This is a genomic window from Dehalococcoidales bacterium, from assembly GCA_041652735.1.
Taxonomy (GTDB): Bacteria; Chloroflexota; Dehalococcoidia; order Dehalococcoidales; family RBG-16-60-22; genus RBG-13-51-18.
Map to the genome: position 1 here is coordinate 1 of JBAZGT010000018.1, position 50975 is coordinate 50975.

Below are 50975 nucleotides of genomic sequence, written 5' to 3' on the forward strand. Positions count from 1 at the left end.
CAAGAAAGTAGCCCTCGTCGCCTGCATGAGGCGGCTGCTCACTATCATGAACTCAATTTTAAAACATCAAAGAGCTTGGCAATATGTATAAATTAACACAGTTGCTCTCCGTTGACAGAGAGGGGGAACTGATAGAGGGAAGGAAAAGTAGCAAGTAGCAAGTAACAAACCTCACCCCACGCCGAGATTCTTCGCTACGCTCAGAATGACAAAAGGGCAGCTAAAGACTGGCCCTTAATAGCCAGACGGAGTCCGTGAGCCGGGCGCCGTCAAAGCAGAAGCCTTCACCCTGGAAGAGTATCCCCAGTTCCTCGTAAAGCGCGGGGAACTCTTCGGCGAAGTCCGCCAGGATATCGGCTCTGCCAGCCTCCCGCAGGGCTTGCTTAATACGGTTCTCTGCGGCGGCGTTCTGAAACATAAGGTCGGCGATGACGACGCGCCCGCCGGGCTTGAGGTGTTTTTTCAGCAGGGGGACAGCCGCCGCCTTTTCCGGCGCGGTTAAATGATGCAGCGCGTAAGTGGAGACTATAAGGTCGAAGCGGGGCAGGGAGGGGGGTATTTTCAAGAAGTCGCCGGCCATGACCCTGACGGCGGGGTATTGGCGGCGGCAGATACGCCGCATTTCAGCCACCGGGTCGATACCGGTCACTTGCAGGCCGCGGGAGAGAAAGCGCGCCGCCAGGCTGCCGGTGCCGCAGCCGATATCCAGCAGGGAAGAATAGCTGTTTTCATCCAGCCCGCAGTAAGCGACGACCGTGTCCAGCACGCGGCCGTAGTCCTTGAATATCCAGTCGCCGGAGAGGTCGGCCCGGCTGACAGAGTCGTCGTAAGACGGCGCCCACTGAGCGAAGCCCCATTTATCCGCGGACATTCACACCTTCGCTAACGGGTCGGATTCCGGTTGCCGCCGCGTTGGACATATGATAACATAAAAATGTGGTTGACGCGCAATGCGCCATCAGCCGGAGGGGAGGTCCTTAATGCCCAAGATTTACCTAATAGACGTAACCAACCGTGACGGCGTGCAGACGGCCAAGCTGGGACTATCCAAGCTGGAAAAGACCATGATAAATATTTACCTGAACGACATGGGCATCTTCCAGTCCGAGTTCGGTTTTCCCACCACCAAGCATGAAATCAATTACCTGACCGCCAACCTGGAGCTGGCGGAGATAGGTTTTCTCCAGCCCCTGCGTTTGAGCGGCTGGATACGGGCCATCCCGGCCGACGTGGAAACGGCCATGAAAAACGTGCCCAAGCTGAAGCACCTGGCGCTTTCCATTTCCACCTCCGACCAGATGATTAACGGCAAGTTCCAGGGGCGGAAGACGAAGGCAGATGTCATCAACGACATGACCAGTGCCGCCGACGCCGCCCGCGCCTACGGAGTGGAGTCGTTCGGGGTGAACGCGGAAGACGCCTCGCGGACGGACATTAACTACCTTATCGAGTTCGGGCTGGCGGCCAAGGCGCACGGCGCCGCCCGGCTGCGCTACTGCGATACCCTGGGCTACGATAATCCCTTTTCCATCTACAACAACTGCCGCCAGCTGGCGGAAAAGGTGGGGCTGCCCATCGAGCTGCACTGCCATAACGACCTGGGCATGGCAGTGGCCAACTCCATCACCGGCGCCATCGGCGTGATAGACGGGGGGCAGGACGCCTACATCAACACCACGCTCAACGGCATCGGGGAGAGGGCGGGCAACGCCGACCTGGTGGCGGTTATGCTGGCGGCCACCAAGTCCAAAGACCTCTCCGCCAAGTACGAGCTGGGCGGCCCAATAAAACTGAACATGGCCTGGAAAATCTGCAAGTTCGCCAGCTATGCCTTCGACGTGCCCATCCCCATCAACCAGCCCGGCGTGGGCGCCAACGCTTTCTCCCACGAGTCCGGCATACACGCGGACGGCGTTTTAAAAGACCCGGAAAACTACGAGCTTTACAACTACGAAGACCTGGGCCGGGGCGACCCGGAGTTCGTGGAGACCGGGAGGGAAATAAGCACCGGGGAATACGGCGGCATCTCCGGCTTCAGCCACGTGATGAGCAAGCTGCCGGTATCCATCAAGTTCTCCGACCGGGGAAAAGCCAACGATATCCTGGAGCTGGTGCGCTACGCCAACGTGGAATCGCAGAAGCCGCTGGTGGAAGACCAGCTGATGTTCATCGCCAAGTACCCGGGCATCGCCAAGAAGCTGCTTACCCTGACACCGCTGGACTAAACCGACGAGATTTACAGGGAGGTCGGTGACAAGCCGGCCTCCTTTTATTTTAAGTAGAGTTAAGTAGAGGAGTCCGGGAATGGAAGACGAACTGCCGGAAATCACTTTCAAAGCCATCGGCACGGTGCGCAACGAGATAAAGACGCGGGAAAAGCGCGAGACGGCGGATATCGTCTCCGAAATAGTGCTCGACCCCGCCCTGACCGAGTCCCTGGACGACCTGGACGGTTTTTCCCACATCATCGTCTTTTTCTATTTTCACCAGTCCCGCCGTCCTTCCCCGATGAAAGTCCACCCCAGGTACCGCAAGCTGCCCGGGCCGGTGGGCGTGTTCGCCAGCCGCTCCCCGGATCGCCCCAATCCGCTGGGCAAGACCACCGTGGCCCTGCTGGAGCGCCGCGCCAACGTGCTGAAAGTGAAGGGGCTGGACGCCATGGACGGCACGCCGGTTATCGATATCAAGCCGTACATGCCGGGGCTGGACGCGGCGGATGACGCCAGGATGCCGGCATGGATGACAAATACCGAGGGGGCCGAGATGGACGGCAAAGCATCCGGGGAAAAGACTTTTACCCGCATGATGCACGTGGGGGTGGTGGTGCGGGATATGGCCAAGACGATAGAACGCCTGGCCGAACTGGGAATAGGCCCGTTCACGCCCAGGGTTTTCGACCCGGACGCCCGGGAGACTTACCGCGGCCAGCCTTTCATACCGAGCCAGAGGGTGGCCGCCCAGATTACGCAAATCGGCAATATCGAGCTGGAGCTGATACAGCCGATAGACGGCCAGTCCCCTCACCGGGAATTCCTCGATGCCAAAGGCGAGGGAATCCAGCATTTGGGGTTTATCGTGGAGGACCTGGAAAAAGAAACAGCGCGCCTGAAAGCACAGGGCGCGGAAATATTACTGGCCGCCCGGTTCAAGGGGGGCGGCGGGGTAACGTACCTGGACCTGGAGGCGGCGGGGCTGATAGTGGAGCTGGTGCAGCCCGGCCACGGCTAGAACGATGGCAGCACCGAGTGAAAGTCGGCCAAACATCCTCAGGGAAATATACCGCCGGCTATACGCCCGCTACGGGCCGCAGCACTGGTGGCCGGCGCAAACGCCCTTCGAGGTCATGGCGGGGGCGGTTTTAACCCAGAGCGCCGCCTGGAGCAACGTGGAAAAGGCCATCAAGAACCTGGAAGGCGCGGGAAAGCTGGCCGCGGCGGCCCTGCGGCAGATACCGGAAAAAGAGCTGGCCGGGCTGATTTACTCCTGCGGCTACTATAACACCAAGGCGCGCAAGCTCAAAGCCCTGGCGGGGTGGCTGGGGGAACAGTGCGGCGACGACTTGGACAGGCTTTTCACGGAAGACACCGCCAGCCTGCGTCACAAGCTGCTGGGGGTGTACGGCGTCGGCGAAGAGACGTCCGACGCCATTTTACTGTACGCCGGCAACAAGCCCGTTTTCGTCATCGATGCCTATACGCGCCGCATCGTCGAACGTCTGGGGCTGGCGCCGGAGCGCCGGAGCTACGCGGACTACCAGAGCCTTTTCATGTCCCGCCTGCCCGTTGACTCCAGACTTTTTAACGAGTACCACGCCCTGCTGGTGCGCCTGGGCAAGGAAGTGTGCCGCAAACAGCCCCGGTGCGCGGACTGCTGCCTTAATCCCGGCGGAAAAACCCAAAGCGGCCGGTTACCCTGCGCCGGATTAGCCAAACCATAAAAAATCCGTAAATAATTTTCTAAAAAATCCGGCGGATTTAGCCTCGAATATCTTCAAAACAGCCAATGATTTCCGCGCCAAACTGTAATAAATTATTTACATAACGGAGAGCGTTTTTTATGGCTTAGTTTACCGCTTTATCGTAGCCACGGTGTTTGCTTACGTAGTGCTTTCCGCCGGGCTGTTCTCCTCACAGAAAGCCAAGGAAGCCGTTAACGCCGGGCTGGACGCCAACCACCTGATTCCTTCCGTGAACTGGACATTGACCAAGCTGACGACGATTAACGGCGACGACCTGCTCGACCCCAACGAGCTGTTTGAAATTACGGTGGATATGGCGAGCACCGGCAACGTGACCATAAGTCCGTACCAGAGTTTCGCCCTGGAAATAAAGCCGCCCAACGGCCCGGTGAACCACGTGGAGAGGGCCGTGCCCGGCCGGGTGAGCCAGTACGTGAACCTGCGGTGAGGAATAATATGATGAGGGGTGGGGGTAACGCGTAAAAAGAAATACCGGGCTAAAAAATGAAATTTGAGGCAGGGAGTGATGCCAAAAGCGTCACTCTTTGTTTTTGGCGGCCCAAAGCTCCCGCATGATGCGGCGCTTGTTGTCCAGCGGCAGCGGCAGATTGTGCTCAAAGAGGTCGATGGCTTCCCGGGGTACGCCGGCCATATCCGCCAGCTGCTGACGGGTGAGGTGCTGGGCCATGCGCAGTTTCCGGGCCTGGTAGCCGGGCAAAGATGCCCGCGTTAAAGATGTTGTTGCTGTCATAGAGTATCTCCTACCTTAAAAATACAGCCTCAAAGGCGGGACTGCCAGCATGTCCACACCCTTGCAGGTTAAGGGATAACACCCAAATACCGTACGCGGCATTACTTGCAAACATGGCGGATAGTTTGTTAAGCTTGGTGACGGAATAAAGTTCAGGCAGGTATAAAGCGTGACCCCGGACTTAACGGTCCAGTTAGCCCCGAAAAACAAAAAAGGCTTGCTCCTGGCCAACCCCGTCATGACGGCTTCCGGTACCTTCGGGTACGGGACGGAATACAGCCGGATGCTGGATATCCAGAGGCTGGGCGCCATCGTCTGCAAAGGCACCACCTTAAAGCCGCGGGAGGGTAACCCGCAGCCGCGCCTGGTGGAGACCGCCTGCGGCGTAATCAACTCCATCGGGCTGCAAAACATCGGGGTGGGGGCGCTCATCAGAGAGAAAGCGCCGATATGGGCGGGCTGGCGGGTGCCGGTAATCGTTAACATCGCCGGGGACACGGTAGAGGAGTACGGGGAACTGGCTCAAGCGCTGGACGGCGTGGCGGGCGTCAGCGGCATCGAGGTAAATATAAGCTGTCCCAACGTTAAAGCGGGGGGGGCGGCATTCGGGGCGGATGCGCCCACCGCCGCCGCAGTGACCAGGGCGGTCAGAAAAGCGACCAGTTTGCCGGTGATGGTCAAGCTCACGCCCAATGCGGGGGACATCGCCGGGGTGGCGCGGGCGGTCGAGGAGGCCGGGGCGGACGCTTTATCCCTGATCAACAGCGTCAGGGGCATGGCCATAGATATCAAAACAAGGCGGCCCGTCATCGCGAATATTACCGGCGGGCTTTCCGGACCGGCTATCAAGCCGATAGCGCTGGCGTTAGTGTATGAGGTGGCCGGGGCGGTAAAGGTGCCGGTGGCGGGGTGCGGGGGCATCGCCACCGCCGCGGACGCGCTGGAGTTTATCATGGCGGGGGCGGGCGCGGTGCAGGTGGGGAGCGCCACTTACGCCAATCCCCGCGCCGCGCTGGAGATAATCGAGGGCATAATGGCTTTCATGGAAAAAGAGGGGATTAAAACCATTGGGGAGATAGTGGGGGCGGGGAGAAGAAATCCTAAGCTCTAAACACTAAACTCTAAACGTTCCGGATTTAGTATTTAGAGCTTAGAGCTTTCTCCATTGAGCATATTCCCAAGTTAAGATATAATTAGTGAAGGTTTGCCCGTTTCCCGCATACGGAGGGGTCGCATAGTGGTCTAGTGCGGGCGCCTGCTAAGTGCTTACACGGGGTAACTCGTGTCGAGGGTTCGAATCCCTCCCCCTCCGCCAGCCTACGCTAAAGCTACGGCTGGCAAGCCAGCCCTTTAAAAAGCTACGGCTGGTAAACCAGCACAGATAGTATTAGTGCTTGAAGTACTCCGAAGTGATATACTGTTCCTTTAGAAATGTGGTATGTGTATATCCTAAAGAGTATAGCTGATAAAGGATATTATATAGGTTCTACAAATGATATAGAACGGAGATTGCATCAGCATAATTCCGGAGACGTTGTATCTACAAAAAATCGTACACCGTTTAGTTTGGAAGCATTTATTGCGGTAAAGGAAAAATCTAGGGCTATTGAACTGGAACAATATTTGAAAACAGGTTCAGGAAGGGCTTTATTAAAGAAAAGAATCCTTTAGCCGCCGTAGCTCGCAAGAGCGCAGGAGGCCTCCCCCCTCCGCCAGCCTGCGCTAAAGCTACGGCTGGCAAGCCAGCCCTTTAAAAAGCTACGGCTGGTAAACCAGCACCGCCAAAACTTCAGTTAGTAAACCGGCCCCCTTAAGATGAAATGAACAGCCAGATTGATGCTTATATTGATAAGCAGCCGTCTCCCCAGCAAGAAATCTGCCGGGCTTTGCGGGGGCTTATTTTCAAGACCTTCCCCGGCGTTATGGAAGAAATGAAGTGGGGCGTGCCCGCCTTTGCCGGGGGCAAGTTTTACATCGTGGGGCTGAAGGACCACGTCAACCTGGGGTTTTCTCTTGAAGGTCTGACGAAAGAGGATGAAAAGCTCTTCGACGGGGGCGGCAAAACGATGAAGCACATCGAGGTCATGTCCACGGACGGCATCGATGAAAGCAGAATCGTGGAATTGTTGAAACTGGTGGACAAAAGGGCTAAAGTATAAAGAAATTCAGGCAGGATTGAAACCTAAAAAAGCATGAAAACACCATATTACGAAGTGCCGCGCTTCAAACTTTACCTGGACGATTGCCTCAAGGTACTTGCAGAAATTCCGGAAAACTCTATAGACATGGTTTTCGCCGATCCTCCTTATTTTCTTTCTAATGGAACATTTACTTGTCAAAATGGCAAGAGAGTAAGCGTTAAAAAGGGCGAATGGGATTTGGGTAACGGATTAAAAGACACTTTCAATTTCCATATTGATTGGATAAAAGCATGTAAAAGAGTTTTAAAGCCTAACGGGACTATCTGGATAAGCGGCACATATCATTCTATTTACCAGTGTGGATTTGCTTTAGAAATTAACCAATTTCATATTCTTAATGATATTTCGTGGTTCAAACCCAATGCCTCACCCAATCTAAGTTGCCGCTATTTTACCGCCAGTCATGAAACCCTTATATGGGCAATTAAAGATAATAAATATAAGCATACCTTTAATTATGACCTGATGAAAAACGGCATGTGGAAAGAAGATTTTATTAAAAAGAATGGCAATCAAATGAGGTCGGTTTGGGCAATCAATACACCTAAAAAAGAAGAAAAGAAATACGGAAAACATCCCACGCAGAAACCGGCCGATTTACTAAAACGCGTCATATTGGCGAGTACTAATAGCGGAAATTTGGTGTTGGATCCATTTGCGGGAAGCTCGACCACCGGTCTGGTAGCTTATTATTATGGTAGAGATTTCATTGGTATTGATAATTCAAAAGAGTATCTAGACCTCTCAATTAAAAGGTTTGAGGATATGAAAGAAAAAACGGGGAATAGACTAGCATTTTCAATATGAAAGATTTGCTGATTAGAAAGATAAATCAATCCAAATGGTGGCATGTTCCTCCGAGAGATCCTAATGCTTATAAAAAGCGTGGGAAATTCTTGGCCTCAACATATTTACAGGCTGAGTTTTACGGGAAACCAAATATAGAACCTGAGAATGTACACATTAATAATCCAGTATTTGGTTTATCAGAAAGTGAAATTATTCAAAAATTGTTTGGCAGTAATGGACAGAAATATCTTGACGAACTCTTAAAAACCGGTGCAGATTTTTATAGGAAAAGATGCGAGCTTGATAGAAAAATGTATGTTAAAGCAAAATCTTTGGGGTTTGATGCTATTGTATTATTGACCAAAACGGGTGAAAATGCATTACAAAAAGGACGCAAACCTAACTCAATAGAACTAAATCTGGTAATATAATTAGCATGAAAAACATTAATTTCTATAAAAATGCTTTAAACTGTAATAGTAGCGATGAGGTTTTTAGCTATTTAGTAAATAATTTAAAACCGAGTGTATTATTATGGCCTTACTTTGTTAACTGGGAAAAAGTATTAAGAAATACAAGAAATATTGAGATATCTCTCAATAAGCTGAATTACCTAATTGGCAAAGAAAATTTTGATGATGAATTCAGGTATTTATTCATACATGAACCAGAATTAGTTAAAATCATACCTTTTCTAGTTGTAAGGGATGGTAAAAATACCTCCAGATTCAAAGTCCTTGTTGATTATACGCAAAAAAGATTGGTTTACGAGGACTATGATTTCAGCAAATCAAAACCAGATAGTACTGATATTGAGAAGTATTTATTCTTTGTTAAAGAAACAGGATTAAAAGAATTAATCGTTTCACAGAAAATTAAAAACCTCGTTGATTACATGATTGGAGTTGAAGCTGGACTTGATAGTAATGGAAGAAAAAACCGTAATGGTCACAGCATGGAAAAGGTTGTGGAATATTTTATTCAGGATTTGTGTACGAGATATGGTTTTAAATACTTGAAGGAAGCTGATTCAAGTAAAATTAAAAAAGAACTCGGATATAGCGTGCCAATAGATAAGTCTTCGAGAAGGTATGATTTTGTTGTGTCCAGTGGAGAAGAGCTAGTATTATTTGAAACGAATTATTACAGCGGAAGCGGATCTAAATTAAAATCAACTGCTGGCGAATATCGTAATCTATTTGACGTATTACAAGGAAAATATCGCTTTGTTTGGATTACAGATGGTTTCGGATGGGCATCAACTACGAGACCACTAAGAGAGACATTTGATCATATTGAATATATTTTCAACCTTAATATGCTGGAAAAAGGTATTCTGGATTTTATCCTGCCATCCAATAACACCAAGGCATTGAAGTAAATGCCTACCTACCATATCTGGACCATAGGCTGCCAGATGAACAAGGCAGAGAGCGAACGGCTGGCGGCGCGCTTTACGGAGCTGGGATACGGGGTGGCCAAAAGCATTAACGAGGCCGACCTTATAATCCTGAACAGCTGCGTAGTGCGCCAGAGCGCCGAAAACAGGGTGATTAACAAGCTGCACGACCTGAAGCACCTGAAAAAAGAGCGGCCGGGCGTGACGCTGGCGCTGACCGGCTGCATCGTGGAGTCGGACACTGACAGGTTGCATAAAAAATTCCCGTTTATCGACCACTTTTTCAAAGCGGGGGAAAACCCGCCGTGGCTGGAAAAACCTCTTACTCAACCCTTACCCCTGATCCCTTCTCCCTCTGTTTACGTGACCATCAGCCAGGGGTGCGATAACTTCTGCGCCTACTGCATCGTGCCTTTCCGGCGCGGGCGGGAGCGGAGCCGGCCTTTAGAGGAGATAATTTGTGAGGTCAAAGAGCTGGCGCGGCGGGGGGCTAAAGAGGTAGTCCTGCTGGGGCAGAACGTGGACTCCTACGGGCGCGATTTGCCGGGCAAGCCGGACCTGGCCGATTTGCTGGCGCGGCTCAACGAAACCGAAGGGCTGGCGCGGCTGCGCTTTCTGACCAACCACCCCAAGGACATGAGCCAGAAGCTTATCGAGACGATAGCGGGGCTGGACAAGGTCTGCGAGCAGATGAACCTGCCGGTGCAGGCGGGGAGCGATGAAATCCTCAAGGCCATGAAGCGCGGCTATACCGCGGCGCAGTACCGGCGGCTCGTTGAAAGCATCCGGGAGCACATTCCCGGCGCGGCCATCAGCACGGATATAATCGTGGGATTTCCGGGGGAAACGGAAAGCCAGTTCCGGCAGACGCTGGACTTGCTCAATACGCTAAAGTTTGCTACAGTTCATGTAGCGGCTTATTCGCCGCGGGAGGGCACGGCCGCCGCCCGGGACTACGCGGACGACGTCCCGCCGGACGAGAAAAAAGACAGGTTAAGCAGGGTGGAGGCGCTACAGGAGAGGGTGCAGTCGGACATCAACGCCGGACTGCTGGGCGAGACCCTGGAAATACTCGTCGAGGGCAGGAACAAAGGCAAATGGTACGGCCGCACCCGCACGGACAAGCTGGTATTTTTCAGCGGCGGCGGGGAATACGCCGGGCGGCTGGTAAAGATAAAGATAGACAAGACCAGCGCCTGGTCGTTACAGGGCAAGATAGCGGCGGACGGGGAAAATTAGAAGTAGACAGTAAACAGCAGCCACCCCTTTACCCGCCAACGGAAAACCGTGAACTGTTAACTGTTAACTCAATCAGGAGGGACCATGAATAAGGTGTTAAAAATCGGACTCATAGCAGGGCTGCTCCTTTCAGTCCTGGTGCTTTTCAGCGGCTGTTACGCTTCTACCAGCACTACCTCAGCGGACGGCGAACCGGTGGAGACCAGCTGGTTCTCCCAGTACGGAATGCTCCTTTTCCTGGTGGTAATCTTCGCGCTTTTCTACTTCGTGATGATACGCCCGCAGCGAAAACGCCAGAAGGAACACCAGCAAATGATGGAAGGGCTGCAAAAGGGCGACAGAGTAGTCACGGCCGGCGGCATTTACGGCACCATCGATAGCCTCAGTGATGATTCCGTCGTGATTAAAGTGGAAGGCGGCACCACCATGAGGGTGGCGCGGGGCAGCGTGGCGGTGCGGCGGGACGAAACGAGTATGAGTATGAGGAAATAAGCCCGACTCCGGCCGACCGTAATCGATAAAGAAGATCTCGCTCCTGGAAAACAGGTTTGTTTCGCGATTAAAGCGGAGGAGATATGGAATAGTCCGGAAAACGCGCCATACCGGTGAAAACCGGGATGGTTGATTGTTACGCGGAAAATGAATCTCTAAAATACTTCTTCCTTCAGAACGGCAGAAAGCACTAAATCAAAATGGACACACAGCTCAATCAATATATATCCGACGCGCAGCTGGATGCCATCATCGGCGCCGCCCTGGACGAGGACATATCCCAGGGAGACGTCACCAGCGAGGCGCTGATCCCGCCGGAGCTGGCCGGCAGGGCGGAAGTGACGGTCAAGGAACAGGGCGTCCTGGCCGGCATCGGGGTGGCGGCGCGGGTATTCCGGCGCATCGACCCCTTGATAAAGATTGAAATAATGATAGAGGACGGCACGCCGGTCAAGCCGGGGGACATCGCCGCGAGCATCGCGGGCAGCGTGGCCTCCATACTTAAAGCGGAGCGCACCGCCCTCAATTTTTTACAGCGTTTGAGCGGCATCGCCTCCCAGACAGCGCGGTACGCGGCGGAAATCCAGGGCTTTAGCGCCGGCATCTACGATACGCGCAAGACCACCCCCGGCCTGCGCCTGCTGGAAAAATACGCGGTGCGGATGGGCGGTGGGCACAATCACCGCCACCACCTGGCCGACGCCGTCCTGATAAAAGACAACCACATAGCGGCGCTGCGGGCCATGGGGCTGGGGCTAAAGGAAATTATAGATAAAGCCCGGCAGAACGCACCCGCCGGCATTACCGTGGAGATAGAAGTGACGACACCCAGGGAGGCGGCGGAGGCGATGAAAGCCGGGGCGGACATCATCATGCTGGACAACATGAGCATCAACGATATGAAGCAGGTGGTGAACATGGCGGCGGGGAGGGTCAAGCTGGAAGCCTCCGGAGGCATCACGCTGGAAAACGTCCGCCAGGCAGCCATGGCGGGGGTGGACATTATCTCTATCGGGGCTTTGACGCACTCTTACAAAGCCCTGGACATCAGCCTGGAAATGGCGACGCAGACTCTATCGCTGCTTTAGCGCCGGCCGGGCGGCACAGCCCGTGCGTCTCCAGCAAAGCCCTGTCATGCAGTATCTTTTCCACCGTGTCATCGGCGGCTATTTTGCCCCCGTCCAGGATAACCACGCGGCGGCAGAGGGCGGCCACCAGCTCCAGGTCATGGGTGGCGATGATGCGCGTCACCGGCAGCGCCAGCAGCATATCTATCAGCTGCCACTTGCCGGCGGGGTCGAGATTGCTGGTAGGCTCATCCAGGACCATGACTTCCGGGCTCATGGACAGCACCGTGGCGATGGCGATGCGCTTGCGCTCGCCCAGGCTCAGGTGGTGGGAGGAGCGGTTTTCAAAGCCGGACATGCCCACTTTAGCCAGCGCCGCCGCCACCGCCCGGCGGACTTCCGCCTCGGTATAATCCAGGTTCAGCGGGCCGAAGGCCACATCATCGAAAACGGTGGCGGAAAAAAGCTGGTCATCCGGGTCCTGGAACACCAGCCCGATGCGCCGCCTGACCTCTTTCAGGTTTTTATCCGTAATATTTTCCCCGAATACCTTGACGCCTTCCCGGCCGCGCAGGATGCCGTTGAGGTGAAGGAGCAGGGTGGACTTGCCGGCGCCGTTGGGGCCGATGATGGCCAGCGCCTCGCCGCGGCTCACGGACAGGTTGATGCCGCTCAGCGCCCGCCGCCCGTCCGGGTAAGCATAAGCCAGGTCTTTCAGCCCGATTATTTCTTCCATTTTAAATCCAGTGCCAATAGTTATAGATTAAAATAAAAGCCAGTACGAGCGCCAGCCCCGCGCCGAAAAGCAGGTCAGCCGATTGAAAGCTCAAGCGGCGCAGCGTACGCGTCCGGCCGTCATAGCCGCGCGCCGCCATGGCGGTATAGACCCGCTCCCCGCGCTCGTAGCTGCGGATGAAAAGCGTACCGGCCATGCTGCCCACCGTTTTAATGCGAAAAAGTCGGCTCCCTCCCACGGCCCGGCTGTCCCGCGCCTGCTTCATGCGCAGCACCTCGTCCGTCAGGATAAAGATGTAGCGGTACATGAAAGAAAGCGTCATCACCATCACCCGTGGCAGGCGCAGCTGCTCCAGCCCGCGGAGGAGGCGGGACATCGGCGTCGTCGCCATCAGCAAAATCAGGCTAAGGATAGACAGCCACGCCTTGGCCGCCACCGCCCCCAAGAGCTGAAGCCCCTGGTGCGATACGGTGAGGCGCCACGACCCGATATAGAAGCCGGCGAAAGTGTCCCCTCCTTTGAAGAAGGGGATAAAAACGGCGATAACCAGAACGAAGGGGATAATCGTCAGCGAGCGCTTCAGGATATAGAGCACCGGCACGCGGGAAAGCAATACCAGGACGGCGATGAGCACGAAATAGGCCGCGTACACCAGCCACCGCCCCGGCTCCGTGAGCGCCAGCGCCAAAATCAGCAGGAAGGCGGCGATGAACTTGGTGCGGGGGTCCAGCCGGTGCATCAAGCTAGCGCCGTCACTGTACCGGTCCAGGAAGCTGTGTTTCATGTTTTATTGCCCGGCGCTGCCGGTCCGCCGGCGTTTAATCAGCCAGGAAACGCCGTAAGCCACCCCGAACACCACCAGGGTGCCGAGCAGACCCGCCAGGATGGTGGCCAGCTTCTCGTTATGGACGCCGGGAAAAACGTAGTCCGCAATCACCTGGTAGGGCGCGGCGCTGGCTTTCTCGATAAAGCCGTGGTTTTCCGCTACTTTTTCCAGTCCGTCCGGCGAGGACGAAGCCAGCGGCGAAAGCACCGCCAGCAGCAGGCTGGCAATCAAGGCCCAGTGCCACCATTTCATATCTCGCTCCTTTTAACGGCTTTCAGCGGCTGCCATAAATCCGCCCGGGTGGCCAGCACCACACTGAGCGCCGCGGTAGTTATCAGTCCCTCCCCGAGGCCGATGAGGGCGTGAACACCGGTCATGGCCGGCAGCACGACGCCCCACGGCGAAACGCCGGAGACGCCCAGCTCAATGGCGCAGGCGAGGGCCGCCAGCAGCACCGAAGCCCAGGCCCCGACGAACCCGCCGATAAGCCGGCCTTTGCGGCTGTCACCCAGCACCAGAGCGGTGAGTTTGTAAATATAGTAGCCGCAGAAGGGAGCGACGATGCCCATGTTCAGGATGTTGACGCCCAATGCCAGCAGCCCGCCGTCCTGGAAAATGAGGCACTGGGCGATAAGCACGCAGCTCATTATCAGCACGGCAGCCCACGGCCCCAGCAGGATGGCCGCCAGCGTGGCCCCGATGAGATGCCCCGAAGTGCCCCCGGCGATAGGGAAGTTGAGCATCTGGGCGGCGAAGATAAAAGCCGCCAGCACGCCCATCAGCGGGACCTGTTTTTCCTTGAGATTTTTATTGGCTTCTTTCACGGCGTAGCCGATGCCGCCCGCCGATACCGCGTAGCCGGTAGCCACGGTAGCCACGTTAAGAAAGCCGTCCGGTATGTGCATGAATCCTCTCCTTTCCCAAGCGCAACATTGAGATGCAGATGCAACCAGTTGCAATTAAAAGATAAAAAAATATATTACAGACTGTTTTCCTCAACCGTAAAATACCCGTGTTTCCACATAGTTACAAGCGGATGCAACTGCAATTATTTGTAATAATAGCCTAAACGGGCGGCGGTGTCAATAGAATTAGGGGGGAAGAGGGAAGAGGGAAATTACCTCTCCTCCTAACCTCCTCTCCGTCGACAGAGAGGAGGAACCGAAGGGGGAAGGTACGAACTAATCCTACGACGGTTTATCGCGGCTATCAAGCATCAGCGTGACAGGGCCGTCATTATGGATTTCCACCTGCATGTGCTGCTGGAAACGCCCGGTGACCACTTTCAGGCCGCTGGCGCGGCACAGCTCCACGGTATAGTTGAAAAGCGTTTCCGCCGGTTGGGGAGGAGCGGCATCCGTAAAGTCCGGGCGGCGTCCCCGGCGGGCGTCCGCCAGCAGGGTGAACTGGCTTACCAGCAGGAGGTCGGCCTTAACGTCCAGGGCGGAGAGGTTGAACTTGTCCCGGTCATCCGTGAAAATACGCAGGTTGACTATTTTCCGCACCAGGTACTGCGCGTCTTTTTCCGTATCTCCGGCGGCCACCCCCAGCAGCACCACCAGCCCCGGGCCTATCCTCCCCACCACCTCCTCCCCCACGCTGACGGAGGCCCGGCTGACGCGCTGGAGCAGCGCTTTCACGCGGCGCTCTTCCTGGAGTCCGGTTTATCTTTGGCGGGCTCCGCCTTGGGTTTAGCGGGTTCCGGGGGGTTCTTGCTGGTGGAGGCATCGCTCCCGGTACGGTGGTCGGTCACATAGAAGCCGCTGCCTTTAAAAATTATCGGCGAGGGGAGGAAAACGCGCCGGGACTTCTTGCTGCACTTGGGACAGTCCGCTTGCGGCTTGTCATGAAAACCCTGCCTCAGATCAAAGCGGTGGCCGCAATGATTACATTCGTACTCGTAAATCGGCATAAAAAAATCACCTCGGATAAATACAACCTCTACATAATATTTTACATGAGCGGCAGGGCGCAGGCAAGCTGGAGAGGCCGGGGTGGGAGAGTATTGTCCGTTTAGGGCGTAATCTGCTATACTGGATTTGCGCCCCCATCGTCTAGTGGCCTAGGACAGCGGCCTTTCAAGCCGTCAACATGGATTCGAATTCCGTTGGGGGCACTTTTTTTACCTGTTCTCTGGGAAGCAACATAAAAGGCGACCAGCCAAATCACCCCCGCTTATTAACGTGGCGATAGCCCCGCCGGATAAAGAGAACGGGGATACATGAAAAAAGCAGTCAACCGCGAGCGAGTCTCCGTTATCGCCATCGTCAGCCTGGCGGTAATGGCGATGAGCGTGCTCCAGCCTATCCTTTCTCCCGGCTGTTCCGCTCACCGCGCCTTTTGTTGCATTGTACGGGCAAATAGCATAGAATTTGCCTTATAAAACGCAGGAAGGAGAACTTTCGTGGCCGATAAGAAATATAGCAAGAACGTTAATAAACTGAAGTTTCAGAAGGGGCGGGGTGGCGCCAACGCCAAAGAGCTGGTCTTTGTGGGGGGCGAGGAGCTGGGCGGGTTCAACCTCAATTTCATCGTGGGGGTTTACGACCAGGTAGGCGATTGGGCGCCGGACATGGGAGCGCATATCCACCCTTTCGACGAGTGTCTTTTATTCTTCGGGTACGATGATAACGACCTGGGCTATCTGGGGTCGGACATGTCTTTAGCCCTGGGCAAAGAATACGAAGTACACAAGTTCAACGTGCCCACCGTGGCGGCGGCGCCGGCCAACCTGGCGCACTGCCCACTGGTTACCGAGAAAGTCTATAAGCCCTTCGGGCATTTTCACCTGGCCCTCAACTCCAAGTACTCCGGGACGGGGGTGAAACAGGAAGGCACTACCAACGGCCGCAAGTACACACACTATTTCAAGACGATGCCGGTAAAGAAGGGGCCGGGCGGGGCCAACGCCAAGCAGACGATGACCATGACGGGGGCGGAGCTGGAAGGGCTGCCCATCAACTTTACCATGGGCCTCTACAACCAGGCGGGGGAGTGGTACCCGGGGCGGGGCTCCTGTTTCCATTCCTATGATTCCTGCCTGATATTCTTCGGGCACAAGACGGAAGACCTGAGCTACCTGGGAGCGGAGATAAGCATCGAGCTGGGACAGGAACGCGAAAAATACACCTTCGACGTGCCCACGGTAATATCACTGCCCAAGGGGATGCCGCACTTCCCCATCGTCTGCAACCGGGTGGACAAGCCCTATTCCGTAATGCAGGTGGGGCTCAGCGCCAAGCCCGATATCGCCTGGGTAAAATAGGCTTTTTACGCAGGTTCCGCGAGGAATATTCTTAGCTCGAACAGCGCCATGTAGGCCAGCCGTCCGGCGGCCTGGGCAAGCCGGAGGGAATAGCTGCGCACCCGCGGCTGCCCGGTCTTGCGCCCGGCGATGGCGATGAATATTTTAGCCATCGGGATATCATCGACCGTTTCCGCGTAGCCCTCGATGGCCAGGCCGATGCCGGCGCTCAGCTTTTCCCGGGCCAAAGACGCCATGGCGGCGGCGATATTCCCCGTGCCGCCGGCGCCCCATACCAGCCCGAGCGCCAGCTTGGCCTCGTCCGAGGCGGCGTAAATGCCGCCCCGGAAATACCGGCCGTTATCCGGGGCGCGGGAAAGCACCTGTATCAGCGAGCCGCCGGTGAAGGACTCGGACACGGCCAGCGTCTGTCCCTTATCGACCAGCATTCGCCCCACCACCCCCTCTAAAGATTCCTCATCAACGCCCCACACGTATTCCCCCACGATGTCCCTGACCGCCGTCTCATGGCGGGATATCATATTTTTAGCTTCCTCCAGGGTGGACGCCTTGGCGGTAATGCGCAGGTGGATGCCGTCCGGCCTGGCGTAAAGGGCAAGGGTGGGGTTGGCGGATTTCAGCGGCGCCGCCAGCTGCTCATCGGCGGTGCCTTCCGGCAAACCGTAGATTTTGAGCGTGTGAGAGAGGATGATAGCGCCCGAACGACTCTGCAAGGCCGGGGCGATATGGTTTTGCCACATGGGCTGGAGCTCTCCGGGTGGGCCGGGCAGGGCGATGATTACCCGCCCGTCCTTTTCCGCCCACCAGCCGGGGGCGGTGCCGCGGGCATTGGGGACGGCCTGGGCCGAGGGAATCAGCGACGCCTGCTTGAAGTTGTTGGCGGACATGTGGATGCCGCGCTCCGAGAAAAACTTTTCCAGCGTTATTTTCAGAGCGGGGTCGACCTCCATCTTTTCGCCGAGGAGGCCGGCTATCGTCTCCCGGGTGATATCGCCTTGAGTAGGGCCCAGCCCGCCCGACGTTAAAATAAGGTCGGACCGCTGCCAGGCCAGCTTCAAGGCGCCGGAGAGGCGCTCGAAGTTATCGCCGACGGACGACGTATAAAAAAGGTCGATGCCCAGCGCCGCCAGCTCCCGGGCCAGGAAAGAGGTGTTGGTGTCCGCCACCTCCCCGAGCAGCAGCTCCGTGCCGGTGGTAATGATTTCTGCTTTCATATTTTGCCTCGATTAAAACAGGGTGGGATTTACTGAAATTGTACCTTTAACGATTGGGCGGGCGCAACAACGAACGTTCAGGGTGAGCGGATACGGGAGTTTTGAAAAATGCCGCTCATGGTGAACGGGGCATTACTTGTAGCGTCACCCCTTTTGTCATTCCCGCGCAGGCGGGAATCCAGCAGTGAAAGACAACTAATCACTGGTTTTCAAAGTGGATTCTGACTTTCGTCAGAATGACAATCGTGTTAAGACGGTGAGATTGTTTATCACTATCGGCTGCCAAGGCCTTGTACGGTGGGCAGGGCATTCCTGGCAATGACAGGCGCATTCGTCAATCCTGCGTTTTATTCTCTCCTTCCATTCTCCCCCCAACTTTTATATACTGTTAATTGAAACCAATGGCAAGGAGGAACGCCCATCAATATCTTTCAAAAAGTCCTGAAACGCACCCGCGAAACCTGGTTCGGGCGGGCGATGAGCCTGTTCGACCGCGGCGCCATCGGCAAAGAGGTCTGGGAAGAGCTGGAGGAGCTGCTGATATCAGCGGATGTGGGCGTCAGCACCACGGAAAAACTCATCGGAATCGTTAAAGAGCGCGCCGCCGCGGAAAAGCTGGACGGCAGCGGGGTGAGCGCCATTCTCAAAGAGGAAATGATAAAGATACTTAACGTGCCGCCCCGCCCCGCCGCGGCGGATATTGCCCCGCCTAAAGTCTACCTGGTGGTGGGGGTCAACGGCAGCGGCAAGACCACCACCATCGCCAAGCTGGCCTATCAACTGAAAAAAGAGGGCAAGGACGTGCTGCTGGCGGCGGCGGATACCTTCCGGGCGGCGGCTATCGACCAGCTCAAGAAACAGGGGGAGCGGGTGGGGGTGAACGTTATCGCCCACCAGCCGGGGGCCGACCCCGGGGCGGTGGTCTATGACGCCCTGCAAGCGGCCAAAAGCCGTCAGGCGGATGTCCTCATCATCGATACCGCGGGGAGGCTGCATACCAAGTTCAATCTCATGGAAGAGCTGAAAAAGGTCAGGCGGGTGGCCGCCAGGCTGGACGCCACCGCCCCGCACGAGGTGCTGCTGGTGCTGGACGCCACCACCGGCCAGAACGGCCTGACCCAGGCCCGCTACTTTACCGAGGCGGTGGGCGTGACCGGCATCTTCATCGCCAAGCTGGACGGGACCGCCAAGGGCGGCATCGTGCTGGCTATCTGTGACGACCTCAAAGTCCCCATCCGGGGCATCGGGGTGGGAGAGGGGCTGGAGGATATGGTAGAATTTAACGCCGCGGACTTCGTGGAAGCGCTGACAGCGTAGCAGCCGGGAGGCAGCATGATCGAGATAAGCATTAATCCCATCGCTTTTTCCATCGGGCCGATAGATGTGGGGTGGTACGGTATCATGGTCACCCTGGCGGTGATAACCATGGTCGTCTGGGCGCTGTTAAACGCGCGGAAAGACCCCAAAATTACCTATGACATGGTCATCAACGGCGCGCTGGTGGGCATACCTTCCGGGGCTATCTTCGCCCGCCTGCTGCACGTGATAGATAAATGGAGCTACTATTACCACAACCCCGGGGAGATAATCGGCGGGGACGGCCTGACGATATGGGGGGCGGTGCTGGGGGTGGCGCTCGGCCTGTGGATATTCAGTCGGTTCAACAAGCGTTCCTTCGCCTACCTGGCGGACATGCTGGCGCCCGGCATTATCCTGGCGCAGGCGGTGGGCAGGGTGGGCTGCACCATCCTGGGGGACGATACCGGCACCTTCACCTCGCTGCCTTGGGGGGTGGTCTATACCAACATGAACAGCCCGTCCTTCGGGCTGCCGCCCACGCACCCGGTAGTCACCTACGAGATAATCTACAACCTTATCGCCTTCGGGGTGCTGTTCCTGCTGCGCAAGAAGCTCAAGCCGGACGGCTCTTTGTTCATGGTGTATCTGGCGCTTTATTCCGCGTGGCGGCTGGGCGGCGACTTTATGCGCACCGGCAGTACTTTCCTCTTCGGCCTGCACCAGGCGCAGGTCATCAGCATCATCGTACTGCTGGTTACCGTGCCCATGCTTATCTGGAAGACGCGGTGGGTGAAAGACGGGGAGCACGAAGAGGCCGCGCCGGAGGAGAAGCCGGCAGCGTAGCAAGAACGTTATTCCCGCTCATCCTGAGCTTGTCGAAGGAGAAAACGGGAATCCGCTTATGGTGGCCAAACAATAAACGGTATTCGTGGGTGGATTCCAGCCCCCGATTGTCATACGGGGCACGGCTGCGCGGGAATTACAACTAGCCTTTGTGCCGGTTGATATGCGCCACCTGCCACGCGTTGCCCGTACGCACGCCGGCGACGGCGCAAACGCGGATGTCATCACCTTTGTATTCCACGGCGGAAATGCCGTAAAGAAAGTCGGCTATTTCCTGCGGCGCGGCGGCATCGCACTTGATTTCCGCCAGCCCCTTATCCGCTTTAAAAGCGCCGGGGTTTTCCATGTTGCCGTGGTAAGTTGCGACACCGCTTAACCTGCCCGCTTTGGCATTCACCCGCCAGGTAAAAGCCGGTCGGTCCGCTATCTTGATGCTGACGATGGAGACGGGTTGGCCGCCGGCGTTATTGGTAATTACGCCGGAGATGCGGGGGGTCTGGAGGCTGTCCGGCTCATAGTTGGCGCCGTCCATCAGCTTTTTCATATACCCCCTGGAGGGGGCGGACTTAACGTTGAAAAGGAGCTTGTAAGCTTCGTAAATCGCCTCGGTCTGGATACCGTTGCTCACGGCCAGCACCCCGCTGGCGTTGTCGTACTTAATGGCGGTATAGTGGCGCAGGGGGTCGTAAGCGGCGTCGCCGATAGGCCCCATGATAATGCCGTTGTCTCTGGGGGTAGCCTGGCGCTCGCGGCTGGCCGGGCTGCGCCCGGTCACGAGGTAGGCGAAAGCCGGATTGCCCTGCGGCGTTAAGCCCAGGAATAGCTGCCGGCCGGGGTAGGGTCCATTGGGGTTTTTCATCTTCTTCACTCCTGTTAAGCGCTCTTTTTAAAGTCGAGGATATTGAGCCTTAGTTTTTTCTGTCCGTTCCAGTTATCTATCTCCAGATTATAGACGATGTCTATGCGCGGGGCGAAGTCCGCCTGGTGGTTGGCCAGCCGGAAAGCCACCGCGTCCCAGGTGGCGCCGTTTTGCTTCAGCTTGAAGCGCAGGTGCTCGCCGCCGCTGCCCATAGTGCGCCTTTCCACCACCTCCACCCCCCGGCTCAGGAAAGAGGGCACCGGGTTGCCGCGCCCGAAGGGCGCCAGCTGCTGGGTAGTCGGGTAGGTGTCCCCGCCCAGGTCGCTCAGCCTGACCTCGGCGTCAATGTCCAGGTGGGGGCGCAGCTCCACGCCGGCCAGCTTTTCCGCGGCGAAGGCGGAAAGCTCCTGCTCCAGCTGCGGCAAGTCTTTGGTGGGCATGGAAAAGCCGGCGGCGGCGGCGTGGCCGCCGTAGCGGGAAAAATATTTACTGAATTTGTTCAGCGCGGCGATAATATCGAACTCCGGGATGCTGCGGCAGCTGGCGTGGCTGACCGTATCCGCGGTATGTATTACGATGGAGGGCCGGTAAAACTCCTCCGAAAGGCGGCTGGCCACCAGCCCGGCGATGCCCATGGGGTACTCTTTATCGGCGGTGATAAGGAGGGGCGGCAGGCCCAAAGCGATGACCTGCTCCCGCGCCCGGATAAGGGTGGAAGAAGTGAGACGCTGCCTTTCCTCGTTTTTACCACAGAGCCAGGCAGAAAGCTCCCGGGCTTCCTGTTCCGACTCCGTCATCAGCAGGTTATAGCCGGTAAGCCCGTCCGCCAGCCGCCCGGCGGCGTTAAGGCAGGGGGCGATGACCCAGGCGACGCGGTCGGCGTCCAGGTTGCCGCTTTCCAGTCGGGTCTGGCTGATAAGCTCGCGGATGCCGGGGCGGGGAGAGGCGTTCATGTTTTTAATGCCCTCCCGGATAAGGAAGCGGTTTTCCCCCAGCGGCGGGGACATGTCCGCGATAGTGCCGATAGCCACCAGGTCCAGGACGCTGTTGGCTTGCTCCTCCTTGCCCAGGCTGCGGAAAAGCCCCTGGAGCACCTTGAAAGCCACGCCCACCCCCGCCAGGTCGCCGTAAGGGTAGAGGGCAGGCGGCAGCTTGGGATTGACCACGGCCACCGCGGCCGGGATTTCCTCCAGGGGGCTGTGGTGGTCGGTAATGATAACGTCCAGCCCGGCTTTCATGGCCTTTTTTACTTCCGGCACGTCCGTCACGCCGCAGTCCACGGAGATGACCAGGCTTACGCCCTGCTCGCGGAGCTTTTTCAAGACGGGCGTGGAAAGGCCGTGCCCCTCCGTTTGGCGGTGGGGAATATAGGGGACGGTCTTGCCGCCCAATAGCGCCAGCCCCAGGGCGAGCACGGCGGTGGCGGTAATGCCGTCCGCGTCAAAATCGCCGTAAATGCAGATAGTCTCGCCGGAAAGCAGGGCGCGGTTGATTCGGATAATCGCCTGTTCCATGCCGGACAGCAGAAAGGGGTCGCCCATCAGGGAGCGGTCGCTGGCCAGAAAAGCCGTGATGTCCTCCGGCCGGGTAACGCCGCGGTTGTAGAGGAGCTGCACCAGCAGAGGGGAATAGCCGGAAGCGCCGGTCTTTTCCGGGGGAAAAGGCGCCGGGGGCAGGAGGTTCCAGCGACTATGGCTCAAGATTAAGCCTCAATATATCTCCGCAGTATCAGCACCGAATTGTGCCCGCCGAAGCCGAAAGAGCTGGTCAGGGCGGTATCCACCTTGGCCGGGCGGGCGACGTTAGGCACGTAATCGAGGTCGCAGTCCGGGTCCGGGTTATCGTAGTTAATGGTGGGCGGGATGATATTGTTCAGGATGGTCATAACGCAGATAGCCGGCTCGATGGCGCCGGCGCAGCCGATAAGGTGCCCGGTCATGGACTTGGTGGAGCTGACGGGGACTTTATAGGCGTAATCGCCGAAGACGGTCTTGATAGCCTTGGTCTCCATGGCGTCGTTAAGCTGGGTAGAAGTGCCGTGGGCGTTGATATAGTCGATTTCCTCCGGCTTGATATTGCCGCGTTTCAGCGCCAGCTGCATGGCCCTGGCGGCGCCCTCGCCGGTCTCCAGGGGCTGGGTGACATGGAACGAGTCCGCCGTAGCGCCGTAGCCCACTATTTCCGCCAGGATTCTGGCGTTGCGTTTCAGGGCGTGCTCCAGGCTTTCCAGGATAAGGACGACCGCGCCCTCCGCGATAACAAAGCCGTCACGGTCTTTTTCAAAGGGACGGGAGGCTTTCTGGGGGGCGTCATTACGCGTGGAAAGCGCCTTTAACTGGCTGAAGGCGGTCATGCCCAGCGGGTTGATAATGGCTTCCGCCCCGCCGGCAATCATCACGCTGGCGTTGCCGAATTTAATGTATTCCGCCGCCGAACCTATAGCGTCCGAGCCGCTGGAGCAGGCGGAGGTCATGCACATGTTGGGGCCCTTGACGCCCAGGGCGATGGATATCTGGGCGGCGGCGATATCGGAAATCATCATCGGCGCCAGGAAGGGGCTGACCCGGTCCGGGCCTTTTTCCACCAGTATCCTAGCCTGCTCGAAAAGCGTGGTCAGGCCGCCGATGCCGCTGCCGATAAACACGCCGATGTCTTCCCGGTTGGAGTCGGTTATGGTGAGGTTAGCGTCCTTGACGGCCTGGTAACCGGCCGCCACCGCCAGCTGGGCGAAGCGGTCCATGCGGCGGGCGTCCTTGCGGTTGATGTAGGTCACGGGGTCGAACCCCTTGACCTCCCCGGCGAACTTGACCTCCATGCCGGAGGCGTCGAATAAAGTAATATCAGCGATGCCGGACTTGCCGGCGATAAGGCTCTGCCAGGTGGCGGGCATATCCAGTCCGAGCGGCGTGAAAGCCCCGATGCCGGTAACCACCACCCTGTTGATTTGATTTAAAATAGGATTTGCCTCCTCTTTCCGGTTGGGAATAAAGCGGAATTGAATGCCGTATGCGCCTTATTTTATACATATTTTACGCCTGTTTTCAAGTTGCGGATATTAGGAGAAAAGGTAAGTACCCCTCCCCTTATCCCATCCGCTGGATTCCGTGTCAGGCACGGAATGACAAATCTCTAATTTCGGGGAGATTGTTTCATCGTACCGATTTTATAATGACTCCGCGCAATGACAACTTTTGCTGCTTCCTTTTTGACCCTGCCTGAAGGTAAACGCTATAATTCCAATATCATCCCATGAACACAGCAGACAAGAGACCTACCGTGGCTCTGGACAGCCTGGGCTGCAAGCTGAACCAGGCGGAAATCCAGCAGCTTGCCCGCCAGCTGGCGGCGGCTGGCTATAGAGTGGTCGACGGCGCGGCAAAGGCGGATATCTATATCCTGAACACCTGCACGGTCACCCACGTCGCCGACCGCAAATCGCGGCACCTGTTAAGGCTGGCCAGAAAGCGCCATCCGGCGGCGCGGCTGGTGGCTATCGGGTGCTATGCCCACCGCGCCCCGGCCGAGCTGGCGCAAATTCAGGGGGTGGAGCTGGTGCTGGGCAACGACCGTAAAATGGAGCTGTTGGGCCTGCTGGGAGACGACGCCGCAGCGGAGCATAGGGTAAGTCCGGCGGCCAGCCCCAGGGAAACCGGGCGCAACCGCGCTTTCCTCAAGATACAGAGCGGCTGCCGCAACTTCTGCGCCTACTGCATCGTGCCGCTGGTGCGCAGTAAAGAAGAGAACGTTCCGGCGGAAAAGGTGGCGGGACAGGTCAAAGAGCTGGCGGCGCAGGGCTGTAAAGAGGTGGTGCTGACCGGCACGGAAATAGGCGCCTACCACAGCCGGGGCGTCAACCTGGAGGGGCTTATTAAGCGCATCCTGGCGGAAACAACCGTAACGCGCCTGCGGCTCTCCTCATTACAGCCGCACCAGGCAACCCCGTCATTGATCGGGCTGTGGCGGGACGCCCGTTTGTGCCCGCATTTTCACCTGTCTTTACAGAGCGGCTCCGATACGGTGCTTAAAAGAATGAACCGGAAATACACCGCCGCCGACTTCCTGAAAACAGTTACGCTTATCCGGGAAAGCGTGCCGGACGCGGCCATCACTACCGATATTATCGCGGGGTTTCCGGGAGAAACGGACGCGGAGTTTAAAGAAACTCTAGACTTTTGCCGCCGGGCAAAATTCGCCCGGATGCACGTTTTTCCGTTCTCCGCGCGGCCGGGCACGGCGGCGGCGACCATGCCATCGCAGATAACCGCGGAAATAAAGAAAGAGCGCGCGGACGCGATGCTGGCGCTGGCCAGGGAAAGCGCGCGGGCTTTTCAGCAGCTATTTTTAGGCCGGACGCTGGAGGTGCTCTGGGAACAGGGGAGGGGCGGCATATGGTCCGGCCTGACCGGCAACTATATCAAGGTTTACATAAGAAGCAGGAATGATTTGGCTGACAAGATACAGTCGGTGAAACTGCAAAAGCTTTACCGGGACGGGGTGTGGGGGGAGTTACCCTAAAGCCTATTTCTTCAGCTGGCGGGTGGGATTAACGGACTCGCAGGGGACTTTGGTCTGGCACAGACCGCAGCCGAAAACGCTGATATCCAGGTCATACTCCCCGGTGGTATGATAGCCGATTTTGTGTAAATAGCCGCTGCACCTGGTCTTATCGTGGCCTTTTTCCGAGATGGCCTGCGCCGGGCAACGCTCGATGCAGACGCCGCACTTTTCCTTGACGTATAACAGGCAGTTGGCGTAGGGGCCGGCGGCGGCGCGGGGGCTGGCTGGTATCGCCAGGCCGGTTATCACGCTGCCGCAGCGGTGGGCGATGCCGCGCTCGGTGATAAAGCCGTCAGACAAACTGAAAGTGCCCAGCCCGGCGGCGTAGGCGATGTGCCGCTCGGACCAGCTGGAACGGATGTTCCCGGCATCGGTGAAAATCTTGAGGTGCCCGGGTAAAGCCGGCGCGGCCGCCAGGCATCCCCGGCCGGTGAGATATGCCACTACGTGGCGGCGCAGGGCGTCATTGAAAACTTCCCCGTACCAGCGGGTGTGGGACCAGGGACGGGAGGGGCGGAGCGTCTCAGTGCGATTGGTCAGGCGGGTCTTTTTCGTGATGGGCAAAATCCAGGAGATAACGGTCAAACGCTCCGGCAGCTCTTCCGGGGTCTTACCGGTAATCTGGGCCAGCGCCTCGCGGGGGGTGAGGTGCGTGTCACCGATAATGGTCTTATACTCCTGGAAAAGGGGGTCGGCGCCGTCAGCGAACTGCACCAGCGGCTCGTCGAAAATAGGGCCGGCGGCGGCGGGGGGCAAACGGTTGAGCGGGCTTTGCCGCACGAACTCCTTGATTTCCGTGATAATGGCGTCAGCGTGTTTATCGGTCATCGGCGTACAATCGCGGACAGCGGCAGGGCGCTTAAGGCATTACCGGGCGGTTTTCCAGAATCTTGCGCAGGGTGCGCGTGGGCATCAGGAAATCGTCCTCGGTAATATACATGGTCCCCACGATGCGCATTTTTTCCAGCAGCGTGTAGAGGTTGATGCCCCACCCTATCCCCCAGAACGCCCCGGTAAAGATGCGGCCGTCCTCCGCGTTCCAGAAAATTTCCATCAACCTGGCCGCGGTAGGCGCGCGGAAGTCATAAGGGATAACGCCCAGTTTACCGTGCCAGCGCCGTTCCGCGCGGGGTTTTTCCAGCTCCTGGCACAGCGCCGCCAGCGTGACGGTAATCACCGTCGCCCCCACCAGCCTTACGAGCCACTTTCCCATAATAAGAGCCTTTCCCTGACCTTTCTAAGCCTATTATACAACAGCCCGCGGTGAAAAAAAGCCCCGGAAAAGATAAATTGGCAAATGTTATATATTTTCTATAAATATGCTATAATTGGGTATAATTCTGTGACGCCCCCCTGATAACCCAGGGGCACGCTCTCTCAGGGTAAACATCTTACCCGAATTTTTTTCATTTCCATCCTTCTCAAGGGTGAAAGTGTTTTAATCGCCGGAAAGGCAAGTATATTTGGAGGTCTTGAAATGAGTCCGAAAATGAATCTGGAAGAGTTCGTCAAAACAGCGGAAAGAATCCGGGAGAAAGCCAAAGCCGAGGGACGGCTGCTGGACAACCCCTCTGACGAGGTATTGCGCGGGCTGGTGGCTAAAGAGGAGGGCGTGGTCAAGACGATTTATAATAACTTCGTGGCGCAGAGCGAGCCTACCTCCCGCTCGCAGCAGTTCACTAAAAACAGCGTGGATGACGCCTTCGGGGAGGACGAGCTGAAGCTGCTGAAAAACTGCGAGGCGGCGCTGGCCAAAGAGCAGATTATTTCCGTCGACCGCATCGTGGGCAACCCGTCCGGCGATACGGTGGTCCGGCTGCTGGTGCCGGTCAAGTTCGCCCACGTGGCTTACGGCGGCCAGAACCTCTTCGCGCCGGTGAAAAAACCGGTGACTCGGCCGGACTATACCATGGTCTTCTTCGGCGATGTGGCCTGGGAAACCAACAAGACGAAATCACTGCCTCAGAAAGATATCACCATCCGCCTGGCTTTGCTAGATGACGGGCGGGCGGTCAAGATAATCCGCAACAGCAACTACATCGGCGAATACAAGAAGGGCGTGTTCGCCTGTGAAGACTGGGCGTCCAAGACCCGCCGCGGCGGCATTTTCCTGCACGCCGGCTGCCGCGAGGACTATTTGCAGTCCGCCCACGGCATCTATAAACCGGTGCGCACTTTGCTCGTCGCCCTGAGCGCCAACGGCAAGACCACCACCACCTGCAAGATTCTCGCCCGCAAGGGCATGGAGCGCTCCTGGCTGGTGCAGGACGACGGCGGCACCCTGATGCCGGACGGCTCTTTCCGGGGGTTCGAGGCGGGCGGGGTGTTCGTCAAGACCGAGGGCGTCAACCCCGGCGAGCAGGTGGAGATTTTCTACGGCCTGCTTAAAGCCGAGACGGTCTGCGAGAACGTTTTTGTCACCGAGCAGGGCGATTTCGACTTCGAGAATTTCGAGCGCACCTCCAACGGGCGAGCGGTGGTCAGGCGCAGCGACTTCATGCACGCCAGCACCCATATCGATATCGAGTCCGTGGATAACATCGTCATCATCACCCGCGGGCCGATTATCCCGGCCATCTGCAAGCTGGACCTGGAGCAGGCGGCGGCGCTGATGGTGCTCGGCCAGGCGATGGAATCCTCCGCCGGCGACCCCACCCAGGCGGGCAAAATCCGCACCGAGTTTTTCTACGACCCCTTCGTGGCCGGGGATCGGGCGGTGCACGCCAACCGGTTCTATGATATCCTGACCAACCTGCCTCACGTGAACTACTACCTGATGAACACGGGGTCGGTAGGGGAGGGCTACCACTTCAAGGACATCGAGGTAAGCCACACCATGAGCATCCTGGACTCCCTGGCGCGGGGCGGTCTGGAGGACTGGGGGACATCCCCATCCGGTTTTAAAGTGCCTTCCTCCATCCGCGCCGTGGACGATATCCTGGTACACCCGGAACGGCTCTATTCCCGGCTGGACTTCGAGACCAAGCAGAGAGAGCTGAACAAAATCCGCTACGAGGCGATAGAGAAGGTAGGCCCCAACCTGAACGCCAAGGTAAGGCAGGTCTTTGGGAACTATAAATAATCAAATCAAATAAACAAAGGGATCAATCTTAGTAGTATTATTGAGTTTTGATAGATTTGGTGTGACGCCAGGTAAAAAAATAAAAATCAACCAAATCGAAGCATAGGGAAAACACTCGATGGTTTAGGTAACATTGAGTCAATTAGCTATGCCTACGATAACACAGCGTACTTAAATAATCCTTTACTTCAGTGGATGGATATCCAAACAAGTGTGCCATTTCATGGTTATCTCTGTGACCGGAAAACAAACACCTATAATCTTCAGCTAGTATTTCTTTATCACAATACTCCCACTTGTTATTATGTGGAACAACCATTGATGGATCAAGCCGCCTGATACGGTAATAAACCCATGGGACACGTTGCTTAATAATGTCATCTTCCGTATCAATACGATCCAACATGATCAAATATCCTAGTGTCCAATTATGCCCATATTCATGGGCTAAAACCATTTTCATAGATTCAATGTCTCTGAGAAAATAGCTGTTAAGTGTTATCACCGTCTCAAAAGCTCGAACTCGTCCTTTTTCTCTTTTAAATCTACCTTGCCACAATCCTGCATACCATTCGGTTTCATCTCCTGTCGGGGGATTGGATTCGATTAATATCCGCGATAACCACCCCATATCTCTTAGTGCTGTGCGGCACTTTTCTACTAAATATCGTTTTAGTTCATCATGTTCTTTCGCGTTTAAAACATGGCCTTTATCTATAATATCAATATCAGGTAACATTATTTGCCCTCCCCTAAATAAGGTTAGTGCTACCCAAGTAATAAGAAAAGGCGACCTTGGTTCCAAGATCGCCTTTAGTACCTTACTTACTCAACTATTACAGATAAACATTAACGCTATTTTTTCTCAAAATCTTGAGGCCGAAAAGGTCCTGTAGAAACGTATACCCAACCATCATCATGCTTTTTTTGAACTTTCTTGTGTAAGGTCGTACTTTTTTTGGTTTTGCTTTTTAGCTCTTTTTTCTTTGATTGGCCCTTAAGAGTGTTATCTAACAGAACCTCAAGCTCTTTCACATCTTTTTTTGCGGCCTTGCCGTTTTCAATGAATTGTTTTAAACCCGTTGCTTTTACAGCAAACATCACTTATTCCTCCACTAGTATCGGCTATTAACAAAATGTTAATGCCGACTGAATGAAGCCGGCAAAACTAACGGGTGAATGGTCAGCAGATCGGAAATAATTGCCTGCTGTCCCAAACAACCATTACATTCTATTGTAAAGCTATACATAACTAATGTCGAGACGATGAGAGGAAACGTAAAGATAACTAGCCATAAGGAGACCTAACCAGCTTGAAATATCTCATCCTATCTGTATTATACTACATATCTATCGCTGTTATACAATCATGTAATGTTGCTCAGTACCTAACGGCTAGAACTGATGTACTACGCGATATTTTATAAGAGTGAATGAAAAATATCAATCAAATCATGGCACTTGAGTTGTTGTGTTATATGCCGTGCCTCCGCTTACTCAATTCACTTTTTCTCCCACCCCAATCTTCCCCTTTCCCGTCCCGCCAAGCGTACCTTTCTTGACATTCACGCCCCATATTATATAGACTCTCTTTAGTTTACGCCGTACATTATTTTACTGGTACACTATTTTGAAAGGAGGCAAGGCGCAAAACATGGGTAAATATGATGGCCAGTTTATCTGGGACTACAAGCAGTTCCCGCCGGAATTCTGGGAGAGAGACAAGCAATCGCCGCTGAAGGGGCACCACCTGCTATGGATGGACGGGGAAAGGGTGCCGGGCGCTTTTTACATGGAGACGCACTGGTTCTGGGATCTCACCGGCGAGATGCCCCCGCCCCCGGATGGCGTATCCGCCAGCCACCACCATGACTTCGATGAGATACAGGGTTTCTTCGGCAGCAATATGAAAGACCCGTGGGACCTCGGCGCGGAGATAGAGTTCTTCCTGGAGGGCGAGGCGCACACCTTCACCAAAAGCTGCTTTATCTTTATCCCCCGCGGCATGGAGCACCTCCCCATGACGATCAAGCGCGTCTGGTCGCCTTTTATGTGGCTGACCGGCGGTAACGGCAAAACACTCGACTGGAACGGCGCTCCCCCGCCGATGTGAATCTGACCTGGAGCAAAGCCCGGAGGCCCGCCTGAAAAACGGGCCTCTTTCTTTAGGTGGGGGGTGGGGTAAGTGCGACTACAGACTGGCGCGCCTGGAGGGATTCGAACCCACGACCCCCGGTTCCGAAGACCGATGCTCTGGTCCGCTGAGCTACAGGCGCATGAAGCTAAAATGAGGTTTTGCTGTAAGACATAATACCGGCTTGCTGCCAAATCTTTTCAATAGCCACTTTATTATGCGTTATTCCCATTAGCTCGTCAAACCTCTTTATAGCGGCTTTTTACGTCCTTTACGAATACAAAGAAGCTTTAGCCCGGGCAACTCCCAGGACCGCACTGAGAGAGTAATCAGTGACATGGTAGTTCAGGGTACCGATGTTACCGAGGAAAAGCTGAGGAAATCTATCAGCGTGAGCTAAAAAGAGTTTCCCGAAAATTCACTCACATGAGGTATCACTCTTTCCTGATGTATTTTGGTTGGAAAGCAATAGAGGTTTACACCATATTCAAGTCCTTGATAGAATATACAGTTTTTAGAAAAACAGGCGTGGTCAAATACCTTGCCATCCGGTTTATTAACCCGGCCGGACCTTGAGGGGTTCGACCGGGTTAATATTTTGAAACAGAACAACTATAAGCTTATTGGTATTGCTCTATTATTTTTTGGGCAGTGAATTTACTAATAGAGATTCTATGTCCCCACGCGAAACATCGACGTGATACATCACTTTGTAGTAATCCTGGGCGACGTCAATGAGGTCAAAGTCGCACAAATCGGGATAAAGAAGGTATGCCATCCAGTATAGTCCTATAAACCGGTTTACGGAAGGCGGCCTGTCCGCCCAGCTGTAAGGAATACTCGGCATTTCGTAAACACGCCCGTTCTTGACAGCGTCTATATTAGCCCAGTTGGCGTCGGTAATAATCTTGTCATAGGCGCCGCCACTCTGGACAATAATAACCTCCGGATTCCAGTTCAACACCTGTTCCATCGAAACGGAAGCTTGTCCGAAGCCGGAGAGAGCTTCAACTTCAGCGATATTTATCGCGCCGGCTTTGTTAAAAACAATCGAGCGGTTGGAGACTGCGGGTTCAGTCGCCAGACCATCGGCACCCTCCGCATAATATAGAGTCGGGCGGTCTTCCAGAGGGACCTGCGCGGAGATAGCGTTTATTGTTTCGATTATGTTCGCGCAATAATCGGAGAGCTTTTTAGCGTCGTCTTCACGCCCGAGCATGCGGCCTAATAGTTCGTACGATTCAGCGAAATTATCCATGTCAAGATTGAAAAGAACTACCGGGATTTCCAATTGTGCTTGAAGCTCATCAGCCGATTCTATATCACTCTGGGTTATTGTTTGTGTAGAACCGGAGAGTATCACTTGAACATCCCCCGCCTTGATTGCTTCAAAATTTAGCGACCCCTTGCCGGATAGCGTGCCATAATTCGGCAAATCATATACAAGGGGAGAAAGGAATTTTTTGTCTTCATCATCGAATGTAGTTGGTGTCGCTGTCACTTTATCGGGGGCAAGGGTATACAAAAAAACATCGGTATGAGTGCCGGTCGCATATAACCGTTCGAGCTTGTCCGGCGCCGGGATGGTAACCGTCCTGCCGCCCATGTCTATTATTTCAACGGTTGCCGGGCTGCTCGCCGCCGGGGTTGACGGCTGACTGGTCTGCTCCTGCTGCGCGCATGATGGGAGCAACAGGGAAAGCAAGAGGACTGCGAAGATGAGTATTAATGTTAGTTTTCTTTTCATGTTTATCCTGCCTTTCAAAATAACAATTCAAACAATTTGCTTTACGGTCTGCTCACATTTATCTATCCATCCTTTCAGTAATATTCCGGACAGCGGAATTTCCAGCATGATATTTTCTGATAAACCGGTGGCAACCGGGATGCGGCCGCGTGTGCGTCACACGTCGTGTCCATCGGTATCCCTTAGCTCCGGAACGGGAATACAGACGGTTGTATCGCAGCCCGATGAAATATTCACGTCTCTGACCTTGATAACCATGTTGTAGGTGTCCCGCATTGTTTGCTCGTTAACTACCTCGCGCGCCTGCCCCAGCTGAATTATTTCCCCGTCCCGCATCGCGATAATCCTGTCCGCGCAATACAGTGCATGATCAGGGTTATGCGTTACCATGAGGATGCTCATCCCGTCTTTGGTAAGGCGGAGCATGTGCGCTAAAACAAGATATTGGTTCCCATAATCAAGACTGGCCGCGGGTTCGTCCATGATGAGGATATCAGGTTGCTGCGTCAAGGCACGGGCAATAATAACCATTTGACGCTGCCCGCCGCTCAACTCCGTGTATTTCTTGTCGGCGTATCCCAGAATGCCGAGACGGGACATGGATTCTTTAGCGATACTTATATCCTTTTTGGTGGGATTACAGGTCCTGCTCAAGTGCGGCGTACGGCCAATCAGGACGACGTCCATGACGGAGAAGGGGAAGGGAGGGCTGTGCGTCTGCGGGATGTAGGCAATCTTCTTGGCGAGCTCGCGCTCGTCCATCTTATGGACGCTTTTCCCGTAAAGCATCACGGAGCCTTTTTCCGGCTTGAGAAAACCGAGCATTGTCTTCAGCAGCGTTGTCTTGCCGCAGCCGTTGGCGCCGATAACGCAGATGAATTCGCCGTTTTTTACACCGAACGAAACACCATTGAGCACCTTATGCTTGCCGAAACTGAAATGAACGCCTTCAACCTTAAGCACCGGATTCCCCCTTTGCCCTGTATTTATAGATGAAGTAGAAGAAGGGGACTCCCACGAATGACATCAGTATGCCGATAGGCAGCTCTACCGTAAACGTACATCTCGCGATATCATCGACAATAAGCAAAAAAGTCGAACCTAATATCAAACAGGTAGGAATAAGGCGCTTGAAATTGGGCCCTACGAGCGCGCGCCCCATGTGAGGGATTACCAGGCCGATCCAGCCCACCATGCCGGAGATAGACACGCTGGAAGCTGTAATTAACGTTGAGGCGATGATGGTAAGACGCCGGATCCTTTCCGTTTTCACGCCGAGGCTTTTGGCCTCCTCTTCGCCAAAGGAAAGCACGTTCAGGTGCCATCTCACGCTAAAGAGAATAATGAAGCTAATGGCCATCGGCAGAAGGATACTTAAAAATTTAGTGGTGTTAATTGTGTTGAAGCTGCCCATAAGCCAAAAAGTTATTTGCGGGAGCTTATCAACGGCATCGGCTAATATCTTTAATGCCGATGTGCCGGCAGAAAAAAGCGAACCTATCATAATACCGCCGAGCACAAGGCCTAAAATGGGATCACGGCTAAATTTTTTCGTGGCATTCGTAGCTATAGTCACCGCCAATATACCGCTGCAGAAACTAAAAAGCTGCACAAACGCCGAGGGCATATCCAGCAGCATGGCAACACAGGCCCCAAAAGCTGCGCCAGCCGATGCGCCCAGGATATCCGGCGAAACCAGGGGGTTTTTAAACATTCCTTGAAATGATGCTCCCGCCATAGATAGGCCTCCACCAACGATAAGGACCGTCAATACGCGGGGCAGGCGTATATTGAATAAAACTGTTTCCATATTGGCGTTGGCGATTTTGGCAGGATCCACAAAATGATAAAACAACGTGTGTAAAAGGTCCGGTATTGAAATCGGGAACTTGCCGATTGAGAACGAAACCAGAAATGCCAGAACGGGAAAAACTAGCAGTATCGGCCATTTGTCTGCTATGTGTTCTTTCCAATTAACAAATAAAATTTTGTATTTGATACCCGGTTTGCCGGCTTTAGGCTCTTGATTACCGGTCATTTGTTCCTTTGTGAAGAATAATCCACCGACCTTGTTCTTCATTTTCAATGATTTCATAACTAATTGAGTGTTTTTGAAACAATCTTTTCAATTTGTCCATAGGTACACCGGCGATGCGCTTGCCGATACTTTCATGCCAGTCCGGTTTGATTTTTTCCATTTTGGCTCGAATGGATGCGGTGAGTTCACTATTTCCGAGTCCTCCGCCTATGTAGGTCTTGCCATTCGGCGAGAGAACCCTGTATATTTCCAGGAATGCTTTTTCAATATCTTCCCAAAAATGGTATGACCCGCGGCTAACTATCAGGTCTGCGAAACCGTCAGGGAAATCCATTTTATGGACATCCTGCTTGATAAAAAAGGCCCTATCGTGAAGCCCCCATTCTTCAGCTCTTCGTTTTGCTATCTTCAATGCCGTTTCATTGATATCGATAAAATAACCCTGATGGCGCGTTTTCTTCATAAGGGCCAGGCCAAGATGACCGCCGCCGCAGCCGATATCAATCATGTTGCCCGCGGCGCTATTTGTGCGTGTTAGGATATCGATGGCGATTACGTCATATATCGGGAAAAATACGTTCTGCGCGATATCATCAAATTTAAAATCAGGGCCTGTCCACTTGCCTCCTTCGGTATTTGAATTTTGCATAATACACCCCATTATTTCGGCTCTGGTATGACTGATGAATGTCAGAAAATCCTAAGACTATAGATCATTGCTCTTGTGCGCAACTATTATTCATCTGATATTGGAATGTATGCTAAGCCACGAAGCAGTTCCACTTCTATCTCTCCACCCCTGGTAACGTATTCGTTGAGCTTGGTCATGTATTGCGCATTCGAGGCAATACAGCGCCACATGGGTATCTCCCGTATGCTATATGGGGTCGCCCAGAACCCGGCGCCGTCTTTTTTCCGGGTTACCTCAACCATGACGAGCATCGATACCATATCGCTTCCCCGCAGTTCTCTGGTAAGGGTGGCCTTAACGGTTTGTCTTTGCTGTTTTGGTTGTTTCAGGTAATAGGAAACGAGGTAATTGATACACCATTCGAGGCCGTGATAAGCTGCTATAAACGGACCCGGTAAATTGATAACCGGCTTGCCCTCCACCATTGCCGCACACAAGGGTTTGCCGGGTACCGCCTGCGAGCCGTGACACAAAACTTGTCCGCGCCGATGAAGTAATGTGGCCGTGCAGTCTTCATCTCCTTTGGAAGAGCCGCCGCTTATGACAACGATGTCAGATTGCTTCAATGCACCGGTTAATGCTTGTTCCAACGACTCGTCATCATCGCGTACTATTGGAAAACACCATGGTTCGGCGCCAAACTGTCGTAGCGTTTCACGAACCAGCAGGCTGTTCGTGTCAATATTTTTACCACGGCTAACCGGGGTGCCGGGCGCAATTAATTCGTCGCCGCTTGGAATGAAAGCTACCGTCGGCTTTTTCAGCACCTCTATTTTTTGCACTCCGCCCATTTGCAGTCCCGCCAGGTCTTTTGGCCGCAGCGGCAGGTAGGCTTTGATGATGGGGTCGCCCGCTGTTATCGTGCTGCCCGTGGGCCGCACATTCTTGCCCGGAGTCACCTGGATACCTTCATGAATGGTCAGCTTGCCGTCCTTACTGATATCCACATCTTCAATCATGATCACCGCATCGAAGGCGTCATCAAAATCGTCTCCCGTATCGGCGCGGACAAAATCTCTGCCGGGAATCCATGAAGACGTATCAGGTATCCCGTGCAAAAACCTTGAGGATGCCACGGCAACACCATCTCCGCCGGACGCCCGAACCATGGGTAGTGTCACCCCGGCCAAAACATCGGCCGATGGTATCCTGTTCATGGCTACGTCCACGGGAATAATTTCTGTTTCCCGTTTAATTTTCCAGTTATCCGTGATACGCTTGATAATTTCCTCTCTCGAAGGTAAGTTGTTATACGTTGGAATATGTTTGTTACTCATACAGCCACCTGACAATTTTTATATTTTTGTTACCCAAGAACTTAATGAAAACAAGTTTTTGTATTCGGATCAGCGCCAAAGCAGCTGGAATACGTTTGCACGGGGAAATATTGATAAAGAGAGGAGCTATCGTTGGCAGGCATGGCCATTCTTCTCCCGGAAGCTGAGTTGACAGTTGCTCCGGAGAGAAGGAACTAATACGAAAAGGGTGCCATACTCGGGAGTGGGAGAAAAAGAAACGGATACGGTGAAGGGACGCGTGTATATTGTCTGTAATACGTACATGCCAGTTCCTCTTTTCCACCCGGGAGGCAACGCCGTTTCCAGCAGTACCGTCGATCCTTCTGGGGAAGGATACCGACTGTTTCCCGTATCCCTGGAACGGGATGTAGGGAAAACAGCTCCGGAGAAACTACTCTAGTATAGCTTGGTATTTATATCGCTGTCAACATAGCGCTATATAAAGGGACTTTAAAAAATAGCTTGTATGCAGGTTATCTGTCAAAAGCAGACTTCTTCGTGGCTAACAAACTGAGTCGGGGAAGATAAAACGGTAGCTCTTTTTGCTAACAATTTGCTAACTAACGCCGTGATATGGGTTAGCACAAGACAACATTTTAGCTTTAAGATAGATTTTAGGGCGACAAACCAAAAACACCATTTTGAAGGTAAAATTACAGTTTGGTATATCTCATGCCAAATCCGAAGGCCGATGCTCTGGTCGGCTGAGCTACAGGCGCACGTACTCTGCTCAATTATGGCACAGGACTGCCGTTTAGAGTGCTTGGGGTGGGGCGCCGGGGTTTGTTACTTGTTACTTGGTTATTGGTGTTTAGTTTTTGGGGTGGGTGGAGGGATTTGAACCCTCGATCTTCAGGGCCACAACCTGACGCCTTGGGCCTCTGGGCTACACCCACCGCGCGCAAACCTCTCTCATTATAGCGGAAAGTGAAGCCTGCCTTCAATGGGTGATAATACGGCCGCTTACCATGAGCGGTGAAAAAACCGCTACTTGTCGCTGAACTCCACGATAGTCACCCCTTCTCCCCCCTCCCAATTATCCCCCGGCCGGAAAGACCTCACGATGTTGTGGCGGCCCAGCTCCCGCCGCACGCTCAGGCGCAGTGTTCCCGTCCCCTTGCCGTGAATAATTTTTACCTCACTGAACCCCGCCGAGTAGGTGTCATGCAGGAAGCGTTCCAGGCGGGGAATGGCTTCGTCCACGGTCAGGTAGCGCAGGCGCAGCTCGTCCGGGGCGGGCGGTTCGGAGTAGTAGTCTTGTTCTTTCATGGTTAGTGTACAGTGTTGGCGCAGGGGAGTAGTTTACAGTAAACGGTTTTGGGGAAAAGGGGAGGGGCAACTAATAACTGTATACTGTCAACTCTCAAACTTCCTAAAAACAAGCACCGAGTTGTGCCCGCCGAACCCGAAGGAGTTGGAGATAGCCGTTTTGACATTCGCTTCCCGGGCCACGTTCGGCACATAATCGAGGTCGCACTCCGGGTCCGGGTTGGTGAGATTAATCGTCGGCGGGATGATGCCGTACTGCAAAGACAGGATGGTAATTACCGCCTCGATGCCCCCCGCCGCCCCCAAAAGGTGCCCCAGCATGGACTTGCTGGCGGAAACGGGTATCTTCCTGGCCCTCTCCCCGAAGACGCTCTTAATCACGTTGGTCTCCGTGCGGTCGTTGAGCAGGGTGGCGGTGCCGTGCGCGTTGATGTAGTCCACCTCCTCCGGCCGGATGCCGGCCCTGCCCAGGGCTATACGGGTGGCGTTGACGGCGCTGGCGCCGTCCGGCGCGGGCTGGATTAAATGGAAAGCGTCACTGGTAGAGCCATGCCCCGCCAGCTCGGCCAGGATGGGCGCGCCGCGCGCCAGGGCGTGTTCGGCATCTTCCAGCACCAGCACCCCGGAACCCTCGGACATGACAAAGCCGTTGCGCTTGGCGTCGAAGGGTCGGCAGGCCTCATGGGGGTTATCGTTCTTGGCGGAAAGCGCCCGGATATTGCTGAAAGCAGCGATGACCACCGGTATCAGCGGCGCCTCGGTGCCGCCGGCCACCATCGCCTTGGCATCGCCGAGGCGGATGATATTGTAAGCCTGCCCGATGGCGTCACTGCCGCTGGAGCAGGCGGACGAAATGGCGAAATTGACCCCTTTGGCTCCCAGGATAAGCGATACCTGCACGGAGGCGGCGTCACCGGTCATGGTGGGAGCGAGGATGGGGCTGACCCGGTCCGGCCCTTTTTCCGTCAGCACCTTGAACTGCTCGGAGACGGACAGCAGCCCGCAGACGCTGTTGCCGATAATCACGCCGCAATCGTAAGCGTTGCCGGCGCTGATGGTCAGCCCGGCCATCTGTACCGCCTGGAGGCTGGCCGCCACGGCGAACTGGGTAAAGCGGTCCATACGCTGCACCTGCTTGTGGCTAACGTACAAACCGGCGTCGAAATTCCTGACCTCACCGCCTATCTTGGTCTCAAAGGCGGTCGTATCGAAGCTGGTGATATAGTCGATGCCGGACTTCCCCGCCACCAGCGCCGCCCACATATCGGCCACATTATTGCCCACCGGGCATACCGCCCCCACGCCCGTGACCACCACCCTTTTACGTTTGTAGTTATCTTCCGGACTCATAAATCAGTTTCACGCGATACTTTCAGAATTGAAGTTTACAATCCGTAGTATATCAGTAAAATACGCCGCAAACAATACAAAGGCATAAAATGTATTCAAGAACATAAAAAAACCGGAGGAGTTTTTAGTTCCCCCGGTTGAGAATCCTGCCATTGATAAGCTATTTTTGCAGCAACACCAGTATTCCTGCCGTACCGGTAATCGTCAGTTCCTGTCCGCTGATTTTATAGCTTTGGGCTGACTCCAGGATTGTTAAGAAGGTGCTTTCTTGGTTCATCAGAGGCTCCGGTCCGCCTAACAGGGTCAACATGATGTCTCTTACGGTCAGTTTGGTTCCGTTAACCGTATAGTCGCCGCTGTATCCGTTGACACCGCCGTTCCCGCCGACTTCTTTCTTCTCTTTATCGAATGTCAGCGTGGTTTCTTTATCCGGCAGGGCCGCCGTAAGCTTGCCCGGGTCGCCGTAAGACTTCAACGTCCAGGTGACGCCGGTGAGCGGGGCGGTATCGGTCGCTTTAGCGCAGGAAAAGCCGGCCAGGACGGTCAGGGTGATGATGGCCAGAATGGCGCTGATTTCATAAAATCTGTATTTTATCATCATGTTTACCCCTTCACACTAAATATAACGGTTGGCCTCGGAAAAGGTTAGGACATTTGTCACCACCAGGCTGAAATAAAATTTCACCTCGCCCTTTTGAGTCCCCCCTTTCCCCCAACTGTTGACTGTAAACTGTTAACTACAGACTTAAAAATAGAACTTGTGTTTCAATTAAAAAAGGTGGTAAAATACAGGCTGGAGGTCCAGCCATGCCGTCAGATTCCATCATCGTCAAGGGCGCCCGTGAGCACAATTTAAAGAATATAGACGTGGTTATTCCCCGGGACAAGCTGGTGGTCATTACCGGCGTATCGGGGTCGGGGAAAAGCACGCTGGCTTTCGATACCATCTACGCCGAGGGGCAGCGCCGCTACGTGGAGTCGCTCTCCGCCTACGCCCGCCAGTTTTTAGGGCGCATGGAAAAACCGGACGTCGATTACATCGAGGGCTTGAGCCCGGCGGTTTCCATCGACCAGAAAGGGCCGAGCAAGAACCCCCGCTCCACCGTGGGCACCGTCACGGAAATCTATGACTATTTACGGCTGCTTTTCGCCCGGGTGGGGCATCCCCACTGCCCCCAGTGCGGCAGGGAAATCACCATGCAGTCCGTCCAGCAGATAGTGGACGCCGTGCAGAAACTGCCGGAAGGCTCCAAAATCATGATAATGGCGCCGGTGGTGCGCGACCGCAAGGGTGAGTACCAGAGCGTTTTCGACGACCTGCGCAAGCAGGGCTATGCCCGCGCCCGCGTCGACGGGGAAATCCATGACCTCTCCGACGATATGCCGCTGGACAAGTACAAGAAACACTCCATCGAGGTGGTGGTGGACCGGCTGGTGATAGGGGACAGCGGCAACCGGACGAGAATTTCGGACTCCGTGGAGACGGCGCTCAAGGCGGCCGGCGGCATGGTGCTGGTGTCTATCGTGGGCGGGGAGGAAATGCTCTTTTCCGAGCACCTGGCCTGCGTCCACTGCGGCATCAGCCTGGGGGAAATCGCCCCCCGCACCTTCAGCTTTAACAATCCCCACGGCGCCTGCCCCGCCTGCACCGGCCTGGGCTTTAAACAGGAAATCGACCCCGATCTGGTGCTGAACCGCGAGCTTTCCGTCCGCCAGGGGGCCATCAAGCCCTGGGCGACGCATAACTGGCACCTCTGGCGCATCCAGCCGCTGGCGCGCAAGAACACCTTTTCCCTGGATATGCCGGTGAAGAACCTCACCGACGAGCAGGTGCGCGTCATCCTTTACGGCGAGGGCGACCAGCGCACCTACCGCAACCGCTTCGGGCGGACGGTACGCGTTTCCGATGGCTACGAGGGCGTCATCCCCAACATGGAAAGGCTTTACAAGGATACCGAGTCCGAAATGTCCCGCCAGAACATCGAGCGGTACATGGTGCTCAAGCCCTGCCCGGAATGCAAAGGCAAGCGCCTCAAGCCGGAGTCGCTGTCCGTGCTTATCGGCGAAAAGAACATCATGGACGTTACCGCCATGCCGGTCATGGGCGCGCTGGACTGGGTGGACGCCATCGCCAAAGACATCCTCTCCGAGCGGGAAATGATGATTGCCCAGCAGATATTAAAAGAGATAAAGACGCGGCTCGGCTTTCTCAAGGACGTGGGGCTGGACTACCTCTCTACCGACCGCGCTTCCATGACGCTGAGCGGCGGGGAGTCCCAGCGCATCCGCCTGGCCACCCAGATAGGGAGCGGCCTGATGGGGGTGCTTTACGTTTGCGATGAGCCTACGGTGGGCCTCCACCCCGCCGACGATTACAGGTTGATACATACCATGCAGCGCCTGCGGGACCTGGGCAATACCATTTTAGTAGTGGAGCACGATGAAGCCATGATGCGCGCCGCCGACCATATAATAGACATGGGCCCCGGCGCCGGCGAGCACGGCGGCTACATCGTCGCCACCGGCACCCTGGACGACATTATCAAGAATGAAAAGTCGCTGACCGGCCAGTACCTTTCCGGCGCCAAGGTGATACCCCTCCCGGAAAAGCGCCGCCCCGGCAACGGCAAGGAGCTGGTCATCAAAGGCGCGCGCCAGAACAATTTAAAAAATATCGACGTGACCATCCCGCTGGGCAAATTCGTCTGCATCACCGGCGTTTCCGGCAGTGGCAAAAGCACTTTGGTGGACGAGATTCTCTACCGCAAGCTGGCGCAGATTTTCTACCGCGCCAAGGAGCGCCCCGGCGATTGCGATGAAATCACCGGGCTGGAAAACATCGATAAAGTCATTAATATCGACCAGTCCCCGATAGGCCGGACGCCCCGCTCCAACCCCGCCACCTATACCGGGCTTTTTACCCAGGTGCGCGACCTTTTTGCCGCCGTGCCGGAGTCCCGTTTGCGCGGCTATGGCCCCGGGCGCTTTTCCTTTAACGTCAAGGGCGGGCGCTGTGAAGCCTGCGGCGGGGAGGGGTTCATCCAGATAGAGATGCAGTTCCTGCCGGACGTCACCGTACCCTGCGAGGTCTGCAAGGGCCAGCGCTATAACACCGAGGCTTTAGAAATCAAGTTCAAAGGCAAGAACATCGCCCAGGTGCTGGACATGACGGTGGCGCAGGGTTTAGAGTACTTCGAGAATTTCCCGGGCATCAAGAACAGACTGCAAACGCTAAACGACGTGGGGCTGGGCTATATCCACCTGGGCCAGCCGGCCCCCACGCTTTCCGGCGGGGAGGCGCAGCGCGTCAAGCTGGCCACGGAGCTTTCCCGGCGCTCCACCGGCAGCACGCTCTATATCCTGGACGAGCCTACCACCGGCCTGTCTTTCGAGGACGTGGCGGCGCTGCTCACGGTGCTGCAAAGGCTGGCGGAAGCGGGTAATACCGTGGTGGTCATCGAGCACCACCTGGACGTGATTAAAAACTCGGATTGGGTTATAGACCTGGGGCCGGGGGCGGGGGATAAAGGCGGCTACGTGGTGGGCACCGGCACGCCGGAGCAGATAGCCAAAGTAAAAAAGTCCGCCACGGGGAAGTACTTGAAGCGGGTGGTGTAGGAGGGACGAGGTTTTCAGGAAGGAGAGGGCAGCCGATGCAGAAATGGTATCATGAAGATTGGTGTTTTAAAATCCAAGTGGTAAGAGTCGGTAAAGAAAATAAAGTTGAAGAATGTCGGCTGGGGCTTGAACCCGGAGATACTTTCGAATGTACATATGGTACGCCGGCAAGTTTTTGCCCAACCTCTTTTATTAAGATATTCCCGGCCTTGGAAGTCGTCAGGTGTGGCGGCGATCTGCGAAATCTTGGCGGTGGAGGTCCCTTCAAGACAACCTTTGTTTGTCCCGATGGTGTCGTATTGTTCAAAGTTACTGGTGAGCGGACGCCGAAATAAGGAATGCCCCCCAATCTCGTCCCAGATTTTTTCCGTTCTGTCACCCTTATTCCCCATTGTCATTCCAGCGCAGGCTGGAATCCACTTTAAGATATTTTATCATATAGGTCTTTCAATGCCCCTCCCCTGGATTCTGGCCTTCGCCAGAATGACATCACACAATAGATTTTTCCATTGTCATTCCCGACCTGATCGGGAATCCAGTATCCCTTGCCAGTCTCTCCCTTGGGTAAAAATAGAATAAGAAGGTTATCCTGATCCGTCACCCCCGCTCATGTGTGGGTGTGGTGGGGATAGGGCATAGTACTAAAGTTAACGCCGGGGCAAGAAAAAAGTTCAAAATACGGCTTTATATGCGGCGTGTTTTTATGTATGATATATATATAACCGCATAACATAATATCATATAGAGTATTTACGCTGTTAAACAAACAGCGGGAAATTGATACAGAAAGGAAGATATCATGTACTATTGCCTGATGACCACCCTGACCAATGAAGGAAGAAAATCCGTTAAGAGGAACCCCGGCCGCATCTGGGAAGTCAACAAAGAAATAGAGAACATGGGTGCCAAGGTTATATTCCAGTACAAGATCCTGGGCCCTTATGATTTTATCAATATCATCGAGGCGGCCAACGCCCAGGTCATTTCCCGCGTGGTAATCGAGATTTGCTCCAGGGGCACTTTGGAGCCGATGCTGATGGGCGCCATTACCGTCGAAGATTTCGTCAAGGAAATAGAGACGGCTAAGAGCCTGGAAAAATAGGCGGCGCCGGCCCGCGCTGTCATTTAATAATATATTCCCCTCAATCCCCGCTAAAAAACCAACCCCCTTCCTTTTCAGGGGAAGGGGGAAAGGTTATTATTGCCATATTGCCGACGCCGGCGGCGGATATAGAATACCGTTTATTCTTTAGTATTCTTGTATCTGGACGTCATCCGGGAGCTCGAATGTGCTGTCCGGAATATCTGAAAAGCTTATATTGGTGAACTCGATGGTGGTGGTGCCGCTGGAGGTTGTCGTCTCCATTTTAACGGGGAAGCCCTTTTCTTCCCATATCCACATCTTGACGCTGCCTGCGCCCGGCTGTTCGTAGTACACTACCGCACAGACGTGCCCGTCTATAGTCTCGGTGCCGGTGACATTCGGACTGTAGTCCATAATATCGCTGGTGTCCTGCAGGTTGCCCGCGGGTACCATGTCTTCGTTCAGGGCTTGTTTGATCGCCATCTTCTGGTCCGGGTAATATATGTACATCACATTATCATCCGTATTAAAAATCATGATGACGGACATCCCTGACATGCTCATGTCTTCACGCATATTCCGGTTCTTCTGATATACGGTGGCCGTGATGCTTTGCTCTCCGTTGGCGTTAATCGTCATATCGTACTTGATAGAAATTAAGTCAGAGCCTTTGCCCAGGATATCGGCTAGTGTATTATCGTTCCCGGTGTTGCTCGTGGTCGGTGACGTGGTGCTCGCCGGTGACGTGGTGCCCGCCGGAGCTGTAGTCCCCGCCGGGCTGGTCGTCTTGGGCGGGGTCGAGCTGGTGGGGGAACCGCCGCCGCCGCAGGACGACAGGATAAACACCAGCGCCATCAGCGCACCGACGATAATCAGTAAATGCCTGTTTTTCATATGATATCTCCTCCTTTAATTAGGTCGCTTTTCGCGTTTCGGGTGAAAGCCGGTACAGCGCTGCCGTCCGGCTGTAGGGTGGGGGAAAAGTGTTTCTGTTGACATTATCAGGGAAGGAATCACGTCTTGTCAATTACTCTTTAGTAAGTGTTACAAAGTATCGCGTGCGTATAATAATTAATAAATTATTAAGGCGGCGGGCTTTTGGCCCGGGCCGGTTGCTTCCCGCCGCCGCGTGGTGTATATTAACCATCGGGAGGGGCTATGGACCGTAAAACCGCTCTGGAGTCTGTCCGGAAAAACGTCGCCAATGAAAACTTGGTGCGGCACATGCTGGCCACGGAAGCTATCATGCGCGCTCTCGCCGGGCGATTGGGCGGGGATAAAGAGGAGTGGGGGCTGGCCGGGCTGCTTCATGATATCGACGTGGAGCTTACCGGCGGCGACATGACTGCTCACGGCAGGCTTGGGGCCGACCTTGCCCGGGACCTGGGGGCGGGAGAGGCTATAGCCGCGGCCATCCTTTGCCATAACGAGGCGCACGGCGTACTGCCGCAGACGCTGATGGAGAAAGCCCTCTTTTGCGCCGACCCTCTTACCGGGCTGATTACCGCCGCGGTGTTGGTGCGGCCGGAGAAAAAGATTGCCCCGCTGGAAGCCCGATCCGTGCGCAAGCGGTTTAAAGAAAAGAGCTTTGCCGCCGGCGCCAGCCGCGAGCAGATAGCCCGGTGCAGCGCCATCGGCATAGAGCTGGACGAGTTTATCGAAATCGGCGTGACCGCCATGAAGGAAATCGCCCCGGAGCTGGGTCTCTAGAAAATCGCCGTTAAACCGGGTATCTGAAGTTTATCAGGCTCACGAAAAAAACATTGATAAACAGGTGGATGATGAAGGCCGGCCAGAAAGACTTGCCCCGGTAGCACACGTAGCCGAACAGTATCCCCGTGACAATGGTGCTCACTGTTTCCAGTTCCGGCTTGCCCAGGTGCATCAGCACGAAGGGTATCATTTGCAGCAGGATGCTGCCCTCATGGAATTTATCTTTCAGCCCAAAGAGCAGAAAGCCGCGGTACAGGAACTCGGACGCCGCCAGGCTGGCGCAGCTGGTCAGGGAATAGGTGATGAAGTTAAAGCCCGCATCCCGGTAGTAGCCCTGCAAGTCCGCGCTGAAGGAAGCGGCGAAAAGAATCCCCCCCGCCACCAGGCAGATAAGCGCCGTGGGGAACCACCACAAACGCGGGCTGCCCATGCCCAGCCCGAAGTCCCCGGGGCTTTTTCTTAAAATAATGAACACCACCAGCAGGGGAAAGATGCCGTAATAAAGGGTGGTGCTGACCCACTCGCTGCCGATGGGGCGGTAGCGGTCCAGCGTGAGAAACAGCGTGGCGGCGGTAACGATGACGGTCTCCCGCCCGTTCCTCTTAAAGAACTGCCCCAGGTCAACGAATTCCTGTGTAATGAAATGTAACATCTAGATTTATTTCCCCCGTCATTCCAGCGCAGCCGTGCCCCGTATGACAATCGGGGGCTGGAATCCATCATCAGGTCAAGAGGCCGTAAAGGTCTTTCCAGTCCGGATTGGCTTCTTCAATCAACCTTATTTTCCACTTTCTGTGCCAGGCTTTCAAATGTTTTTCACGCTGGATAGCCGATTCTACATTTTCGCATTGTTCGTAATAAACCAGTTGATGTACATTATATCTCCTGGTAAATCCTTCAACGAACCCGTTTTTATGCTCATAGACCCGCCTGATAAGGTCATTAGTGACGCCGATGTATAGCGTCCCCCTGGGCTTGCTGGCGAGAATATATACGAAATATTGTTTCACAGTCCCAGCCGTGGATTCTGACCTTCGTCAGAATGACATATTAAAACATGCTAGTAAAGTTGTCATTCCAGCGCAGCCGTGCCCCGTATGACAATCGGGGGCTGGAATCCATCATCGGGTTAAGATGGTGTACCGGCCTTGCCCGTCCGGGTTGACTTTATCAATCAGCTCTGTTTCCCACCCCTGGATTCTGACCTTCGTCAGAATGACATATAAAAACATACTTAATGACATAACACGTCAGTTCACGTTTATGGTGGAGCCGTCCGCCGTCTTGGTGACGTCGATGCGGGTGGGGAAGGCGTCCTTGAGCTCGTCCATGTGGGTGACGACCAGTATCTTCTCGAAGTCGCCCTGGATGGAGTTAATCGCCTCTTTTAGCTTCTCCATGCCGGTGCTGTCCTGCGTCCCGAACCCCTCGTCGATAATTAAAGTAGGCAGCGGCGCCCCGGCGCGCCCGGCCAAAAGCCGTGACAGCGCGATGCGCACCGCGAAGTTGATGCGGAAGGCCTCGCCGCCGCTGAACATTTCATAGTTGCGCGTCCCCAGCTCGTCCGCGATGGCGATATCCAGCGTCTCCTGCACCGTGCCTTTCTTGGTCTCCCGCTGCGTCTCGAATTTCACGTGCATGCGACCGTCGGTCAAACGCGCGAGCAGCCGGTCCGCCTCGGTCTCTATTTCCGGTAATGCCGCCTCGATTATCAGCGCCTGTATGCCCGCTTTCCCGAAGGCCTTAGCCAGCTCGCGGTAAACGGCCTCTTCTTTGGCCGCCAGCGCGCGCCGGTCTTCACTCTCCTTTTTCCTTGTTTCCAGCTCGTTCAGCCGTTCCAGACGGGCGCGCACGCTGCCCACCGCCTCCTGCGCCTGGGCGCGCCTCCCCGCGGCGACTTTATATTCCGCCTCGGCGGCGGCCAGCTCCTGCCGTACCCGGGGCAGGGTGGTGACCGCGGCGGCCAGCGACACTTTTTTGGCGGTGTCCTGCTGCAGGCTGGCCTGCAGCATTTGCGCGTTGGTCTGCGCCTTGGCCGCCGCCTCTTTCTCCTGCTCGTAAAGTCGCAGGGCCTCATCCAGGCGGTTCTTGTCCCGCTCGTAAGTCTCGTTAAGCTTCAAATGCTGGAGCGCCTGCTCGTGCCGGGCCGCGTCATAGCCCAGGCCGCCCAGCTCTTTCTCGATGGCGGCCAGTCCCTGCTGCTCGTTTACCGCGAAGTCCCCGCCCGCCAGCCGCTCCTCTACCTGCCCCGCCTCCGCCTTGAGGTCGGCCAGCTTGGCGTTGCCTTCCTCTATTTCCTTTATCTTTGTTTTAACGTACTCTTCCTGGCCGCGGGCTTTAGTCTTTTCCTGGTTCAGCGTCTCTTCCAGGGCGGCTATTTCCTTTTGCGCCGCCGCGTATTCCGCCCGCTTTCCCGCCAGGACTTCCCGGTTTTTCATCAGCAGGTTGGCCTTGTCCTGCCGCTCCAGGTCATACTTGGAGCGTATCAGCTCCAGCCCCTCCCTCGTCAGTTCCTGTTCGCAAAGCGGGCATCTGGCTTCCGCGTGGCTGCCCAGGTGCCCGGCTATGAGGTCCAGCTTTTCCTCCGCCTCCCCGATTTCCCTTTCCATACGCGCGTTTTCCGCCTCCAGCCGGCTGCCCGCCGACTGTATTTCACGGGCGGACTGCTGTTTTTGCTTGAGCGCTTCTTCCGCTGCCCTAAAGCCGTTTGCTCTTTCCTGCGCTTGGCCGAGCTGGGTTTTCAGGGCGGGGAGTGTCTGCGCTTTCTTTTCCAGCTCCTGGATGCTGTTCAGGATAACGGCGTGGCTGGTCAAAAGCTCGTTGCGGGACTGGTCAATGCGGCGTTCCACCTGCTCCCGCTGCTTTTCCAGCGCGCGCGATTGCATGGCTTTGCGTTCCAAGTCTTCCACCGACTTTTTGATTTCCGCGAATGTAGCGTAACCCGATTCGATATCCCCCCGCCGCCCGATTACCTCCTCGTACTGCCGCAGGCGCGCCAGGTGCTGACCGGCCTGCTCTTCCCAGCGCCGGAGGTCGTTGGCGCCGCTGACGAGCCGTTTTTCCAGCTCTTCCAATTGCGCCTGCCGGCTTTCCAGCGACTCCTTTTGCTGGCGTAAAGCGTTTAAAACGGCCTCTTTTTCCTGCGCGGTCCGGTCTATTTCCGCCAGCGCGGTTTGCGCCTGCGCCAGCTCCGCCGCGAAGTCCGGTTTGCGGGCCAGCTCGGCGTCTATGTCCCGTACGGCGCTTTCGAGTAATTGCGTGTCCGCCTCGTGCTTTTTGGCCAGCTCTTTGGCCCGCTCTTCCAGGGCGTCATAGACATCCAGCCCCAGGATGCTGCCCAGCACCTCCTTGCGTTTGGCGGGCGCCTGGCGGGTAAACTCGTCGGCGTGGCCCTGGCGCAGGTAGGCGCTGTTGACGAAGGTATCATAGTCCATGTGCAGCACCTCGATGATTTTCTGCTGCGTCTGGGCGATGGTGTTGCCGGTGATGGGGCGGAAGCCGTCCTCGCTCTTTACCTGGAACTCCAAAGACGATTGCCCCGCCGCCGCCCGCTTTTTGGGGCGGGTGCGCTTGCGGATGATGCGGTAAAGCTGTTCCCCTACGTTGAACTCGAACTCCACTTCCATCTCGTTCTGCGCGGCGTGGATGAGGTCGTCGTCGCTGTCGGCGCGGGCTTTGCCCCACACCGCCCAGGTCATGGCGTCGATGATGGCGGACTTGCCGTTGCCGTTATCGCCGGAGAGGCAGGCGAGGTGGATGCCGGTAAAGTCCAGCGCGGGCACGTTGTCCCGGTAGCACATGAAGTTGCGCATTTTCAGCCGGACGGGTATCATCTTTTAACGAAATCCCTCCCCTGTCTCCCTTTTTCAAAGGGAGAGGATGTAATAATATACCGTTTTATGCGGCGTAAAAGCCAATCTTTCCCCCTTTGGAAAAGGGGGAGTAAGGGGGATTTTAACGTTTCTCGTTCTTGACATAGCGCTGGGACGGGACGACGGTGAAGTGGAAGATGGGCCGGTCCACGCGCTTTAGGTTCAGCGGGCAGTGTACCAGGCCCGCCGGCACGAATATCATGGCGCTTTTGGTGATAACCTGTTTTTCGTCCCCCAGCCAGATTTCTATCTCCCCGCCGAGGTCGTTGGGCCGGGCGGCGTCGTTCCCGAAAAACCCGATTATCTCGTCGGTATCGTGCGTGTGGGGCTTGTCCTCCAGCGTCATGGCGGCTTTAAGGTACCAGGCGGTGTTCATGTTGAAAGCGCCGGGCGCCACATCCTTGTCCAGCCAGAGGACGCGCCTGGCGTATTTATTATAGGCCGCCGCTATTTTCCTCTTGTCTTCCGGCATTATCAAATCGGTAACGACGTACCGACTATATTCAGTAGCGGGCGTGTATTCTTTCACGGCTTTTTTGGTAATCCACTGGCCCTCCGTGACCACGGAGAAATGGAAAATGGGCTTATCCACTCGCCGGATGATGAGCGGGCAGTGTTTCATGCCGGCCGGGATAAATATCATGGCGCTTTTGGTGATGGTCTGCTTTTCGTCCCCCAGCCAGAACTCCACCTCCCCGTGCAGGTTATAGGGGTCGGCCGCGTCATTGCCGAAGAAGCCGATAATCTCATTGGTATCGTGCACGTGCGGCTCCGGCCCCATCTCGAAGGCCTTGCGGTACCACGAGCAGTTCATCTGGAAAGCGCCGGGCACCACGTTTTCGTCCATCCACAGGATGCGGGTGGCGAAGGTGGCGTACCGCGCGGCCGCTTCCGGGGGGAAAGGGGCTTTAAGCTCCGTGACCACGTATTTGCTGTACTCGGACATGTGAGATTCTCCTTTATTTCGTCTGGATGTACTGGCCGCCGGTGACCACGGAAAAGTGGAAAATGGGGCGGTCCACCCGCCGGATGATAAGGGGGCAGTGGTTCATGCCGGCCGGCGCGAAAATCATGGCGCTTTTAGTGAGCACGAACTGCTCGTCCTCCAGCCATATTTCCACCTCCCCGCCGAGGTCGTGGGGATTTTCCGGGTCGCTGCTGAAGAAGCCGATGATTTCATCCACGTCATGCTTGTGCGGTTCCGCGCCGTGGGTGGAGGGCTTTAAATACCAGGAACAGTTCATCTGGAAAGCCCCCGGCACCACGTTTTTGTCCATCCAGAGGATGCGGGTGGCGAACTGCTTGTACATTTCCACGAATTCCGGGCGGAAGTTGGGGGCCTTAAGCTCCGTAACGACGTATTGGGAGTATTTGGATTCCGGCATGGTAGTTACTCCTTGATTTTGTTGAGATATGGATATTGTAGCATGTTTTAGAGCCGACCTCACCCCCTATATTCCCCCTTGTATGTTTGAAAGATGGTAATATAAGCTTTAAAGGCACGGCAGACCGATTCCCCCTTGGTTTAATAAAACCGTTGGAGAGCGAGGGTCGCCGTGCCTGGACTTCCATTAGCCCGAACAG

53 protein-coding genes, 4 tRNA genes and 1 riboswitch are annotated in these 50975 nt (G+C 55.2%); of the genes, 25 read left to right on the plus strand and 32 right to left on the minus strand.

Annotated features, from left to right (window positions below; genetic code table 11):
- Positions 1 to 220 precede the first annotated feature (220 nt).
- Positions 221 to 871, minus strand: coding sequence for a class I SAM-dependent methyltransferase (locus tag WC370_07400; protein ID MFA5309291.1), 651 nt, complete (start codon positions 869 to 871; stop codon positions 221 to 223).
- 109 nt (positions 872 to 980) lie between these two features.
- On the opposite strand from WC370_07400, the gene WC370_07405 reads away from it, so the two are divergent.
- From WC370_07405 to WC370_07420, 4 genes are all read left to right on the plus strand, one after another.
- The gene (locus tag WC370_07405) at positions 981 to 2225 is read left to right on the plus strand and encodes a homocitrate synthase (protein ID MFA5309292.1); all 1245 of its coding nucleotides are present in this window, start codon (positions 981 to 983) and stop codon (positions 2223 to 2225) included.
- Positions 2226 to 2304: 79 nt separating this feature from the next.
- Positions 2305 to 3228, plus strand: a complete 924-nt coding sequence (gene tsaA, locus WC370_07410) for a tRNA (N6-threonylcarbamoyladenosine(37)-N6)-methyltransferase TrmO (GenBank protein ID MFA5309293.1) — start codon at positions 2305 to 2307, stop codon at positions 3226 to 3228.
- A gap of 4 nt (positions 3229 to 3232) precedes the next feature.
- Positions 3233 to 3937, plus strand: a complete 705-nt coding sequence (locus WC370_07415; protein ID MFA5309294.1) for an endonuclease — start codon at positions 3233 to 3235, stop codon at positions 3935 to 3937.
- A 151-nt stretch (positions 3938 to 4088) separates the two neighbouring features.
- A complete protein-coding gene (locus WC370_07420; GenBank protein MFA5309295.1) occupies positions 4089 to 4406 on the plus strand; it encodes a hypothetical protein in 318 nt (105 codons plus the stop codon).
- 90 nt (positions 4407 to 4496) lie between these two features.
- On the opposite strand, the gene WC370_07425 is transcribed toward WC370_07420, so the two are convergent.
- Complete coding sequence (locus WC370_07425) at positions 4497 to 4709, minus strand: hypothetical protein (GenBank protein ID MFA5309296.1); 213 nt, start codon at positions 4707 to 4709, stop codon at positions 4497 to 4499.
- A gap of 169 nt (positions 4710 to 4878) precedes the next feature.
- On the opposite strand from WC370_07425, the gene WC370_07430 reads away from it, so the two are divergent.
- The 9 genes from WC370_07430 to nadC all read left to right on the plus strand — a co-directional run bounded on the left by WC370_07430 (position 4879) and on the right by nadC (position 11917).
- Complete coding sequence (locus WC370_07430) at positions 4879 to 5820, plus strand: dihydroorotate dehydrogenase (GenBank protein MFA5309297.1); 942 nt, start codon at positions 4879 to 4881, stop codon at positions 5818 to 5820.
- A 112-nt stretch (positions 5821 to 5932) separates the two neighbouring features.
- Positions 5933 to 6024 (plus strand) — tRNA-Ser (locus WC370_07435).
- Positions 6025 to 6529: 505 nt separating this feature from the next.
- Positions 6530 to 6868, plus strand: a complete 339-nt coding sequence (locus WC370_07440; protein ID MFA5309298.1) for a DUF1801 domain-containing protein — start codon at positions 6530 to 6532, stop codon at positions 6866 to 6868.
- Positions 6869 to 6901: 33 nt separating this feature from the next.
- Positions 6902 to 7717, plus strand: a complete 816-nt coding sequence (locus WC370_07445; GenBank protein MFA5309299.1) for a site-specific DNA-methyltransferase — start codon at positions 6902 to 6904, stop codon at positions 7715 to 7717.
- Positions 7714 to 8130 carry a hypothetical protein gene (locus tag WC370_07450; protein ID MFA5309300.1) on the plus strand — a complete coding sequence of 139 codons (417 nt, stop codon included), beginning with the start codon at positions 7714 to 7716 and terminating at the stop codon, positions 8128 to 8130. The genes WC370_07445 and WC370_07450 overlap by 4 nt, the downstream gene beginning before the upstream one ends.
- Positions 8131 to 8135: 5 nt before the next feature.
- Positions 8136 to 9080, plus strand: a complete 945-nt coding sequence (locus tag WC370_07455; protein ID MFA5309301.1) for a type II restriction endonuclease — start codon at positions 8136 to 8138, stop codon at positions 9078 to 9080.
- On the plus strand, positions 9081 to 10337 hold the full coding sequence (locus WC370_07460; protein ID MFA5309302.1) for a MiaB/RimO family radical SAM methylthiotransferase: 1257 nt from the start codon (positions 9081 to 9083) through the stop codon (positions 10335 to 10337). It begins immediately after the preceding gene.
- Positions 10338 to 10421: 84 nt separating this feature from the next.
- Positions 10422 to 10829, plus strand: coding sequence for a preprotein translocase subunit YajC (gene yajC, locus WC370_07465; protein MFA5309303.1), 408 nt, complete (start codon positions 10422 to 10424; stop codon positions 10827 to 10829).
- Between the two features lie 200 nt (positions 10830 to 11029).
- The gene (nadC, locus tag WC370_07470; GenBank protein ID MFA5309304.1) at positions 11030 to 11917 is read left to right on the plus strand and encodes a carboxylating nicotinate-nucleotide diphosphorylase; all 888 of its coding nucleotides are present in this window, start codon (positions 11030 to 11032) and stop codon (positions 11915 to 11917) included.
- On the opposite strand, the gene WC370_07475 is transcribed toward nadC, so the two are convergent.
- From WC370_07475 to WC370_07500, 6 genes are all read right to left on the minus strand, one after another.
- Complete coding sequence (locus tag WC370_07475; protein MFA5309305.1) at positions 11877 to 12632, minus strand: ABC transporter ATP-binding protein; 756 nt, start codon at positions 12630 to 12632, stop codon at positions 11877 to 11879. The two genes, nadC and WC370_07475, sit on opposite strands and share 41 nt — an antisense overlap.
- Before the next feature lies 1 nt (position 12633).
- Positions 12634 to 13416 (minus strand): cobalt ECF transporter T component CbiQ, encoded by a 783-nt coding sequence (gene cbiQ / locus WC370_07480; GenBank protein ID MFA5309306.1) that lies wholly within the window; start codon positions 13414 to 13416, stop codon positions 12634 to 12636.
- A gap of 3 nt (positions 13417 to 13419) precedes the next feature.
- Positions 13420 to 13710, minus strand: a complete 291-nt coding sequence (locus WC370_07485; GenBank protein ID MFA5309307.1) for a PDGLE domain-containing protein — start codon at positions 13708 to 13710, stop codon at positions 13420 to 13422.
- Complete coding sequence (locus tag WC370_07490; GenBank protein MFA5309308.1) at positions 13707 to 14363, minus strand: energy-coupling factor ABC transporter permease; 657 nt, start codon at positions 14361 to 14363, stop codon at positions 13707 to 13709. The genes WC370_07485 and WC370_07490 overlap by 4 nt, the downstream gene beginning before the upstream one ends.
- A gap of 282 nt (positions 14364 to 14645) precedes the next feature.
- Positions 14646 to 15098, minus strand: coding sequence for a D-aminoacyl-tRNA deacylase (gene dtd, locus WC370_07495; GenBank protein MFA5309309.1), 453 nt, complete (start codon positions 15096 to 15098; stop codon positions 14646 to 14648).
- Positions 15095 to 15370, minus strand: a complete 276-nt coding sequence (locus WC370_07500) for an FmdB family zinc ribbon protein (protein MFA5309310.1) — start codon at positions 15368 to 15370, stop codon at positions 15095 to 15097. The genes dtd and WC370_07500 overlap by 4 nt, the downstream gene beginning before the upstream one ends.
- Before the next feature lie 131 nt (positions 15371 to 15501).
- On the opposite strand from WC370_07500, the gene WC370_07505 reads away from it, so the two are divergent.
- From WC370_07505 to WC370_07515, 3 genes are all read left to right on the plus strand, one after another.
- Positions 15502 to 15574, plus strand: a tRNA-Glu gene (locus tag WC370_07505).
- Positions 15575 to 15679: 105 nt separating this feature from the next.
- Entirely contained in the window at positions 15680 to 15841 is a 162-nt protein-coding gene (locus WC370_07510) for a hypothetical protein (GenBank protein MFA5309311.1), read from the plus strand.
- A 21-nt stretch (positions 15842 to 15862) separates the two neighbouring features.
- Entirely contained in the window at positions 15863 to 16723 is an 861-nt protein-coding gene (locus tag WC370_07515) for a hypothetical protein (protein MFA5309312.1), read from the plus strand.
- 5 nt (positions 16724 to 16728) lie between these two features.
- On the opposite strand, the gene WC370_07520 is transcribed toward WC370_07515, so the two are convergent.
- Positions 16729 to 17937 carry a CinA family nicotinamide mononucleotide deamidase-related protein gene (locus WC370_07520; GenBank protein MFA5309313.1) on the minus strand — a complete coding sequence of 403 codons (1209 nt, stop codon included), beginning with the start codon at positions 17935 to 17937 and terminating at the stop codon, positions 16729 to 16731.
- Between the two features lie 477 nt (positions 17938 to 18414).
- Here WC370_07520 and ftsY point away from each other — a divergent pair, with 477 nt between their 5' ends.
- Positions 18415 to 19254, plus strand: coding sequence for a signal recognition particle-docking protein FtsY (gene ftsY / locus WC370_07525; GenBank protein MFA5309314.1), 840 nt, complete (start codon positions 18415 to 18417; stop codon positions 19252 to 19254).
- 15 nt (positions 19255 to 19269) lie between these two features.
- Positions 19270 to 20079 carry a prolipoprotein diacylglyceryl transferase gene (lgt, locus tag WC370_07530; protein ID MFA5309315.1) on the plus strand — a complete coding sequence of 270 codons (810 nt, stop codon included), beginning with the start codon at positions 19270 to 19272 and terminating at the stop codon, positions 20077 to 20079.
- Between the two features lie 142 nt (positions 20080 to 20221).
- Here lgt and WC370_07535 read toward each other — a convergent pair whose 3' ends face one another.
- From WC370_07535 to fabF (WC370_07545), 3 genes are read right to left on the minus strand one after another with little or no spacing between them, the layout of a single operon-like run.
- Positions 20222 to 20938: an IMP cyclohydrolase gene (locus WC370_07535; protein MFA5309316.1), complete on the minus strand. Its 717-nt coding sequence runs from the start codon at positions 20936 to 20938 to the stop codon at positions 20222 to 20224.
- A 14-nt stretch (positions 20939 to 20952) separates the two neighbouring features.
- Positions 20953 to 22638 (minus strand): single-stranded-DNA-specific exonuclease RecJ, encoded by a 1686-nt coding sequence (gene recJ / locus WC370_07540; GenBank protein ID MFA5309317.1) that lies wholly within the window; start codon positions 22636 to 22638, stop codon positions 20953 to 20955.
- 2 nt (positions 22639 to 22640) lie between these two features.
- Positions 22641 to 23870 carry a beta-ketoacyl-ACP synthase II gene (fabF, locus tag WC370_07545; GenBank protein ID MFA5309318.1) on the minus strand — a complete coding sequence of 410 codons (1230 nt, stop codon included), beginning with the start codon at positions 23868 to 23870 and terminating at the stop codon, positions 22641 to 22643.
- Between the two features lie 344 nt (positions 23871 to 24214).
- Here fabF (WC370_07545) and mtaB point away from each other — a divergent pair, with 344 nt between their 5' ends.
- Positions 24215 to 25453: a tRNA (N(6)-L-threonylcarbamoyladenosine(37)-C(2))-methylthiotransferase MtaB gene (gene mtaB / locus WC370_07550; protein ID MFA5309319.1), complete on the plus strand. Its 1239-nt coding sequence runs from the start codon at positions 24215 to 24217 to the stop codon at positions 25451 to 25453.
- 3 nt (positions 25454 to 25456) lie between these two features.
- Here the strand turns inward: mtaB and WC370_07555 are convergent, their stop codons facing one another.
- On the minus strand, positions 25457 to 26323 hold the full coding sequence (locus WC370_07555) for a hypothetical protein (GenBank protein ID MFA5309320.1): 867 nt from the start codon (positions 26321 to 26323) through the stop codon (positions 25457 to 25459).
- A 31-nt stretch (positions 26324 to 26354) separates the two neighbouring features.
- A complete protein-coding gene (locus WC370_07560) occupies positions 26355 to 26708 on the minus strand; it encodes a hypothetical protein (protein MFA5309321.1) in 354 nt (117 codons plus the stop codon).
- A 264-nt stretch (positions 26709 to 26972) separates the two neighbouring features.
- Between WC370_07560 and WC370_07565 the strand changes: the two genes are divergently transcribed.
- Positions 26973 to 28577 (plus strand): phosphoenolpyruvate carboxykinase (ATP), encoded by a 1605-nt coding sequence (locus WC370_07565; GenBank protein MFA5309322.1) that lies wholly within the window; start codon positions 26973 to 26975, stop codon positions 28575 to 28577.
- Between the two features lie 142 nt (positions 28578 to 28719).
- Here the strand turns inward: WC370_07565 and WC370_07570 are convergent, their stop codons facing one another.
- Positions 28720 to 29316, minus strand: coding sequence for a hypothetical protein (locus WC370_07570; protein ID MFA5309323.1), 597 nt, complete (start codon positions 29314 to 29316; stop codon positions 28720 to 28722).
- Positions 29317 to 29432: 116 nt separating this feature from the next.
- Entirely contained in the window at positions 29433 to 29678 is a 246-nt protein-coding gene (locus WC370_07575; GenBank protein MFA5309324.1) for a hypothetical protein, read from the minus strand.
- A gap of 553 nt (positions 29679 to 30231) precedes the next feature.
- Here WC370_07575 and WC370_07580 point away from each other — a divergent pair.
- Complete coding sequence (locus tag WC370_07580; protein MFA5309325.1) at positions 30232 to 30690, plus strand: hypothetical protein; 459 nt, start codon at positions 30232 to 30234, stop codon at positions 30688 to 30690.
- 86 nt (positions 30691 to 30776) lie between these two features.
- On the opposite strand, the gene WC370_07585 is transcribed toward WC370_07580, so the two are convergent.
- The 10 genes from WC370_07585 to WC370_07630 form a co-directional block, all read right to left on the minus strand.
- A tRNA-Arg gene (locus WC370_07585) sits at positions 30777 to 30853 on the minus strand.
- Between the two features lie 495 nt (positions 30854 to 31348).
- Positions 31349 to 32458, minus strand: coding sequence for an ABC transporter substrate-binding protein (locus WC370_07590; GenBank protein ID MFA5309326.1), 1110 nt, complete (start codon positions 32456 to 32458; stop codon positions 31349 to 31351).
- A 156-nt stretch (positions 32459 to 32614) separates the two neighbouring features.
- Positions 32615 to 33421, minus strand: coding sequence for an ABC transporter ATP-binding protein (locus WC370_07595; GenBank protein MFA5309327.1), 807 nt, complete (start codon positions 33419 to 33421; stop codon positions 32615 to 32617).
- The gene (locus WC370_07600; GenBank protein MFA5309328.1) at positions 33414 to 34538 is read right to left on the minus strand and encodes an iron ABC transporter permease; all 1125 of its coding nucleotides are present in this window, start codon (positions 34536 to 34538) and stop codon (positions 33414 to 33416) included. Before WC370_07600 ends, WC370_07595 begins: the two co-directional genes overlap by 8 nt.
- Positions 34486 to 35145 (minus strand): class I SAM-dependent methyltransferase, encoded by a 660-nt coding sequence (locus WC370_07605; GenBank protein MFA5309329.1) that lies wholly within the window; start codon positions 35143 to 35145, stop codon positions 34486 to 34488. The genes WC370_07600 and WC370_07605 overlap by 53 nt, the downstream gene beginning before the upstream one ends.
- 86 nt (positions 35146 to 35231) lie before the next feature.
- Positions 35232 to 36464, minus strand: a complete 1233-nt coding sequence (locus tag WC370_07610; GenBank protein ID MFA5309330.1) for a molybdopterin-binding protein — start codon at positions 36462 to 36464, stop codon at positions 35232 to 35234.
- Positions 36465 to 36741: 277 nt separating this feature from the next.
- Positions 36742 to 36884, minus strand: a riboswitch (molybdenum cofactor riboswitch).
- A 420-nt stretch (positions 36885 to 37304) separates the two neighbouring features.
- Positions 37305 to 37381: transfer RNA gene (locus WC370_07615), tRNA-His, on the minus strand.
- Positions 37382 to 37472: 91 nt separating this feature from the next.
- Positions 37473 to 37754, minus strand: coding sequence for a Smr/MutS family protein (locus WC370_07620; GenBank protein MFA5309331.1), 282 nt, complete (start codon positions 37752 to 37754; stop codon positions 37473 to 37475).
- A gap of 87 nt (positions 37755 to 37841) precedes the next feature.
- On the minus strand, positions 37842 to 39104 hold the full coding sequence (gene fabF, locus WC370_07625) for a beta-ketoacyl-ACP synthase II (GenBank protein MFA5309332.1): 1263 nt from the start codon (positions 39102 to 39104) through the stop codon (positions 37842 to 37844).
- 160 nt (positions 39105 to 39264) lie between these two features.
- A complete protein-coding gene (locus WC370_07630; GenBank protein MFA5309333.1) occupies positions 39265 to 39705 on the minus strand; it encodes an META domain-containing protein in 441 nt (146 codons plus the stop codon).
- 206 nt (positions 39706 to 39911) lie between these two features.
- Between WC370_07630 and uvrA the strand changes: the two genes are divergently transcribed.
- The 3 genes from uvrA (at position 39912) to WC370_07645 (ending at position 43824) form a co-directional block, all read left to right on the plus strand.
- Positions 39912 to 42722 (plus strand): excinuclease ABC subunit UvrA, encoded by a 2811-nt coding sequence (uvrA, locus tag WC370_07635; protein ID MFA5309334.1) that lies wholly within the window; start codon positions 39912 to 39914, stop codon positions 42720 to 42722.
- 35 nt (positions 42723 to 42757) lie between these two features.
- A complete protein-coding gene (locus tag WC370_07640) occupies positions 42758 to 43057 on the plus strand; it encodes a TIGR04076 family protein (GenBank protein MFA5309335.1) in 300 nt (99 codons plus the stop codon).
- Between the two features lie 464 nt (positions 43058 to 43521).
- Positions 43522 to 43824 carry a GYD domain-containing protein gene (locus tag WC370_07645; protein MFA5309336.1) on the plus strand — a complete coding sequence of 101 codons (303 nt, stop codon included), beginning with the start codon at positions 43522 to 43524 and terminating at the stop codon, positions 43822 to 43824.
- A gap of 147 nt (positions 43825 to 43971) precedes the next feature.
- On the opposite strand, the gene WC370_07650 is transcribed toward WC370_07645, so the two are convergent.
- Positions 43972 to 44700, minus strand: coding sequence for a DUF4412 domain-containing protein (locus tag WC370_07650; protein ID MFA5309337.1), 729 nt, complete (start codon positions 44698 to 44700; stop codon positions 43972 to 43974).
- Positions 44701 to 44964: 264 nt separating this feature from the next.
- Between WC370_07650 and WC370_07655 the strand changes: the two genes are divergently transcribed.
- Positions 44965 to 45516, plus strand: a complete 552-nt coding sequence (locus tag WC370_07655) for an HD domain-containing protein (GenBank protein MFA5309338.1) — start codon at positions 44965 to 44967, stop codon at positions 45514 to 45516.
- Positions 45517 to 45526: 10 nt separating this feature from the next.
- Here the strand turns inward: WC370_07655 and WC370_07660 are convergent, their stop codons facing one another.
- The 5 genes from WC370_07660 to WC370_07680 all read right to left on the minus strand — a co-directional run bounded on the left by WC370_07660 (position 45527) and on the right by WC370_07680 (position 50776).
- Complete coding sequence (locus WC370_07660) at positions 45527 to 46171, minus strand: CPBP family intramembrane glutamic endopeptidase (protein ID MFA5309339.1); 645 nt, start codon at positions 46169 to 46171, stop codon at positions 45527 to 45529.
- 70 nt (positions 46172 to 46241) lie between these two features.
- Complete coding sequence (locus WC370_07665; GenBank protein MFA5309340.1) at positions 46242 to 46529, minus strand: GIY-YIG nuclease family protein; 288 nt, start codon at positions 46527 to 46529, stop codon at positions 46242 to 46244.
- A gap of 240 nt (positions 46530 to 46769) precedes the next feature.
- The gene (locus tag WC370_07670; GenBank protein MFA5309341.1) at positions 46770 to 49352 is read right to left on the minus strand and encodes an SMC family ATPase; all 2583 of its coding nucleotides are present in this window, start codon (positions 49350 to 49352) and stop codon (positions 46770 to 46772) included.
- A gap of 121 nt (positions 49353 to 49473) precedes the next feature.
- On the minus strand, positions 49474 to 50337 hold the full coding sequence (locus tag WC370_07675) for a hypothetical protein (protein MFA5309342.1): 864 nt from the start codon (positions 50335 to 50337) through the stop codon (positions 49474 to 49476).
- 13 nt (positions 50338 to 50350) lie between these two features.
- On the minus strand, positions 50351 to 50776 hold the full coding sequence (locus tag WC370_07680; GenBank protein ID MFA5309343.1) for a hypothetical protein: 426 nt from the start codon (positions 50774 to 50776) through the stop codon (positions 50351 to 50353).
- Between the last annotated feature and the right edge of the window lie 199 nt (positions 50777 to 50975).

What these genes read in the sequence shown, in the direction of transcription:
- WC370_07400 (MFA5309291.1), bottom strand. Translation starts at nt 871, where the DNA reads ATGTCCGCGGATAAATGGGGCTTCGCTCAGTGGGCGCCGTCTTACGAC.
- WC370_07405 (MFA5309292.1), top strand. Translation starts at nt 981, where the DNA reads ATGCCCAAGATTTACCTAATAGACGTAACCAACCGTGACGGCGTGCAG.
- tsaA (MFA5309293.1), top strand. Translation starts at nt 2,305, where the DNA reads ATGGAAGACGAACTGCCGGAAATCACTTTCAAAGCCATCGGCACGGTG.
- WC370_07415 (MFA5309294.1), top strand. Translation starts at nt 3,233, where the DNA reads ATGGCAGCACCGAGTGAAAGTCGGCCAAACATCCTCAGGGAAATATAC.
- WC370_07425 (MFA5309296.1), bottom strand. Translation starts at nt 4,709, where the DNA reads ATGACAGCAACAACATCTTTAACGCGGGCATCTTTGCCCGGCTACCAG.
- WC370_07440 (MFA5309298.1), top strand. Translation starts at nt 6,530, where the DNA reads ATGAACAGCCAGATTGATGCTTATATTGATAAGCAGCCGTCTCCCCAG.
- WC370_07445 (MFA5309299.1), top strand. Translation starts at nt 6,902, where the DNA reads ATGAAAACACCATATTACGAAGTGCCGCGCTTCAAACTTTACCTGGAC.
- WC370_07450 (MFA5309300.1), top strand. Translation starts at nt 7,714, where the DNA reads ATGAAAGATTTGCTGATTAGAAAGATAAATCAATCCAAATGGTGGCAT.
- WC370_07455 (MFA5309301.1), top strand. Translation starts at nt 8,136, where the DNA reads ATGAAAAACATTAATTTCTATAAAAATGCTTTAAACTGTAATAGTAGC.
- WC370_07460 (MFA5309302.1), top strand. Translation starts at nt 9,081, where the DNA reads ATGCCTACCTACCATATCTGGACCATAGGCTGCCAGATGAACAAGGCA.
- yajC (MFA5309303.1), top strand. Translation starts at nt 10,422, where the DNA reads ATGAATAAGGTGTTAAAAATCGGACTCATAGCAGGGCTGCTCCTTTCA.
- nadC (MFA5309304.1), top strand. Translation starts at nt 11,030, where the DNA reads ATGGACACACAGCTCAATCAATATATATCCGACGCGCAGCTGGATGCC.
- WC370_07475 (MFA5309305.1), bottom strand. Translation starts at nt 12,632, where the DNA reads ATGGAAGAAATAATCGGGCTGAAAGACCTGGCTTATGCTTACCCGGAC.
- cbiQ (MFA5309306.1), bottom strand. Translation starts at nt 13,416, where the DNA reads ATGAAACACAGCTTCCTGGACCGGTACAGTGACGGCGCTAGCTTGATG.
- WC370_07485 (MFA5309307.1), bottom strand. Translation starts at nt 13,710, where the DNA reads ATGAAATGGTGGCACTGGGCCTTGATTGCCAGCCTGCTGCTGGCGGTG.
- WC370_07490 (MFA5309308.1), bottom strand. Translation starts at nt 14,363, where the DNA reads ATGCACATACCGGACGGCTTTCTTAACGTGGCTACCGTGGCTACCGGC.
- WC370_07500 (MFA5309310.1), bottom strand. Translation starts at nt 15,370, where the DNA reads ATGCCGATTTACGAGTACGAATGTAATCATTGCGGCCACCGCTTTGAT.
- WC370_07510 (MFA5309311.1), top strand. Translation starts at nt 15,680, where the DNA reads ATGAAAAAAGCAGTCAACCGCGAGCGAGTCTCCGTTATCGCCATCGTC.
- WC370_07520 (MFA5309313.1), bottom strand. Translation starts at nt 17,937, where the DNA reads ATGAAAGCAGAAATCATTACCACCGGCACGGAGCTGCTGCTCGGGGAG.
- ftsY (MFA5309314.1), top strand. Translation starts at nt 18,415, where the DNA reads ATGAGCCTGTTCGACCGCGGCGCCATCGGCAAAGAGGTCTGGGAAGAG.
- lgt (MFA5309315.1), top strand. Translation starts at nt 19,270, where the DNA reads ATGATCGAGATAAGCATTAATCCCATCGCTTTTTCCATCGGGCCGATA.
- WC370_07535 (MFA5309316.1), bottom strand. Translation starts at nt 20,938, where the DNA reads ATGAAAAACCCCAATGGACCCTACCCCGGCCGGCAGCTATTCCTGGGC.
- WC370_07555 (MFA5309320.1), bottom strand. Translation starts at nt 26,323, where the DNA reads ATGACCGATAAACACGCTGACGCCATTATCACGGAAATCAAGGAGTTC.
- WC370_07560 (MFA5309321.1), bottom strand. Translation starts at nt 26,708, where the DNA reads ATGGGAAAGTGGCTCGTAAGGCTGGTGGGGGCGACGGTGATTACCGTC.
- WC370_07565 (MFA5309322.1), top strand. Translation starts at nt 26,973, where the DNA reads ATGAGTCCGAAAATGAATCTGGAAGAGTTCGTCAAAACAGCGGAAAGA.
- WC370_07570 (MFA5309323.1), bottom strand. Translation starts at nt 29,316, where the DNA reads ATGTTACCTGATATTGATATTATAGATAAAGGCCATGTTTTAAACGCG.
- WC370_07575 (MFA5309324.1), bottom strand. Translation starts at nt 29,678, where the DNA reads ATGTTTGCTGTAAAAGCAACGGGTTTAAAACAATTCATTGAAAACGGC.
- WC370_07580 (MFA5309325.1), top strand. Translation starts at nt 30,232, where the DNA reads ATGGGTAAATATGATGGCCAGTTTATCTGGGACTACAAGCAGTTCCCG.
- WC370_07590 (MFA5309326.1), bottom strand. Translation starts at nt 32,458, where the DNA reads ATGAAAAGAAAACTAACATTAATACTCATCTTCGCAGTCCTCTTGCTT.
- WC370_07600 (MFA5309328.1), bottom strand. Translation starts at nt 34,538, where the DNA reads ATGAAGAACAAGGTCGGTGGATTATTCTTCACAAAGGAACAAATGACC.
- WC370_07605 (MFA5309329.1), bottom strand. Translation starts at nt 35,145, where the DNA reads ATGCAAAATTCAAATACCGAAGGAGGCAAGTGGACAGGCCCTGATTTT.
- WC370_07610 (MFA5309330.1), bottom strand. Translation starts at nt 36,464, where the DNA reads ATGAGTAACAAACATATTCCAACGTATAACAACTTACCTTCGAGAGAG.
- WC370_07620 (MFA5309331.1), bottom strand. Translation starts at nt 37,754, where the DNA reads ATGAAAGAACAAGACTACTACTCCGAACCGCCCGCCCCGGACGAGCTG.
- fabF (MFA5309332.1), bottom strand. Translation starts at nt 39,104, where the DNA reads ATGAGTCCGGAAGATAACTACAAACGTAAAAGGGTGGTGGTCACGGGC.
- WC370_07630 (MFA5309333.1), bottom strand. Translation starts at nt 39,705, where the DNA reads ATGATGATAAAATACAGATTTTATGAAATCAGCGCCATTCTGGCCATC.
- uvrA (MFA5309334.1), top strand. Translation starts at nt 39,912, where the DNA reads ATGCCGTCAGATTCCATCATCGTCAAGGGCGCCCGTGAGCACAATTTA.
- WC370_07640 (MFA5309335.1), top strand. Translation starts at nt 42,758, where the DNA reads ATGCAGAAATGGTATCATGAAGATTGGTGTTTTAAAATCCAAGTGGTA.
- WC370_07645 (MFA5309336.1), top strand. Translation starts at nt 43,522, where the DNA reads ATGTACTATTGCCTGATGACCACCCTGACCAATGAAGGAAGAAAATCC.
- WC370_07650 (MFA5309337.1), bottom strand. Translation starts at nt 44,700, where the DNA reads ATGAAAAACAGGCATTTACTGATTATCGTCGGTGCGCTGATGGCGCTG.
- WC370_07655 (MFA5309338.1), top strand. Translation starts at nt 44,965, where the DNA reads ATGGACCGTAAAACCGCTCTGGAGTCTGTCCGGAAAAACGTCGCCAAT.
- WC370_07660 (MFA5309339.1), bottom strand. Translation starts at nt 46,171, where the DNA reads ATGTTACATTTCATTACACAGGAATTCGTTGACCTGGGGCAGTTCTTT.
- WC370_07670 (MFA5309341.1), bottom strand. Translation starts at nt 49,352, where the DNA reads ATGATACCCGTCCGGCTGAAAATGCGCAACTTCATGTGCTACCGGGAC.
- WC370_07675 (MFA5309342.1), bottom strand. Translation starts at nt 50,337, where the DNA reads ATGTCCGAGTACAGCAAATACGTGGTCACGGAGCTTAAAGCCCCTTTC.
- WC370_07680 (MFA5309343.1), bottom strand. Translation starts at nt 50,776, where the DNA reads ATGCCGGAATCCAAATACTCCCAATACGTCGTTACGGAGCTTAAGGCC.